This window comes from Pseudomonas sp. R2-60-08W, from assembly GCF_003852335.1.
Classification (GTDB): Bacteria; Pseudomonadota; Gammaproteobacteria; order Pseudomonadales; family Pseudomonadaceae; genus Aquipseudomonas.
Window position 1 is genome coordinate 2,572,008 of record NZ_CP027731.1, and the last position, 57,671, is coordinate 2,629,678.

A 57,671-nucleotide genomic window follows, 5' to 3' on the forward strand; every position below is an offset into this window, starting at 1 on the left:
TGTGGGACCGTACTGAATCCGGCTTCTCGGCCCAGCGGCTGGTGCATGAATTGGTGGCCGACCGCGCCCGCGAGGCGCCGGAGGCGGTGGCGGTGAAGTTTGCGGACGAGCAACTCACCTACGGCCAACTGGACCGCCAGGCCAACCGCCTGGCCCATGCGCTGATCGCCCGTGGCGTCGGCCCGGAAGTGCGGGTGGCCATCGCCATGCCGCGCAGTGCCGAAATCATGGTGGCCTTCCTCGCGGTGCTCAAAGCCGGTGGCGTGTACGTACCGCTGGATATCGAATACCCGCGTGACCGTCTGCTGTACATGATGCAGGACAGTCGCTCGCGGCTGCTGCTGACCCACTCGGCGGTGCAACACCGCCTGCCGATCCCGGAAGGCCTGCAAGCCCTGGCTGTGGATCAGCTACTGGCTGGGTGCGATGCGCATGACGCGGCGCCGAATGTGGCGCTGCACGCCGACAACCTCGCCTACGTGATCTACACCTCCGGTTCCACCGGCATGCCCAAGGGCGTGGCGGTGCCTCACGGGCCGTTGGTGGCGCACATCATTGCCACTGGCGAGCGCTATGAAACCAGCCCCGCCGATTGCGAACTGCACTTCATGTCGTTCGCCTTCGACGGTGCCCACGAAGGCTGGATGCACCCCTTGATCAACGGCGCCAGTGTGCTGATCCGCGACGACAGCCTGTGGTTGCCGGAATACACCTACGAACAAATGCACCGCCACCACGTGACCATGGCGGTGTTCCCACCGGTGTACCTGCAACAACTGGCTGAACATGCCGAGCGTGACGGCAACCCACCGGCGGTGCGCGTGTATTGCTTCGGCGGTGATGCGGTGGCGCAGGCCAGCTATGACTTGGCCTGGCGCGCACTGAAACCGACTTACCTGTTCAACGGCTATGGCCCCACCGAAACCGTGGTCACGCCGCTGCTGTGGAAGGCGCGCAAAGGCGACCCTTGCGGCGCGGTGTACGCGCCTATCGGCACCTTGCTTGGCAACCGCAGCGGCTACGTGCTCGACGGCCAACTCAACCTGCAACCCATCGGCGTGGCCGGCGAGCTGTACCTGGGCGGCGAGGGCGTGGCGCGGGGTTACCTGGAGCGTCCGGCGTTGACCGCCGAACGTTTCGTGCCGGACCCGTTCGGCAAGCCCGGCAGCCGCGTGTATCGCAGCGGCGACCTGACCCGTGGGCGTGCGGACGGGGTGGTGGACTACCTCGGCCGTGTCGACCATCAGGTCAAGATCCGCGGCTTCCGTATCGAATTGGGCGAAATCGAAGCGCGCCTGCGTGAGCAGGACAGCGTCGGCGAAACCGTGGTGGTGGCCCAGGAAGGCCCGACCGGCAAGCAGTTGGTGGCCTACGTGGTGCCGCTGGACCCGGCCCTGCTCGACGATGCCGTCGCCCAAGCCAACGGCCGCGAAGCCCTGCGCCGCGCCCTGAAAACCCGCTTGCCGGACTACATGGTGCCCACGCACCTGATGTTTCTCGAACGCATGCCGCTGACCCCCAACGGCAAGCTCGACCGCAAGGGCCTGCCGTTGCCGGATGTGAGCCTGATGCAGCAGGTGTATGTGGCGCCGCAGAGTGAGCTGGAGCGCAAAATCGCTGCGATCTGGTCCGACGTGTTGCGCCTGCCGCAAGTGGGCTTGCATGACAACTTTTTCGAGCTGGGCGGCGATTCGATCATTTCGATCCAGGTGGTCAGTCGCGCGCGTCAGGCCGGGGTGCGGTTCTCGCCCAAGGATCTGTTCCAGCACCAGACCGTGCAGAGCCTGGCGGCCGTCGCCCGGGAAGGCGAGGGCGCAGTGCTGCTGGATCAGTCGGCGCTGAGCGGCGCGTTACTGCTGCTGCCGGTACAGCAGGCGTTTTTTGCCGATGACATACCCCAGCGCCACCACTGGAACCAGTCCGTGGTGCTGCAACCGCACCAACCGTTGCAGGCACCGCTGCTGGTGGCCGCGCTCGAGGCGCTGATCGTGCACCACGATGCGCTGCGCAGCACCTTTGTACACGGGCCGGCGGGCTGGAGCGCGGCGTATCGCGAGCCGCAACAGCACCAGGCCGACCAGGTGCTGTGGCAGACCCGCTTGAATAGCGTCGAGGAACTTGAGGCCCTGGGCGAAGAAGCCCAGCGCAGCCTCGACCTGAGTGCCGGGCCATTGTTGCGCGCGGTGCTGGCGCAGTTGGCCGACGGTTCCCAGCGTTTGTTGCTGGTCATCCATCACCTGGTGATCGACGGCGTGTCCTGGCGCATCCTGCTCGAAGACCTGCAAAGCACTTACCAGCAACTTGCCCAGGGCGCCGCCGTGCAACTGCCGGCCAAGACCAGCGCCACCCGTGCCTGGGCCGAGCGCTTGCAGACCTATGCGCGCAGCACCGCCCTGCAACACGAGCTGGCCTGGTGGCAGACGCACTTGCAGGGCAGCCCGTCCGGCTTGCCGGGCGCAGACCCGCAGGCCAGCCTGAGTAACCACCTTGCGCTGAGTGTGACCACGCATTTGGACCCGGCCTACACCCAGCGCCTGCTGCAGGACGCGCCGAGCGCCTACCGAACCCAGATTAACGACCTGTTGCTGACCGCCCTGGCCCGTGTGATCACGCGCTGGACCGGCGACGAGTCGATGTTGATCAGGCTCGAAGGCCACGGTCGCGAAGACCTCTTCGATGAGATCGACCTGACCCGCACCGTCGGCTGGTTCACCAGCCTGTACCCGTTGCAACTGCTGCCGGCCGCGACGTTGGCCGGCTCTCTGAAACAGATCAAGGAACAGCTGCGCGCTGTCCCGGCCAAAGGCCTGGGCTTTGGCGCATTGCGTTACCTGGGCGATGCCGAGGCCCAGCGGGCATTGGCCGCGTTGCCGCGCCCACGCATCACGTTCAACTACCTGGGGCAATTCGACGCCAGCTTCGACAGCGCTGAGCAAGCAGGGCTGTTCGCGCCGTCCGATGACGCCAGCGGTGCCGAGCAAAGTCCGGAGGCGCCACTGGGCAACTGGCTGGAAATCAACGGCCAGGTGTATGGCGGCGAGCTGAAGCTCAATTGGAGTTTCAGCCAGGCCATGTTTGCCCAGGCGACTGTCCAGCAACTGGCCGACGAGTACGCCGAGGAACTCAAAGCCCTGATCGACCACTGCTGCACGCCTGCCAACCAGGGCGTGACGCCCTCCGACTTCCCGCTGGCACAGTTGACTCAGCACCAGCTTGACGACTTGGCGCTGAACGCGGTCGAGGTCGAAGACTTGTACCCGCTGTCGCCCATGCAGCAAGGCATGCTCTTCCAGTCACTGTATGGCGAAGGTTCGGGTGACTACATCAACCAGATGCGCATCGACGTGCACGGCCTGGATGTATCGCGCTTCCACCAGGCGTGGCAGGCGGCGGTCGAGCGTCACGAGATCCTGCGCAGCGGGTTTGTCTGGCAGACCGCGCTGGAGCAGCCGCTGCAGGTGGTCTACAAGCAGGCACGGCTGCCGTTTTTCGAGCTGGATTGGCAGACCCGCGAGGACACCGCCCAAGCTCTCGACAGCCTCGCCGAATCGGCACGGGCCCAGGGCTTTGTGCTGGAACAGGCCCCCCTGTTGAGCTTGACGGTGGTGCGCACCGGCGCGTCGAGTTATCACTTGATCTACACCAACCACCACATCCTGATGGACGGCTGGAGCGGTTCGCAGTTGTTCGGCGAGGTGTTGCAACACTATGCGGGTGAGCCGTTGCCAGCGCCGACCGGGCGTTATCGCGATTACATCGCATGGCTGCAAGCCCAGGACAAGGCGCTCAGCCAGGCGTTCTGGAAAGACCAGTTGAGTGACTTGCAGGAACCCACGCGCCTGGCACGGGGCACACATGCCCAGCCAGACGTGAGCCTGGCGGTCAACGGTGAACATCGCCTGGGCCTTGACGCGCCGCAAACCGAACGCCTCAAGGCATTCGCCCAGCGCAACAAAGTGACCCTCAACACCCTGGTGCAAGGTGCCTGGCTGTTGCTGCTGCGCCAGCACACCGGGCAAGCGACCGTGGCGTTCGGCGCCACGGTGGCGGGGCGCCCGGCGCAACTGCGCGGGATCGAACAGCAGGTCGGTTTGTTCATCAACACCTTGCCGGTGGTGGCGACCCCGGATGCGCAGATGTCGGTCAGCCAGTGGCTGCAGCAGATCCAGCAGCAGAACCTGGGCTTGCGCGAGCAGGAACACACGCCGTTGTTCGAGATCCAGCGCTGGGCCGGCCTGGGCGGCGAGGCGCTGTTCGACAGTATTCTCGTATTCGAAAACTACCCGGTGTCAGAGGCCCTGGAGCAGGGCGCGCCGTCGGGGCTGCGCTTTGGCGCGGTGCACAGCCTGGAGCAGACTCACTACCCATTGACGGTCTTGTTGGCGCTGGGCGACAGCCTGGGCGTGGAGTTCAATTACGACCGCCATGCCTTCAGCGCGACGCACATCCAGCGCTTGGCCGAGCATTTCCAACAATTATTGCTGGCATTGGCCGACGATGCTTCCCAACGCCTCGGTGCATTGCCGTCCATGGCTGCAGCCGAGCGCGAAACGGTGGTGCAGGCCTGGAACGCCACGGCGGTGGAGTATCCGCTGGATCAAGCGGTGCACCAGTTGATCGAGGCCCAAGCGCAGCGCACACCCCAGGCCCCGGCCTTGGTGTTCGCCGGGCAGACCTTGAGTTATGCCCAATTGAATGCGCGGGCCAATCGTCTGGCTCATCGCCTGATGGCTGCCGGCGTCGGCCCGGATGTGCTGGTGGGGCTGGCGCTGGAGCGTTCGATCGAAATGGTCGTCGGCCTGTTGGCGGTGCTCAAGGCGGGCGGTGCCTATGTGCCGCTGGACCCGGAATACCCGCGTGAGCGCCTGGCCTATATGCTGCAGGACAGCGGTGTGCAACTGCTATTGACCCAGGCCCACTTGCAGGCGCAACTGCCGGTGCCGGCGGGGGTGCAAAGCCTGGTGCTGGAAAGCGGCGATGCCTGGCTGGACGCCTTCAGCGCCCACAACCCGAACATCGCGGTGCAGGGCGAAAACCTCGCCTATGTGATCTATACCTCCGGCTCCACCGGCCAACCCAAGGGCGCCGGCAACCGCCATCGTGCGCTGACCAACCGCCTATGCTGGATGCAGCAGGCGTATGGCCTTGGCGCGCACGACAGCGTGCTGCAGAAAACCCCGTTCAGCTTTGACGTGTCGGTGTGGGAGTTCTTCTGGCCGTTGATGACCGGCGCACGGCTGGTGGTGGCCGCACCGGGCGACCATCGTGACCCGGCCAGGCTGGTCAGCCTGATCAACGCACAGCACATCACCACGCTGCACTTCGTGCCGTCCATGCTGCAAGCCTTTTTGCAGGACGCGGACGTCGCCTCGTGTCACAGCCTGCAGCGCATTGTGTGCAGTGGTGAAGCGCTGCCTGCAGACGCCCAGCAGCAGGTCTTCGCCAAACTGCCCCGCGCCGGGTTGTACAACTTGTATGGCCCGACCGAAGCGGCGATTGACGTGACCCACTGGACCTGTGTCGAGGAAGGCCGCGACGCCGTGCCGATTGGCCGGCCGATCGCCAACCTGGCGTGCTATGTGCTCGACGACAACCTGGAACCGGCACCGGTCGGTGTGTTGGGCGAGTTGTACCTGGGCGGTGTGGGCCTGGCGAGGGGGTATCACCGTCGCCCGTCGCTGACCGCCGAACGCTTTGTGACCGACCCGTTCGGCAGCGGCGCGCGCTTGTATCGCACCGGCGACCTGGCGCGTTATCGTGAGGATGGCGTGATTGAATACGCCGGGCGCATCGACCATCAGGTAAAACTGAGGGGGCTGCGCATCGAGCTGGGTGAAATCGAAGCACGCCTGCTGGCGCTCGACAGCGTCCGCGAAGCGGCGGTGCTGGCCGTCGACGGCACGCATCTGGTGGGTTACCTGGTGCTGCAAACAACTCAGGAGGATTGGAAGGCGCAGGTGGTTGCGCACCTGGCCGAGCAGTTGCCGGATTACATGGTGCCGGCGCAGTGGGTGCTGCTGGCGCAGATGCCGCTGAGCCCGAATGGCAAGCTGGATCGCAAGGCATTGCCCAAGCCGCAGGCCCACTTCGCCGAGCAGTACCAGGCACCGCATAGCGAACTCGAACGGCAGGTCGCGGCGATCTGGAGCGAGGTGCTGGACGTGGAGCGCGTGGGGCTGCACGACAACTTCTTCGAATTGGGTGGCCATTCGTTGCGGGTCCTGATGCTCAAGGAGCGCATCCGCAAAGTCAGCGGCGTGAACGTGTCGGTCAGTCAGTTGATGCTTAACCCCACCGTAGCGGGTCAGGTCAGATGCGTGCAGGGCGATAGCCGCACGTCGTTGATCGTCAAGCTCAACCAGCAGACCGAAGGCACGCCGTTGTTCCTGTTCCACCCAAGTTTCGGCTCGGTGCATTGTTACACCGCAATTGCCCTGGCACTGCGCGAGCAGCGCCCGGTATTGGGGGTGATGTGTCGTGCCTTGGCCGAGGACGGCGCAGCGGTGCCGCACTGGCAAGTGATGGTCGAGGATTACACCGCACAACTGTTGACGGCCCAGCCTGAGGGGGTGTTCCGTCTGGCCGGTTGGTCGTTGGGGGGCAACCTGGCGATGGAAGTGGCGCACGGCCTGGAACAGGCGGGGCGTGACGTGGAGTTCGTGGGGTGGATCGACGCCGCACCGCCACAGTGGGTCAAACCCTACTGGGACGCGGTGGACCTCGGGGACGATCGTGAGGTGTCAGCCAACGAGCGCCGAGCCGCTTTATTGGGTGTGATGTTCCCTGAATCCGCCGACGCGATTCAGCGTGCCTGGGCGCAGTGCCAGCGCGATGCCGAGGATGAAGCGGGACAATGGCAAGGGTTCGTGAGCTGGGCTGAGCAGGCCTTGGGTGACACCTTTATCGCGATCAGGGAGCAATTGCTGCACGGTAACGAAGCGCAGATTGCCTGGGACGTCGACCGGGCGCTGAGCGAACGAATGGTGGCGGCCGACTTCAAACCGATCAAGGCGCCTGTCAGTTGCTGGTGGGCGTCCATGAGCCGGGCAGGGCGCTTCAGGGAACTGATCGAACAGCAGATGGCGACAGTGATCAGCCAGGGACGCATCGAGCGTTCGGTGATGATCGAGACGGACCACGACGGCATTGTCGACAGTGCCGTGTTCATCCGCAGCTTGGCGGAAGCGATGGGGTAACCCGTATCCAATGTGGGAGGGGGCTTGCCCCCGATTGCGGTGTCACAGTCAACAGATGTATTGACTGACACACTGCCATCGGGAGCAAGCCCCCTCCCACATTTGGATCTCCATTACTCCACAGATTGGGGAGCTTGCCGCAGTGCGGTCAGAAGTCCCAGCGGGTGCTGACCATCACGTTACGCGGCTCGCCGTAGGCGGCGGAGTTATAGAAACCGACGTTGGTGTAGTAGGACTTGTCGAAGATATTGTTGAAGTTGACCGTCGCCGACAGGTTCTTGGTGACCTGATAGCGGGTCATCAGGTCCACCAACCAGTAGGATTCCTGGGTGATGTCCTGGTTGGTTTCGAGCGGCCCGTTCCAGATCTCGTTCCAGCCCTTGGTCTGCCAGCGTACGCCGCCGCCGATGGTGAACTTGTCCAGGTCACCCTTGAGCTTGTAGGTGGTGTTCAGGTTGACCTGATGCTCAGGTTCGAAGGTGGAGATCTTCTTGTCGTCATCATCGCGCACGATCTTGTGGGTGTAGCCACCTTGCACTTGCCAGCCTGGGCTCAGTTCACCGGAGATTTCCGCTTCGTAGCCTTTGGTCACGGCCTTGGAGCCTTTGAACGCATAATTTTGCGGGGTCGGCGTCTGGTTGTTGTACGCATCGTCCGAGATCGCGCGGTTGGTCTCGTGCACTTCGAAGTAAGCGATGCTGGTGTTCAGGCGGCCCTCGAAGAATTCGCCCTTGAGGCCAATCTCGTAGTTTTGCCCTTCGTCCGGTTCCAGCAGTTTTTCGTTGCGATCCTTATAGGTACTTTCCTGCGGCTGGAAAATATCGGTGTAGCTGGCGTATGCCGAGAAGTTCTCGTTGAGGTCGTAGATCACCCCGGCGTACGGGATGAACCGGCCGGTTTCCTTGTAGGAAGGGTTATTGCCCGTCACATGGTAGTTAGCCACGCGCCCGCCGAGGATCACGTTCAGGTCATCCATCACGTTCAAGCGTGTGGTTACGTAGTAGCCTGTCTGGCGGATGGTGTCGTCGATGTACTGCTGGGCCGGGCCGTAGATCGGCTTGGAGATATGGCCATTCCAGTTATAGAAATCGACTTTATTGCCCCCCGGCCATTCCGGCGACCAGTAACCCTTGCCCTGCCAGCGCGAGGTACCGATCGAACCGCCCACCACCAGCTCATGTTCGCGGCCGAACAGGCTGAAAGGCCCGGTAGCGTAGAGGTCGGCGGAAGTGCTTTTGGTTTCGCCGGTGTATTTCTGCCCGTTGATTTCAGCGGTGCCATCGGCTGCCGGCTGGACGAACTGGATCGAACCGAGGTCGGCGTGATAGCCGTTGATCTTGTGGTCGAGCTGGAACTTGGTCACCCAGCCGTCGCCCAGGTCATGCTCGAGCATGGCGAACGCGGTACGGGTGTTCTGCTCCCAGGAACTCCAGGTGGTGCCATTGTTGTAGGAGCGCGGCATCTTGTTGATGCTGCCGTTGGAATTGACCAGCGGGAAGGAGCCGGACCAGCTCGAACCCTGCGGAACGTTGTCCTGGTAATCGAAGCCCACGGTCAGCATGGTGTCGGGGGACAGGTCGAATTCGGTGATGCCGTAGTAGGTTTCGGTCTTGCGCGAGTAGTGGTCCATGAAGGACTTCTTGTCCTGGTAAGCGGCGACCGCACGCCCACGCACATTGCCGCTGTCGGTCAGGGGGCCGCTGACATCCACTTCGCTGCGGTAGTTGTCCCAGGAACCGGCGCCCAGTTGCACGTGCCCTTTGAAATCCGCCGTTGGTTTCTTGCGGATCAGGTTGATGGTTGCCCCCAGGGAACCGGCCCCGTTGAGCAGGCCGGTGGCGCCCTTGAGCACTTCAACCCGGTCGTAGATCGCCATGTCGCTCAAGGTGTTGCCCGCCGAGTAACCGACGTTACGCACGGTGGACGGAATACCGTCGTACTGGAAACTGTTGACCGAGAAACCACGGGAATAGTAGTTGGTACGGTCGCTGTCATAGGCCGACACCGTGATGCCCGGGGTGTGGCGCATCACGTCATCCATGTTGTTGAGGCCGAAGTCTTCGATGTGCTGGCGGGTGAGCACTGTGATCGACTGCGGGGTTTGCCGGGGTGTCAGGGTCAGGCGCGTGGCGGTGGCGATGGTGCCCGGAGTATAGGAACCCGAGCCTTCAGTGATGTTACCCAGGTAGTTGGCGGTTACCTCGGTCGGGCTCAGCTCCAGCCCGCCACCCGCGCTGGCAGCAGCCACGGTCAAGGTATTGCCGTTGAGGCTGTAGGTGGTTTGGCTGCCTGCCAGCAATGCATCGATGGCCTGCTGCGGCTGCAGCTTGCCCTTGATGGCCCGGCTGTTCTTACCCTGCACATCGCCAGGGCTGTACAACACTTGCACATTGGTCTGGCGCCCGAATTCCTGCAGCGCGCTCCCCAGCGGCTGGGCAGGAATGTTCAACTCGATCTCCTGGGCCTGTACATAGCCTGCAATCGGCAGCGACACCGCCAGTGCCAGGGCACTCGGAAGAAGGTTCATGTTCAGGGCCCTGCGCATGGATAACACTTTGCTCAGGGGGCTGAGACCGAGTCGTGCTGGCATGGATACTTTCTCTTCTAGGTTTTAAGTGGGCAGTTATACGTATCTATTGAGGTTAATTCTCATTACCACTAGTGAGACGTTCCTACCTCGAAAAACCGGAAAATAAAATTCACGCCGGCTCCATCTCGTGCACCACTTGGCCGGCGCGCAGGCGCACCAGTTGGTCGGCAATGTCGAAATAACGGTCGTCGTGGCTGATCACGATGATGGTTTTGCCCAGGCGCTTGAGGTCCGGCAACAGCTCGGTGTAGAAGATTCGGCGGAAGGCCGGGTCCTGGTCGGCGGCCCATTCGTCGAACACCAGCACCGGGCGTTCTTCCAGCCAGGCGTTGACCAAGGCCAGGCGCTTGCGCTGGCCGGTGGAGAGGTCGGTGGTGCTGAACACACCGTCCTTGACACTGACCTTGTGCGCGATTTCCAGGCGTTCCAGGTATTTAGTGGCGCTGTCCAGGGACTGGGTGGCGCTGCCTTGCACCAGGTCGTCGAACAGGTAGTAGTCGGAAAACACCGTGGTGAACAGCTGACGATAGTCGTCGCGTTCCGGGTCGGTGACCGCTTCGCCGTTCAGACGAATCTCGCCGGCCTGGGGCGGGTACAGGCCCAATAAAAGCTTGATCAAAGTGGTCTTGCCGCTGCCGTTCTCACCGACGATAAACACGATGTCGCCTTGCTTGATGCTCAGGTTGATCGGCCCCAGGTGGAACGGTTCGCTGCCTTCTACCGCTGGCGGGCTGTAGCTCACGTCGCGCAGCTCGAGGCTGTTGACCACCGGCTTTGGCGCTTCACTGTCGTCCATCAACAGGTGCGGTTCCGGCGACGAGAAGCGTTCCGACAGCTCACTGATGCGGCCAAAGGCAATCTTGGCCTTGCCGACCACAGGCAGGTAACCGAGCAGGTGCTCCAACGGGCCTTTCATGTACAGCAGCACCAGCACGAACCCGGTGATTACGGTCGGATCCGGATTGGGGTTGTACGCCTGCATTGCCAGGGCCAGGCCGATGACCACGAAGAACAGCATCGAGCCAAACGTCTTGGCGAGGATGTAAATGTTCACCGAGCGCACCTGGATATCGCTGATGCGGTCGGCGGTTTCCTGGATGCGATGGGTGTTCATGCGAAACCGCCGTGGCCGGTGCATGCGCAGTTCCTTGGCGCCGGACGCGATCGCGTTGTAGTAACGCTGCAACTCGTCTTCATGGCTGCGCGCCAGGTCGAAGCCCTGAATGCCTTTGCCGCCGGCGATGAATTGCACGGCGCTGCCGATAATGATCGCCACCACCATCATCAGGAACATCGGCACGGACAGGTAGGCCAGGTAGCCCAGGCAACCGAGAGTGACCGTGGCCGCGATAGCCAGGGGCGTGAACGCGAAGGAAAAGTCACTGATGGTATCGACGTCGTGGGTCAACACCGGAATCAGGCGGTGCGAGCGATACCGTTCGATCTGCCCGATGGGCGCCGACAGCACCTTTTCGCCCAGGTCCTTGCGCAGGGCGGCGATGATTCGTTGCCCGACGTAGTTGGTGCCGATGTCGGAAATGATCGAACTGAGCAGCGCCACCACGCACAACGCGGCAAAGGTCATCACCACGCCCTGGGTCATGCCGTCGGCAGAATGCAACGCATTGTTGATGGTGGCCAGCAGCAGGGTAATGGCCAGGCCGCCGACCATGCCGAGGCCCACGGAGATCGTCACAATGGCGCGAAAGGGCCGGAGCAGGGCGAGCAAACCGTTGAAGGCGCCGCGTTTGGGGTCGGTCATAAATACATCCCGGAGAGTGAAAAGAGGGGCTGGGCACACAGACCCTTACCCATGACAAACGAAGTGTCGGCGCGACTATTTAGCCCGGTGTGCCGGCGCGGGGATAAATTGCGCGAGGGCTGATTCGTTCCTGTTGGGTAGGCGCACGGCTATTCACGCCGTACGTATTCCTTCTGCGAGAGCGAGACAATGACGAAAAAGAACCTGGTGTATGTGTGGTCCCTGAGAAATGCCGCCGCCGACAAGGCCGGGCAGCCGGTGGCCTACAAGGACCATGAGCGCTACATGAAGTCGGTACTGGAGTTTCTGGTGGGCTCGCTCAACGACACCTCGCTGGGCGACGCCTACAACCTGGTCGGCGTGGTGTATGACGATGATGAGCAAAACCCGCGGGATCAGGCACTGGTCGCCGATTACGGCTTCGCTTACCAGCCTGGCCGCCAATGGCTGTACCCGGCCGACTTGCGCGTGCAGGGCACGTTGGTCAACGACCTGCTGCTGAGCGTGCCGTCGACCTATCGCCGCCTGCCACGGGGCAGCGCTGAACATATCGCCGGCAAGCAGGATTTCGAACGACGCCTGCATGACACGCTGGTTGAATTGAACGCTGACATCGTGGTGCTGGATGGCTTGCTGGTGATCCTCGATGACCTGGTGCGCCCAGGCGCGCCGTTTGCGCGGCGCATCATGAACATCCATCCGGGAATCACGCGTATCGAATCGCCTTACGAACGCCGTGGCGCCTATGCCACGTGGAACGCGTTATACGGCGCACGCGGGCAGACGGTGGTGGACTGGGCGACCAAGGCCACCACACCTTCGGAGCCGCTGTACCTTACCGGAGCATCGTTCCACTATGTGGATAACGGTATCGATTCCGGCGAAGTGTTCCACGACGTATTGAAGACCGAGATTTCACCAGAGGACACGATCCTCGAACTGCGCTGGAACAACTTCAACAACAGCCTGTTCCCGGCGTTGCATGAAGGCCTGGAGCTGTTGGCCAAAAAAGGCTGAGCGCAATCCGAAATGTGGGAGGGGGCTTGCTCCCGATAGCGGTGTATCAGTCGACATCTGCATTGACTGAATCACCGCTATCGGGAGCAAGCCCCCTCCCACAGTGGATGCGTGTATGGCTTAGAGGTCGCGCACTACCCGAAATCCAATCCAGTCACCGCGCGTCTGCGGGTAGATGTTGTTGCGGTTGCCGGAGCGGGAAAATACTGGCGCTTCGCCCCAGTCATTGCCGCGGATCTGGTAGGCCTCACAGTTCGGCTCCACCCAGGCACTGCCGTCAGTCGGTGCGCCGATGTAGTTGGCATGCTCGCAATCGGCAACCCGCTCGTACACGTTGCCGTGCATGTCATACAGGCCAAACGCATTGGGCGGGTAGCTGCCCACCGGTGACGAATAGCTGTAGCCGTCCGCCGGGCCGTAGGTGTTGGCGTGCTGGGCGATGCTGTAGCCCTTGCCCTCGTCGAACGGGAAGGGGAACGGCCCGCTGGTGCCGGCACGGGCGGCGTATTCGCGCTGGGCCTCGCTGACCATGTGGTATTGCTGGCCGGTTTTCTTCGACAGCCAGCTCACGTAGCGCTTGATGTCGTCCATGTCCATGCACACGGCCGGCTGGCGAGGCCCCTGAGGGTAGCGCGGTTTGCTGGCGATGCATTCGCGGCCGGGGCGATCGTCGCCGTTGGCGATGGTGACCCCGGTCTGGCGCACGTAGCTGTCCCACTCGCCGGCGGTGATCTGGAAGCGGCTCATGGCGAAGGGCTTGGCGAAGGTCACTTCATGCATCGGGCCTTCGTCGGGCTCGCGGCCGACTTCGTCTTCCGGGGTGCCCATGGTGAAAGTGCCGGCGGGCAGCACCACCATTTCCGGGCAGTCCTTGCAGTCCTTGAAGACTTTGCCCGGTTGCGGTGCGGCCGCCTGGGCCAGGCCAGGGAGCAGGGCGCCGCACAGTGCGGTGAGCGCCAGGGCGGTCAGGGGTTTGAGTCGAAGGGGCATCATGTGAGCGTCTCGTTCAAATAAAAAAAGGGGTCACAGCCGCTGGCTCAGCAGCGCCATGAAGCGCTGGATTTCAGCCGAGCTGTTGAGCAGGCCGGGGGCGGTGCGAATGACCGGCCCGACATCGCGGTCCACCGCGTCGATCACCACACGGTTTTGCCGCATGTGCGCCGCTACTGCATCGCTGTCCTGGCCCTTGACCCGAAAGAAGGTAAAGCCCGCCGATAACTCCGGGCTGCGCGGCGTGACCAGTTCGATCTGCCGATGCGCCAGCAACTGTTCCTTAAGCTCGGTGTTGAGTGCGTGGATTCGCGCCTGCACCGGCGCCTTGCCCAACTGCAGGTGCAACTTGAACGCTTCGTCGGCGGCCCAGCGATGCTCGAAAGCGTGGTAGCCGCCGGGGGTCATGGTGGTGGCGAAATCCTTGTCTTCTGAGAACGTCGGCACCATCGGCGTGACGTACCTGTTCTGGGGATCTCGAGCGCACACCAGGCCGGTACCTCGCGGGCCGAACATCCACTTGTGGGTGCCGGCGATAAAAAAATCGCAATGCATGCCAGGGAAATCGAGATCTTCCACGCCGAAGCCGTGCACACCGTCGACTACATAGAGGATGCGGTCGTTGTCGTCACGGTGGCGGTTGTGTTCATCCACCAGTTGGCCGATTTCTCCGATGGGCAATTTGACCCCGCTGCCCGACTGCACCCAGGTCATGCCCAGCACACGGGTGTTGGGGCGGATATTGCGCTGGATATTGCCCAGCACTTCATCGACGGACACACGGCTGGCGCTGTCGAACAGGCGGATACGGCGCACCCGGGTGCTTTCCTTGCGCACGCGAAAATCCAGCACGTTCTGTGTCGCGTAATGCTCATGCTCGGTGGTGAGGATTTCCTGGTCGGCGCGCACCTGGATCCCGCCGTAAATCATCGCCAGCCCCTCGGACGTGCTGCCGGTCAGGGCGATCTGCGGCGGCGTGGCGTTCAGGTAGCGACCGGCCCACTCACGCACCTGGCCTTCGCGTTTCCAGGTTTCCTGCAGGTCCCAGTCCATCGTCAGGCCGGGGTTGCGGTCGATCTGCGCGCGGTAGCGCTCGATGGCCTCGCGCACCGGCCTGGGGTGCGAGGCCACCAGGAAGTTGGAAAAATGCAGGTAATCCGGGTCCTGGTCGAAAAGCTGCTTCAATCCCGTCCAGGGATCGTTGGTGGCGGCTGCCAGCACCTGCGGCATCAGCGCGGCGCCCAGCGGCAGGCTGGCGGCAAACACGCCGGCCTGCTTGAGAAAGGTGCGGCGGTCGGTCATGGGCTGACTTCGCGGTTGGCCAAGGGTTTGGCGGCTTTTTGCACCTGCTCCCATACCCGCAGGAAGTTGCCGCCCCACAGCTTGGCGATATCGGCTTCGGAATAACCACGCTGGATCAGTTCGGCGGTGACGTTGCGCACCTCGCCGACGTTCTCCCAACCCTGCAGACCGCCGCCGTCGTTGAAGTCCGAAGCGATGCCGACGTGGTCGATGCCGATCTTGCGCACGGTGTAGTCGACGGCATCCCCCCAGTCCTTGAGGGTCGCCTTGGGTTCTTCTTCGAGGATTGCGTACAACTCACTGGCGTATTGGCCGAAGCGCTGTTCGGGCCACGCGGCGATGATCGCGTCGCCCGGCATCAGGGCCATCGCCAGGTTCGGCAGGGGCGGCAGGTCGAAGCGCGCGCGCAGGGCGTTGAGCTTGTCCTGGGTCGGTTGGCTCAGGGGGCGCAGATAGGCAGGAAAGCCCACCACCTGCACCACGCCACCGCTGTTTTTGATCAGCTGCAACTCCTTGTCGCTGAGGTTGCGCGGGATGTCCACCGACGCCCTGGGTGCCGAATGGGAAGCCACCAGTGGCGTACGGCTCAATTGCGCGACCTGCTCCAGAGCCTTGGTCGACATCTGCGACACGTCGATGATCACGCCCAGGTCGTTGAGGCGTTGCACCGCTTGCTGGCCGATGGGCGACAGGCCCTCGAGGGCGTCGGCGGTGTCATTGAAAAACGGCAGCGGGCGCGATGAGTCCGCCCAGGCGTTGTTGCCGATGTAGCTGAAACCGAACATGCGCATGCCGCGCGCCGCCCACAGGTCCAGCTGGTTCAGGTCGTTGCCCAGCGGGTAGGCGTTAAGCATGCTGATGAAAATCGCGAACTTGCCTTCGCCGTGCAGGCGGCGCATATCGTCCGGGGTATAGGCGATGCCGACCTGGTTGGGAAAGTCGCGGACCATGCCGGAGATAATCTTGTAGCGCACCTCCTGCTCGTGGCGGGCCTCTTCGACAAAGCCGTCGGTGGGTTTGTGCGGGGCGTTCGGGCCGTTCCAGATTTCCGGCCAGCCGAAAATGGTCAAGGCCGCACCGGACAAGCGGCCGCGCGACGCTTTGGCCAGGTCGAACTGGCCGCTGCCATCCTTGTCGGCTTCATTGCCGGCGGTGCCGAAATCCATGGGTACGGTGATATGGCTGTCGAACGACAACAGGCGATCCTGCAGTTCGTTGGCTTGCCTGATCACCTCCAGCGGGTAGCCGGCGTTGCCCTTGAACCAGTGATCCCAGACCAGGAAACCGGCCCCGGCGGCGACGGCCAGAGCCAGCGGCAGGCCGATATACAGCGCCTTTTTCGAACGTGGTTTTGTCATTGCCATCTCAGTCAGTTGAGGCCGTTGCTATCAGGGAAGAACGAGCGATGGCAGGGGAAATTTAGCGGGCGCCGCCGGGCCGGTAAATTTCCCCGGCCTGCAAACGTTCTAGCTCTGATTAAGCCGTTTCCTAAGGTAGACAATGACGATCTCTCGACGTGGGTTCATCGCAGGCCTGGCGCTGACCGGCGCGGCCGTGCCTGCGGCCTTTTATGCCCATCGCGAGCTGACACGGGAAGACGAATTCCCGGTCACCCCCGGCGAAGCCACGGTCGACCTGGCCGACACCCAGGGCCAGCACTTGGCGAACACCTTGCGCGGCGTGTGGAACCTGCGCCTGGAAGGCCGTGATGCCGGCCTCAAGGGCCTGCCGTTGCAGGGCCTGCAGTTGCTGCTGGATGTCGCACCCCGTGGGCGGGGCTTGCGCGGGTATCTGGACACCGCTGAGAACCTGCGTGGCGACGGCGAGCCGCGCTACCGTGTCTTGGGCGATCTGCTGACGGGCGAGGGCGCGTTGCTTTATTGGCGGCTGATCGACCGTGATTCGGCAGCGGGCATTCCTGCCTACGAATTCAAGATGACCCTCGATGAAGTCTGGGCCGACTTCGGCAATGCCGGCAGCGCCACCCTCAGTGGGCAGATCCTCGACCTCGAGCGGCCGTTGGCATTGACCGAGCGCGACAACCGTTTTATCGCCCACAAACAGCTGTTCCCCGAAGCCCGCCAGCGTATCGGCCTCAACAAGGCCCTGCTGGCGTGGTTGATTGCCCCCGAACATCGCTTGTTTCACCAGCTGTGGCACGCCAGCCGTGACCAATGGCACAAACTCTCCGAGGAAAAACGCGAAGCCCTGCGCGGCATCGGCTGGCAACCCGGCCCGCGTGGCCAGGAGCGCGATGCGCGGGGCAAGCGCAAGGACCGTAACGGCTCGGGCATCGACTTCTTCTTCATGCACCGCCATATGCTCGGCACTGCCCGCTCCCTGCAGGACCTGCCGTCATGGCCGCATTTCCCCGCGCCGCAGCCGGCGCTGGAGCGTGATCGCCAGGGCTTTTTGCGTTACTTCGACAACCACGACGGCTTTGCGCTGCCGCCCTGCTGGTCGGCGCCGGACGACGCCGATTACACCCAGTGGGTCAGCGACATTAAGGCCGCCGAGACCTACCACAGCAATTTCCAGGTGTGGGAATCCCAATACCGCGACCCGCGCTACCTGGCCCGATTGACGCTCGGCCAATTGGGCTCGGAAATGGAATTGGGCCTGCACGACTGGCTGCACATGCGCTGGGCCTCGGTGCCGCGCGACCCGTCCAACGGCGCCCCGGTGCCGTTTGCCCGCGACCCTGCGGACTTTGCCGCGCGCTGGTACGCAGCGGAGAATGACTTTCTCGGCGATCCGTTTTCATCCCATGTCAACCCGGTGTTCTGGCACTTTCACGGCTGGATCGATGACCGTATCGAAGACTGGTTTCGCGCCCACGAACGCTTCAATCCCGGCGAAGTAACCCGGCTCGAGGTCAACGGCGTAGCCTGGTTTGCGCCGGGGCGCTGGGTTGAAATAGGCGACCCCTGGCTCGGCCCGGACACCCATGGCTGCAGCACCACGCCGGGGTTGCAGCAGGGGCGCTCGATGGAAATGGACCCGGAAATCATGAAACTGGCCCTGCGCATCACCTTCGGCGCCGATGAAGAACGGCTCAAAGGCCTGTTCAAGCGCGTGCCGCAGCGGCCGTGGTACGCGCGGCACTTGAAGGTCAAGCGCGAAGCGTAAGGCAGCCCGTCACAGGGTGAGGCGTCTTGCGGGTTTTACGCTGCAAACGTTGACGTCTAAGCGCCCATGCGCCACGATCAACTCAATTTTGGAAAATTGAGTTTCAGTTGTGGCAAAGATCCATAAACCCACTGATTTCGGCACGTTATTGAGTCGTCACGGCTTGCAGGTGTTCGAGCTTGCACGCATTTTCAAGGCAGTCGATGACAAAGGCCGGTATCTGCATTGGGATGAATTTCGCCGTTACCCCACACCCGGCGTCGATAAGGAAGCGGCATGGGCCGCCATCAAGATGTCCCGGGCCTGTGCAAGCAAGACCCTTGAGCTCAAGAGCGAATGCGGTAGCGCTTTTTTCTTATGTTCCACGGATTTCAGTGATGCGGTGGTTCACGCCGTCGAGTCTGTGACCTCCAGCCTGGGCGGTGCAGCAGCAGCGTCTCCTCAGTACCGCGATAATGCTCAGTACCTGGTCGATTCATTGATGATGGAGGAGGCCATCTCCAGTGCCCAGCTGGAAGGTGCGGCGACTACGCGCAAAATCGCCAAGGACATGCTGGCCAAGGAGCGTGCGCCGCAGAATGATGATGAGCGGATGATCCTCAACAACTATCACCTGATGAAACATGCCAAGTACAACCAGGGCGAAGCGCTATCTGTCGCGTTGATCTGTGAGTTTCATGCCATCGCAACGGCGGGTATTGAAGAGGACGATGTTCGCCCTGGGCATATCAGGACGACCAACGATATTTTTGTTGGCGGCGCCGGGAATGAAATCATTCATCAACCACCTCAGGCCGCAGTGCTGCCGGACAGGCTCGAGGCGCTTTGCAGGTTTGCCAACGATCAGCATGACGGCCAAGGCGGCGCGCACTTTATCCATCCAGTGGTCAAGGCCATCATTCTTCATTTCATGCTGGGTTATGAACATCCCTTCAGAGACGGCAACGGTCGGACCGCACGGGCTTTGTTTTATTGGTTCATGCTCAAAAGTGGTTATTGGCCCTTTGAGTACATTTCCATCAGCGCACTGCTTAAAGAAGCCCCCATGCAATATGGGCGTTCGTATATCCATACGGAAACCGATGGGTTCGATCTGACCTATTTCGTCATCTATCAGTTGCGAATCATCGAACGCGCAATGAACGAATTCATGTTGTATTTCGAGGGTAAAAGACGAGAAGCCGTAGAGCTGATGAGCTGGTTGGATGCCCTTGATTTAAAGGAGGGGTTGAATTACCGACAGGGCCATTTTTTGAAGAAAGTGCTGCAACATCCTGGGCGCATTTATACGCCCAAGGAACTCACCCATGACTATGACATTTCGGAAAACACCGCACGCAAGGATCTTGAAAAGCTGGTCGGTATGAAACTTCTGTTCAAGGTACAGGAAGGAAAAAGTTTCCTATACATCGCGCGGGATGATGCGCAGGCCAACTTGAAGAAGCTGACACCTGCGGGTTGAGCGCTTTCAAACCTGTTCTTCATCCCGCAACTGCCCGCTCATTGCATCGCAACTGCGCGCCCAGTCGCTCATCCATTGCGGCACCGGTGGCGAGGTCTCATCCAGGCCCAGCGCTCGCACGAACTCCGCGGGGGGCAGGGTGCCCTTGGAGGAGCGAAACAGCCCACGTATCACCACCACGCCGATGACTCGGCCATTGCTGACAAACCGGTGCTCCATCAGGCTCCATTTGTGGTCCCAGCCGAGCATGCGGGTGTGCACTTCGAATACTTCGAACAGCTTCAGCTCCCGGCGAAACTTGCCCCAGGTATCGCCCACGATCGGCACGGCTTTGTTGCGCAAGGCCACGCGAAACGCGCCCGTGCGCAGGACGAAATCCATGCGGGCCACATCCGCCAGGGAAAAATACCGGCCATTGGTGACATGCCGGTTGAAGTCCAGGTCCAGCGGCCACACGCGCATGCGCACCACGGTGGTGGCCAGGCCATGCGCCGGTGTGCGCCAGGGGCGACGCAATAACATGCGCAACAGTCGAAACCATAAATTCATAAGTACACCAGGCAATTGATCGATGCTGGCACTGTACTGACGTGGAATCGGCTAAGGTAGGTGCGCAAATGACTTATTTCATGCGAAAAGCGCAAGTGGGTTTCTAAAATGCACATTACCTTGCTGCTGGCGGATCAATGTTCGGCGGCCAACGCTACCCTGGCCATGGAAATGCTCAGCGCAGCCAACTTGTTCGCCGACAATCCGCCCTTCGAGGTGGTAATGGCTTCCCTGGATGGCCAGGCGGTGACGACCTGGGGCGGGCAGCGCCTGCAGGTGCAATGTTCTCTGGCTGAAGTTATGCGCACTGACTTGGTGTTGATCCCCGGTTTTCTGTTTACGTTGAAACAAGCCCTGCCGACGTTTGCAGCTTACGGGCCGTGGCTGCGCGAGCAACACGGGCAAGGCGCGGTGCTGGCCTCAATGTGCACGGCTGCCTTTTTGCTGGCCGAGTCAGGCCTGTTGCACGGTGCGCGCGCCACCACCCACTGGGCATTTGCCGCGTTGTTCCGGCGCCGCTATGCCCAGGTCAGCCTGGATGACGCACAGATTCTCTGCGAAGAAAACCGCTTGATCACCTGCGGCGGCGCGACGGCGGCGATGGACCTGATGCTGCACCTGATCCGCCGCTTCGGCTCACCGGAGCTGGCGCATACCTGCAGCAAATACTTGCTGATTGACAACGTGCGCACCGAGCAATCGGTGTATGCGCTGTGGTCGTTGCCCAAAAGTCACGGCGATGGGGAAATACTGCGGGTGCAGCATTGGCTGGAGCAGCACTTCGCCCAGCCGGTGGTGATCGATGACGTGGCGCAGCGCTTCGGCTTTGGCGTGCGCAATTTCAAGCGCAGGTTCAAGGACGCCACCGGCTATACGCCCATCGGCTACCTGCAAACGCTGCGCCTGGAGCGGGCCAAGCAGATGCTTGAATCGACCCGCATGACCCTCGACAGCATCACCTACGCCGTCGGTTATGAAGACAGCAACTCGTTTCGGCGCCTGTTCCAGCAACGGGTGGGCATGTTGCCCGCCGCGTATCGGAGGAAGTTTCTGGTTGTCGCGTCCTGAGCGCCTGAATCAGAGACGAAAAAAAACCGGCTGATCAGGCCGGTTTGGGGTGTCCCTTCAACAGCGGGAGTTATACCTGGTTGCTCGGTAGGCGATCCGCACCGCCTTCAGCCAGGCCACGTTCCTGCAAACGGTCCGCACCGCCTTCAGCCAGGCCGCGTTCCTGCAAGCGATCAGCACCGCCTTCGGCCAGGCCACGTTCCTGCAAGCGATCCGCACCGCCTTCAGCCAGGCCACGTTCCTGCAAGCGATCTGCACCGCCTTCAGCCAGGCCGCGTTCCTGCAAACGGTCCGCACCACCTTCGGCAACGCGGGTTTCAATCAGGCGTTCCGCGCCGCCTTCAGCGACTACCGGGTGGGCGAAAGCGTTTGCAGCCAGTACCGAGAAAGCGAGGCTAAGCAAGAGTTGGCGTTTCATGAGTGTGTGCTCCGAGTGTCTTGGTTGGGTGCCGTTTGGCATGGGTTTGATGTTACGCGTCGCAGTTTTTAAGAGAACTTCATTGCGCTGATGGTGACTATCGATGCCAACAATGGTCATGGCATCTGCGGCAGTTCGTTGGGGCGCAGGTCGAACACCAGCACCTCGGCGTCTTCGCCGTGGCTCAGGCGAATCTCGCGCTCGTCCCGTACCCGCACACCGTCGCCTTCCTGCAAGCGCTGGCCATTGAGCTCGACGCTGCCGCGTGCCACATGGATGTAGGCGTAGCGATCCGGCGCCAGGTCCAGTTGCGCGCTTTCATCGCCATCGAACAACCCGGCGTACACCCGCGCATCCTGGCGTACGTTCAACGAACCGTCGGCGCCATCCGGCGAGATGATCAACTGCAGGCGCCCGCGTTTTTGCGCTTCACTGAAGTGCTCCTGCTGATAGCGCGGCTTGGCGCCGGCTTCGTTGGGCACGATCCAGATTTGCAGGAAGTGCACGCCCTGGCGCTGGCTGTGGTTGAATTCGCTGTGGGCCACGCCGCTGCCGGCACTCATCAGCTGCACATCACCGGGACGGATCACCGAGCCGGTGCCCAAAGTGTCCTTGTGTTCCAGGGCGCCTTCGAGCACATACGAGAAGATTTCCATGTCGCGGTGCGGGTGTTGGCCGAAGCCTTTGCCGGCGGCGACGCGGTCATCGTTGATCACCAGCAGGTCGGAAAAACCTTGCTCCTTGGGGTTCCAATAGTTGGCGAAGGAGAAGGTGTGGAATGACTTCAACCAACCGTGATTGGCGGCACCGCGTTCGGAAGCTTTGCGAAGGGTCAGCATGGTCCAGTCCTCAAGTGAGCGCGGGCTGCGAAATGCAGGGCGCTTGCGTTGAGAAGAAGGTTAATGGTTAACCGTAAATTCATTAAGAAGATGAAAATTGAATAACTGTCATCTCTGAGTTGACAGTAAAGTCATGCCATAATGCTCGTCGCCTTTCTACTTGATGGACATTCCCACCTATGAAAACCGTGGCCATGGCGCTGTTCCCGGACTTCCTGCTGCTCGACATGGCCGGGCCGCTCGAAGTGTTTTCGATTGCCAACCGCTACCTGCCGGCGGCCGACCACTACCGCATCCTCACCATCGGTACCGAACCCGGGCCGTTGCGTGCCTCCAATGGCGTGATGGTCCAGACCGACCTGCTGCTGGAGCAGGCCCAGGCGAACTACGACCTGCTGCTGGTTCCGGGCGGCCCGGGTGCCTATAACGAATGCCACCCCGCGCTGCTGCCCTGGCTGAAGGCGGTGGCGCCACGGGCCCGGCGTTTCGGTTCGATCTGCACCGGCGCCTTTGTGCTCGGGCATGCCGGCTTGCTTGACGGGCACCGCGTGACCACTCATTGGCACTACACCGAGCGCCTGATCAAGGCGTTCCCCTACGCCATGGTCGAGACCGATCGCATCTACCTGCAGGACCGGCGCCTGATCACCTCGGGCGGCGTCACTGCCGGTATCGACCTGGCCCTGTCGATTGTCGCCCAGGACCATGGCAAGCAAGTGGCGGTAGATGTGGCCAAGGTGTTGCTGGTGGTGATGAAGCGTCAGGGTGGCCAGGCCCAGTTCAGCCCGATGACCGCCGCCGTGGCGCCCCAGGAAACCGCGATCACCCGCGTGCAGCACCATGTGCTGGCGCATCTGGACCAACCCTTTACCATCGAGTCCATGGCCGAGCTGGCCGGCATGAGTGCGCGCCACTTTGCGCGGCTGTTCGCCAAGGAAGTGCAGATGACGCCCATGGCGTTCCTGCAAGGCGCGCGCATCGACCGGGCACGGCAGTTGCTGGAAACCACCGATTTGCCGCTCAAGACCGTGGCCTTCCACGCCGGCTTCGGCAGCGTGCGGCATATGCGCTTTTTGTTCAGTGAAAAGCTCGGCCTGAACCCTACCCAATACCGACAACAGTTCAGTTAACGACACAATGTCCGTCTGAGGCACCCGATTGTCCGTATCGCTCCCTGTGCCGGGATTGTCCTGTCATCCCTAGCTGGCAAGATAAGCCCGAGCCCACGGAAAAGGATGCGCAGGCACTCAAGCACGGGTGTTTCAGCGCGGTTACGGACATGAATGATTCTGCGGCGGTGAGCTTCGGCCCCTACACCTTTCATCGGCACCAGCGCCTGGTCAGCAAGGCCGGTTGGCCGGTGCCGCTGGGCGGGCGCGCGCTGGATATTCTCGCGGTGTTGCTGGAAGCACCGGGGCAATTTATCAGCAAGGCGACGTTGATCGAGCGGGTCTGGCCCAATAGCGTCGTCGAAGACAATAACCTGCGCGTGCACATTGTCGCGTTGCGTCGCGCCCTCGACGGGCAGCGTGTCATCCTCAACCACCCGCAGCGTGGCTACTGCTTCGCCGCGCCCGTGCAAGGCACACTGCCGACGGTGCCGGCACAGCACAACCTGGTGGCACGGCTCAGCCCGGTGCTCGGTCGCGATGAGCTGGTGGCTGTGCTGGTGCGGCGCATCGCCGGGCAGCGCCTGTTGACCCTTACCGGGGTGGCCGGCATCGGCAAAAGTACGCTGGCCCTGGCCCTCGCCGAACGCGTGGTGCCCCGCTATCGCGACGGGGTGTGGTGGGTCGACGTGACCGGCCTGCAAACCCCGGGCGAACTGCTCGGCCATCTGGCCACGGTATTACAGCTGAACCCCGCCGACAGCCTCGACGAGCTGGCCCGACAGTTAGCCTCGCGCCAGTTGTTGCTGGTACTCGATGGGGCCGACCTGCTGCTCGGTGCCTGTCGCACGCTGGTGCGTACATTGGGCGAAAGGGCACCGCAGGTCAGCGTGCTGATCAGCAGTCGCGAAGCCTTGCTGGCGCCTGGTGAATGGGTGGTGCGCGTGCCCCCGCTGAGCGTGCCGTCACTGTCGGCGTTGGTCAGTGTCGAGCAGGCCATGGCCTGTCCTGCGGTGCAACTGTTCGTCACACGGGTACGCGCCAGCCAGCAGGGGTTTGTGTTGCGGCCTCAGGAGCTGGCGCCGTTGCGTGAGATTTGCCGGCGGCTGGACGGCATCCCGTTGGCCCTTGAACTGGCCGCCGCCCAGGTCGACGCACTCGGCATCGGCGGTGTGCAGCAGCAATTGTGCATGGGCTTGCACGGGCTGAGCCGCGGGCGTCGCACCGCGGTGGAACGCCATCGTTCGCTGGCTGCTGCGCTGGACTGGAGCTATGCGCGCCTGAGCCTGCCGGAGTGCTGGCTGTTCCTGCAGTTGGGCTTGTTCAAGATGGCGGTGACCCTGCCCACCTTGAACGAAATGGTGAGCGGCACCGAGCTTGAACACGCCAACCTTTCCCACCTGCTGACGCGTCTGGTGAATATGTCGCTGCTGAGCGTCGAGCCCGGCCTGGGCCCGACGCGCTATCGCCTGCTCAACTGCGTGCGCAGCTACGCCCTGGCGCAACTGCGTGACCCGCTTCAGGTAGCGCGCTTGCAACAAGGCTACGGGGAGTGCCTGGGCGCGTTTTCAGGCCGGCCGTTTGTCCTGCAACTCGTCGAGCAGGCGGCGTACGCGCAGTAGATCCTGGGTGGCGAAGCCTTCGGTAAATCGGGCGTAGAGGGGATTCAGCAAGTCGATGCCTGCCTGTTTGCGTTCTTGTTGTTGCCAAAGTTGCGCCAGGGAGCCCGCACACCGCAGCTCCCAGGCCAGGGCGCCTTGCTGACGTGCCAGGTCGAGGGCTTCGAGCAGCAGCGTTTGCGCGCCCTGGGTATCACCTTGCTGCGCTACCTGCCCGGCATAGACCCGCAGGATTTCCGGGGCACACCAACCCGCCGCGCCACTGCGCGCCCGCTCGAGACCTGGCTCATCGACGTGGCGCATGCCGAAGGTGACCAGGGTGTCCTCGATCAGCCCCAGGCCCTGTAAATCCCCGTTGCACAGGATGCCGGCGTAATGCCCGGCCCAGGTCTGGAACAGTTGCACCGAATGCGTGTGGGACTGCTCCAGCAGCAGACTTTGCAGGGTTTGCGCATCGTCTTCAGCACCGTTGTAGCGGGCGATCACCACACCGGCCAGGGCCAGGGTGTAGCAGATCGACGTACCGTGGTTGATCTGCAGCGCCAGTTCCAATGCCTGGCTGGCGGTGCGCCAGGCGCGCTCGGGAAAGCCCTGCAACCAGAGGATTCGCGCCAGCACGGTCAGGGACGCGACGCTCTGGTCGTATTGCACGCCGACGCCATGGGCGAAGCGGTTCACGTGGGCGCTGTGGCTCATGCGCTGCAGCACCTGCTCGGCCTGCTGTCGGGCCAGCGCCTGATGGCCGGTGTAATGCTGGGCCAGGGCGCGCAAGCGTTGGGTGCTCAGGTCCAGCAGCGGCTCGGTGCGCGGGTCGAGGCGATCGAACTGCCTGCTCTGTTCCAGCGCTTGAACATAGCGCCCGGCGCACAGGTTCGCCGCCATGTGCCCGGAAACCGCACGCAACTGGCCGGCCAGATCCTGGCGCTCTTCAGCCAGGCGTGCGGCCCCGACAAACGCGGCGATGGTCTGGGGCGCGGCGCCCACGGCGTGGTAGGAGAGGCTGCCCAGGGCCAATTGCAGCTGCAGGGCCAATTGCGTGCAGGGCGCTTCGACCTGACCGATCAGGGCCAGTGCCTTGTCCACATAGCCGGCGTGCTCGCGCAGCAGCGACAGTTCCTGCCACAGGGGCATCGCACTGACCGTCAGGCGAATCGCCAGCAAGTGCCCGGCAGTGTCGGCAAAGCCCCAGTCGAGGGCGGCGCGCACGTCTTCACGCAGTGGAGCATAGCGATCGATCCAGGGCTGTGTAGCAATCAATTCCCAATCGCCCTGGGCCTGTTCCATCAGGGCCAGGCAGCGTGCCGCGTGGCGCTCGCGGGTGGCTTGCAGCTCGCCGGCGAGGCTGAGCTTTTCCAGGGCATAGGTGCGGGTGATATCGAGCAGGCGATAGACCATCTCGTCCTCGCTGGCGTCCACGTTCAGCAACGACTTGGCCACCAGTTGCGTGATCGAGCCCAGCACTTCGGCCGGGGCGATGTGCTCCCCGGCGATCACCGCCGCCGCGCTGACCAGGCTGAAGCCGCCGCGAAACACCGCGAGCCGGCGCAGGCAGATTTTTTCGCAGTCGGTGAGCAGGTCAAAGCTCCAGTCGAGCGTGGCCCGCAGGGTTTGCTGGCGGGGCAGGGCGCTGCGCCGACCGCGGGTCAGCAGGCGGAAGTTATCTTCCATCTGCACCAAGAGCCCCGCTAAGCCAAAACGCTCGATCTGCGCGGCCACCAGCTCAATCGCCAGGGGAATGCCGTCCAGGCGCTGGCAGATATCGATCGCCAGCGGCAGTTCGGCGTCGCTGAGGGCAAAGCTGTCTTGATGGGACATGGCGCGCTCGATCAGCAGCTGCATGGCCGGGTAACCCAGGGCCTGGGCGCGGTTGCCGGTGGCAGGCGGGCAAGTCAGCGGTTCGAGGCGTTGCACGTATTCACCTTCGGCGCGCAGGGCTTCGCGGCTGGTGGTGAGGATGTGCAGGTGTGGCGCATGGCGCAGCAGGGTTTCGCTGATCAGGGCGATGTCGTCGAGCAGGTGTTCGCAGTTGTCGATCACCAGCAGCATCTGGCGTGCCTGCAGGCTGCGGGCAAAGCCGGCCAGCGGCGCATGCTCGCCAGGCGGGACGCCGAGTAGGGCGGCGAGGTTGGGCAGGATCATCGAGGCGGCACTGAGCGGCGCCAGGTCGAGCAGGTGGATGCCGTCGCGGTAATGGCCGATCAGCAACTCCGCCACGCGCAGGGCGACGGTGGTCTTGCCGATGCCGCCGGCACCGGTGAGGGTGATGAAACGTTGCTGCGGCAATTGCTGCACCAGCGCGTCGATCAGCGCCTGGCGGCCGAGCATGCGCGTGCGCCGCAGCGGCAGGTTGTGGCTTGGGCGTTGGGGTGCGCCGTCGGTGGGTAGCGTCATCGGTTCGATGCTCAGTGGCGCGACAAAACTGTAGCCGCGCTGGGCGACCGTGACGATATAGCGCTGCCCGGCCTGGCCGTCGCCCAGGGCCTTGCGCAACGCGGCCATGTGCACCCGCAGATTGCCGTCTTCCACCACGCTTTTGGGCCAGACCCGTGCGATCAGCTCTTGCTTGCTCACCACATTGCCGGCGTGCTCGAGCAGGATCAGCAGAATATCCACCGCCCGCCGTCCCAGGCGCAACGGGCGACCGGCCTCCAGCACCAGGCGCTCACGCGGATGGATGCGGTAGGGGCCGAAGTGCACGGCCTGGTCGCTCAAGTCATTCATGGCTGCACAGGTTCAGGAGTCAGGGAGGGGTCAGCATATTCCAGGTGCATCAAGACCACTAGGCGGCGATCACCTCGGGTTTGGGGCGCGAGTGGTGGTTTCGCCAGGTCATCGGGTTCACGCCTTCGCTGCGGGTGAACATATGACAGAAGTGCGCCTGGTCGCAGAAGCCACATTCCAGGCTGATTTGCGTAAGGCTAAGGGACGAGCCGGTGATCAGTTCCTTGGCGCGCAGGATGCGTTGCTGGCGAATCCATTCCTGGGGCGAGACGCCCGTGGAGCACTTGAATGCGCGGGAAAAATGGCTGCGCGACAGGGCGCATGCCTGGGCCAGCTCGGCAATGCTCAGGCTTTCGCCGAGGTTGGCGAGAATCAATTGCTTGGCGATACGCTCGCGCCGGGGGCATAGGCCTCCGGTGGCGGATAAACGAGGGGCATATTGCTCGAGTCGGGCCATGACAAATATCCGCAGTCGATGGGAGCGTTCCCGGTGAATGGATGCAGTGTAGACGCCGCTCATCTTGTTGCCGGACCGCCTGGCTGACGAGTTAATCGTTGTTAATTTCGCCAGGTACGGGCGTGGAAAAGACAGCACAGGTATGCAATCCAGAGCGTTCCGGGCATGCTTTCCTGACCCTCTGCACACCGTATGGATACCGCCATGAACCGCAACGACCTGCGCCGCGTCGACATGAACCTGCTGGTGATTTTCGAAGCGCTGATGTTCGAAAAAAACCTGACCCGGGTCGCCGAAAAACTCTTTATGGGCCAGCCGGCGGTGAGTGCGGCACTGGGCCGCCTGCGCGACTTGTTCGACGACCCGTTGCTGCTGCGCAACGGTCGCGGCATGGAACCCACGCCACGGGCGCTGGCGATACTCAAGGAACTGCAACCGGCCATGGACACCATTTCAGGCGCCGTCAGCCGCGCCAAGGATTTCGACCCTTCCACCAGCTGCGCGGTGTTTCGCATCGGCCTGTCCGACGATGCGGAGTTCGGGTTGTTTCCGCCATTGCTCAGTCGCCTGCGCGAAGAGGCGCCGGGCATCATCGTGGTGGTGCGCCGGGCCAACTTCCTGCTGATGTCGTCGTTGCTGGCCAGCGGCGAAATCTCGGTGGGGGTGAGCTACACCACGGAACTGCCGGCCAATGCCAAGCGCAAGAAGCTGCGGGACATTCCCTGCAAAGTGCTGCGCGGCGATGATGGCGAGGCGCCACTGACCCTCGACGATTATTGCGCCAGGCCCCATGCGATGGTGTCGTTCTCGGGCGACCTGAGCGGCAATATTGACCTGGACCTGGCACGCATCGGACGTTCGCGCCGGGTAGTGCTGGCGGTGCCGCAGTTCAGCGGGTTGCGTGCGCTGTTGGCAGGCACGCAGATCATCGCGACCGTGCCGGATTACGCGGCCTGCGCCTTGACCGAAGGCACCCGCCTGCGAGCCGAGGACCCGCCGTTCGCGATTGATGCGGCAGAGTTGTCGATGGTGTGGAGCGGGGTGCATGACAATGACCCGGCCGAGCGGTGGTTGCGCGGGCGGATTGCGGAGCATATGGCGGCGGCGAACTGACTGCCAGATCAAATGTGGGAGGGGTTAAGCCCCCTCCCACATAAAAGCCAAACAGCACATACATCCAATTCCCCGCCGTCCCAGCTCGGCAAACTTCCCCCATCGCTCAATGCCCTGGGGAAACACCCAATCATGGACCCAACACCCAACACCAGCCCCGACGAAGTCGTCACGCTGGTCGTCAAGCACCGGGTCAAGCCCGGCCGCGAAACCGAGTACGAAGCCTGGCTGCGCCGCATCGTGCGCATCGCCGGCGAACGCCCCGGCCACCTTGGCGTCGACGTAGTGCGCAGCCAGCAGGGCGGCATGGCGCTGTTTACCTGCGTACTGCGCTACCGCTCAACCGACGCCCTGGAGTTGTGGCTCGAGTCGCCACAACGTCGGGCCCTGATCGATGAAGCGGCGCCAATGCTGGCCGACGGCGACCAGACCGAAATCGGCGGCGCCAATGAATTCTGGTTCGCCCCCCAGGCCGACGGCGCCGCCAAGCCGCCGCGCTGGAAGCAAGCAGTGGTGAGCCTGTTTGTGATCCTGCCGCAAACCCTGCTCCTGCCGTTTATCTGGGGCCCGATCCTGCGGTTGCACCCGTTTCTGTCCAACTACGTGGTCTCCACCTTCCTGGTCACCCTGACCATTGTGCTGCTGGTGGTTTACCTGCTGATGCCAGCCGCCACCCGCCTGTTTGCTCCCTGGCTTGAAGCCTCTGAAAAGGAAACCCTATGAACGCCGACCTGATTCTGTTCAATGGCCAGTTCCACACCGTGGACCGGGAAAACCCACGCGCCACCGCCGTCGCCATCCGTGACGGACGCTTCGTCGCCGTGGGCACTGACGGTGAAGCCATGGCCCTGCGCGGTAGCGGCACCCAGGTCATCGACCTCAAGGGCCGCACCGTGATTCCCGGCCTCAACGACTCGCACCTGCACCTGATCCGTGGCGGGCTGAACTACAACCTCGAGTTGCGTTGGGAAGGCGTGCCGTCCCTGGCCGATGCCTTGCGCATGCTCAAGGATCAGGCCGACCGCACCCCCACGCCGCAGTGGGTGCGCGTGGTGGGCGGCTGGAACGAATTCCAGTTTGCCGAAAAACGCATGCCGACCCTGGAGGAGCTCAACCAGGCTGCGCCGGACACGCCGGTGTTCGTGCTGCACCTGTACGACCGCGCCTTGCTCAACCGGGCCGCGTTGCGCGTGGCCGGTTACACCAAGGACACGCCGAACCCACCGGGCGGCGAGATCGTGCGCGACAGTAACGGCAACCCCACCGGCATGCTGGTGGCGCGGCCCAACGCGATGATCCTGTATTCCACGCTGGCCAAAGGCCCGAAACTGCCGTTGGAATATCAAGTCAACTCCACCCGCCAGTTCATGCGTGAACTCAATCGCCTGGGCCTGACCAGCGCCATCGATGCCGGCGGCGGTTTCCAGAACTATCCCGACGACTACGCGGTGATCGAGCAACTGGCCAAGGACCAGCAGTTGACGGTGCGCATCGCCTACAACCTGTTCACCCAGAAGCCCAAGGAAGAGCTCAGCGACTTCAAGCACTGGACCGGCAGCGTCACCCTGCACCAGGGCGATGACTACCTGCGCCACAACGGCGCCGGCGAGATGCTGGTGTTTTCGGCCGCCGACTTCGAAGACTTCCTCGAACCGCGCCCGGACCTGCCGCTGACCATGGAACAGGAGCTGGAACCGGTGGTACGCCATCTGGTGGAACAGCGCTGGCCGTTCCGCCTGCACGCCACGTACGACGAGTCGATCTCGCGCATGCTCGACGTGTTCGAAAAGGTCAACCGCGACATACCGTTCAATGGCCTGCCGTGGTTCTTCGACCACGCCGAAACCATCACCCCGAAAAACATCGAGCGCGTGCGCGCCCTGGGCGGCGGCATTGCGATCCAGGACCGCATGGCATTCCAAGGCGAATACTTCGTCGAGCGTTACGGTGCCAAGGCCGCCGAAGCCACGCCGCCGATCAAGCGCATGCTCGCCGAAGGCGTACCGGTAGGCGCGGGCACCGATGCCACGCGGGTGTCGAGCTACAACCCGTGGACCTCGCTGTACTGGATGGTCAGCGGCCGCACCGTCGGTGGCCTGGAGCTGCATGCCGAGGGCTTGCCGCGCCTCACCGCGTTGGAACTGTTTACCCACGGCAGCGCCTGGTTTTCGTCCGAGCAGGGCAAGAAAGGCCAGATCAAGGTCGGCCAACTGGCAGACGTGGCGGCGTTGTCGGCGGACTTTTTCAGTGTCGATGAAGAAGCCATCAAGTGGATCGAATCGGTACTGACCGTGGTCGGCGGCAAGGTCGTCTACGGCGCCGGTGATTTCGAAGATTACGCACCGCCACGCGTTCCGGTACTGCCGGACTGGTCGCCGGTGGTCAAGGTGCCGGGGCACTGGCGCCCCAGCTCACCGCTGCAGGCCCAAGTTCACCAGTGCAGCGGCCCGTGTGGCGTGCATTCCCACAGCCATGAAAAAGCCCGTCTTTCCAGCGTGCCGGTCAGCGACTTCCAGGGTTTCTGGGGGGCGTTTGGCTGTTCGTGCTTTGCCTTCTGATTGTCACTACCCAAAGGAGTTACCCGCATGACTTATTCGCGCTTGAACAAAGATGATGCTGTCGTACTGCTGGTCGATCACCAGACCGGCCTGATTTCGCTGGTGCAGGATTTCTCCCCCAACGAATTCAAGAACAACGTACTGGCCCTGGCCGACGTGGCGAAGTTCTTCAACCTGCCGACCATCCTGACCACCAGCTTCGAAAGCGGCCCCAACGGCCCGTTGGTACCGGAACTCAAGGCGCTGTTCCCGGACGCGCCGTACATCGCCCGCCCTGGCCAGATCAACGCCTGGGACAACGAAGAGTTCGTCAAGGCTGTCAAGGCGACCGGCCGCAAGCAGATCATCATTGCCGGCGTGGTGACCGATGTGTGCGTCGCGTTCCCGACCCTGTGTGCCCTCGATGAAGGCTTTGAGGTATTCGTGGTCACCGACGCCTCCGGCACCTTCAACGAAACCGTGCAACAGGCCGCCTGGGCGCGCATGACTGCGGCCGGTGCGCAACTGGTGAACTGGTTCGCCGTGGCCTGCGAGCTGCAGGTTGACTGGCGCAACGACATGGAAGGCCTGGCCAACCTGCTGTCGCCGCGCATCCCCAACTACCGCAACCTGATGAACAGCTACTCGGCGTTCACCGCCAAGTAAAAGGTGTAGATAATCCCCTGTGGGAGGGGGCTTGCTCCCGATAGCGGTGTATCAGTCAGCTTATCTGTTGCTGACCCACCGCTATCGGGAGCAAGCCCCCTCCCACATTTGCCTGTGTTCACATTTTGATTTGTGGTGCTGCGACCAACCGGTTATAAAACAGCCCATCGTCCACCGAGAAGCGACAATGAACCCTTTCGAAGACATGCGCCTGTTCTGCCAGGTCATGGAATCCGGCAGTTTCACCGCCGCCGCCGAGCAACTGGGCCTGTCCAAGCAGTTTGTCAGCCGCCGCCTGATCCAGCTCGAAGATCGTCTCGGCGTGCGCCTGCTCAACCGCTCCACGCGTCGCCTGGATGTCACGCCTCTGGGCCAGAGTTACTACGAATCCGCCTTGCGCCTGCTCAGTGATGTGGAGCAAGTGGAGCAGGGCATCGCCGGTCAGAACAGCGAACCGCGCGGCACCATTCGCCTCAGCGCGCCGTTGTCGTTTGCCATGGCGCATTTGGGTTGCCTGTTGCCGCTGTTCTTGCAGCGCTATCCCGAGGTGGCGGTGGAAGTCGACCTCAGCGACCGCCCGGTGGACCTGATAGGTGAAGGCTACGACCTGGTGCTGCGCATCGGCACCCTGGAAGATTCCACCTTGATCGCCCGTCGCATCGCCAGCATCCCACGGGTCTACTGCGCCAGCCCCGACTACCTGGCCCTGCGCGGCACACCGCAAAAGCCCGATGACCTCGCCGCCCACGATTGCCTGCCCTACGGCCACGGCCGCCACGTGCAATGGCGCTTCAAGGGCAAGCTGCAAGCGCTGAACGTGAGCGGGCGCATGCGCGTCAATAACGGCGATCTGCTGCGTGACACCGCGATTGCCGGCCTGGGCGTGACCTACCTGCCGACCTTTATCGTCGGCGACGCGTTGAAGGACGGCCGCCTGGTCAGCGTACTGGACGAGTTCGCCCCCGAAGCCCTGACCTTGTCGGCGGTTTACCCCCAACATCGGCAGAGTTCGCGGCCGGTGCAGGCGTTGGTCGAGTTCCTGCGCGAACGCCTGGCTAGCGGCTGCTGAACAACTGACGGATCAGGCTGGGCGTGCTGCCGGTCCAGCGCTTGAACGCGCGCCGAAAGTTCGCCGCATCGTTGAAGTTCAGGTACGCGGCGACTTCATCGTTGCTCAAGCCTTTGACCTGATACAGGTGCAACGCCATGTGCTTGCGTACCCGGTCCACCTGTTGCTGAAAGCCGGTGTCGTGCTTGTGCAGCTTGCGCTTGAGGGTCGCCGGGCTCATGGCGAAGGCCAGTGCGGCCTGTTCCAGGCTCGGCGGCTGGCGCACGTGCTCGCGCAGGTAGTCATGGAGGCAGTCGAGAAAGCTGGCGGCAAAGCCCAACTGGTCGATCTGCTCGCGGGCGTGCTGGCGCGCCACCTGGCCTGCCGTGGCCGAGGCACCGGGCCAGGCGCGGGTCAGGTACTCGCGCGGCAGGCACATCATGTCCAACGGACGTTCGAAGCGCGTGTGTTCGCCCAGGTGCACCCAGTATTGCTCCACATAGCGCGGCTCGGCGTAGCTGAAACCGCACACCCACGGCAGGCGCTGGCCGCCGAGCCATTGGCTCATGGCCACCAGCGAGGTCATGCTCGCCTCCAGCACAAAGCGCCAGTGCTCGCCGGCGCCGCAACTGTCCCGCCAGTACAGGTAGGCATGGTGCTCATCCAGCTCCAGGTTCAACGTGACCAGCGGGCTGAGCAGCACCTGTTGCTGGATCAGGATCTCCAGCGCCTGGTGCAGATTCTGCGCATGCCCCAGTGCATGGCTGGCCGCGCCATAGTGACCGGGCAGCAAGCGTTGGCCAAACAGGAAACTGCTGTCATCGGCGTCCAGCAGTTTGCGGCTGTTGCCGATCACGTCGAGGAACTGCCGGGGGCTCAAGCGCGCGTTTCCAGCGAGGATGTCTTCGTGGAACAGCCCGGTGCCGCGCAGCAGGCGATGGCTGTCGATGTCTCGGGACAAGGCCAGGTCGATCAACGTGGCGGGCTGGTAATGGCCGGGAATGAAGCGGCTGTCGCTTTCATACCAGCTGGCTTTCACGGCCATCTCAGGCGCTTTTCGCAAGGGGTTGCTTGGCCCGCGCCAGCGCCAGGTTCAGGCGCCTGAGCAGATCGTGGGGCGGCTCGTCCAGGGCCATTACCACCGCCGTGGTCGCCGCCAGTTGCAGGCGTTCGCCCTGCAGCCGGGTTTTGTGCGCCAGGCTCTGCACCGCTTGCTGCAACTCCAGCGCCAACCCCTGGGCCTGGCGCTCGCCGGTGTTGGCCAGCAGCATCACAAAGCGGTCGCCGGCCAGGCGGCACAGCAGGTCCTGGCGGCGCAGGTTGAGCAACAGCACATGGCTGACCGCCTGCAGCACCGCATCACCCTCGGCATGCCCATAGGCCTGGTTGATGGCGGCAAAGTGGTCCAGGTCCAGGGCCAGCAGCGACAGCGGTTGCTGCTGGTCGCGGCTGTCGTACAGGCTGCTTTCGAGCTGGCGCTTGAGGTAGTCGGCACCGGCCAGGGGCGTGAGTTTGTCGAACAGCCGATGCTCGCGGAACAGGCGCTCACGCTTTTCCATCTGTGCACTGATCGCCAGTTGTTCGCGGTGCCAGTGGTAGATACCGATCGTCAGCAGGATCATGCCCACCGGCATAGGCCCCGACTCCAGCCAGTGGTCCCAAGTGATGCTGTCGGGCAGGCGAATGAACTCGTCGAGGCTGTCGATCCACCAGGAAAAAAATATGCACGACAGGCCCAGTGCCAAGTAGTTGGTGACTCGCCCGGCGGGGCGGCTTTTCAGTACCAGGCCGAGCCATATCAACGCGAGCAGCGCCGAACCGCCTTCACCGACGATATCCAGCCACACCCACTCACTGAGGCTTTTGAGCTCGCCGCAGGCCAGGTGCAGGATCAGCCCGAGGTTGGCAGCGATCAGCAGCAGGGCGAGCTTCCAGCGATGGGGTTTGAGCACGCAGAACATGGTGCGGGTCCTTGGATGGTCCAGTCGTGAGCGCCAGCACAGCAGATGCATGTGACGGTTGCGTGACGGTGGGGGAGGGTCGGATCAGCTCACATCAAAGGGCGATGAAAATCAAAATGTGGGAGGGGGCTTGCTCCCGATAGCGGTGCATCAGTCACAGCTATTGGGGCTGACACACCGCTATCGGGGGCAAGCCCCCTCCCACAGGGGATCTTCACAGGTCATATCAGCTCATTTCAGGCCGAAAACCTGCGCAAACCCCCGGTTTAAGGGGTTCGCCATTGCCCCTGTCACAGAACCGTCATCCCCCACCCCTAGCTTGCCCTTCCAGTTGCCGGGCCCCTTGCCTGGCGCCAACGGATTCTTGGGGAGGGTTTCATGTACAAGCGCACCGGGCTCGTCAGCTTTACGCTTACCGCCTTGGCCCTGGCGATCACCTGCGAGCGGCTCAATGCTGCCGAGACCGAGCATGTCGAGGTGGTCGGCCAAGCCGCCGCCATCGGCAGCGCCCTCAAGGAACAGCGCAGCTCCGACAGCATCAAGAGCGTGGTGCATGCCGACGGTGTGGCGCAGTTGCCGGACGAGAACGTCGCCGAAGCGGTGCAGCGGCTGCCGGGAGTCAGTGTGGAGCGCGACCAGGGCGAAGGCCGGTTCGTCAGCGTGCGCGGCCTGGGCCCGGACCTCAACAGCGTGACCATCAACGGCACCCTGGTGCCGTCGCCCGAGAGCGAGCGCCGCGCCGTGGCCCTCGACGTACTGCCCTCGGAACTGGTGCAGTCGCTGTCGGTGATCAAGACCCTCACGCCGGACATGGACGCCAACTCCCTCGGCGGCACCGTCGACGTGAAGAGCCTGTCGGCGTTCGACCACAAGGGCCTGTTCTATACCGGCAGCACCGAGGCCAGCTATGACAAGAACACCGCCCAGACCAGCCCGAAATTCTCCGGCGCCGCCAGCAACCGCTTCAGCCTCGGCGACGGTGTCGACAACTTCGGCGTGGCCGCGGCCCTCAGTTGGCAGCAGCGTGATTTCGGCTCGGACAACGTCGAGACCGGCGGCGCCTGGGATTTCAGCAACGGCGCCAGGCTCAACGAGTTCGAACAGCGCGACTATGACATCCGCCGCGAACGCGCCGGTGGCGGGCTGAACTTCGACTACAAGCCCGATGACCTGAGCAGCTACTACCTGCGCACCCTTTATAGTCGCTACAAGGACACCGAAACCCGCAACGCCGCCAGCCTCGAATTCGCAGACCCCCAGGCGCCGGGCGAACTGGGCGAGGCCGAGGGCAAGCGCAAGCTGAAGAGCCGCGAAGAAACCCAGCAAATCCAGTCCTACGTGTTCGGCGGCGAACGTATGCTTGGCCTCTGGACCTTGAGCGGCCAGGCCGGCTACAGCCGCTCCAGTGAAGACAGCCCGGCGCATATCGCCGGGGCCACCTTCGACGGCGGTGACTTTGCCGACAGCGGTTTCTACGACACGGCCAAGCCACGCCCGATCATTGGCAGCGGCTTCTACGACCCCGGCAATTTCACCCTCGACAAGGTCGACTGGGAAAAACAGCACACCCAGGACACCGAGAAAAACCTGCGCCTGGACCTGGCCCGCGACTATGACCTGAGTGGCTACGCCTCCCAGTTCAAGTTCGGCGGCAAGGTCAGTCGGCGCCACAAGGACAACGACCTGGAGGCCTGGGTCTACAAGGATCTGGATGAACAGGGCTTGACTGACGAACAGCTCAACCTCAGCCAATTCCAGAAGGGCAATGTCGACTACCGCCTTGGCCGTTTCGGGCCGGGCATCAGCGCGGGTAACATCCGCCAACTGATCGGCGGCCTCAACCGCGATGATTTCTACGACCCCACCGAATCCCGGGTCAACGACTTCACCATCCACGAAGACATCAACGCCGGCTACCTGATGAACACCGTCGATATCGACGACTGGCGCTTCATCGCCGGGATGCGCTACGAGGGCACCGAATTCGACGCCAAGGGCACCGGCGCCACGGACGGCCAGTTCAGCGCCACCGAGACCAAACGCCGTTATCACCACTGGCTGCCGGGCCTGCATGCGCGCTACCAGATCGACAAGAACACCCAGGTGCGCGCTGCCTGGACCAAATCCGTGGTGCGCCCGACCTTTGGCCAACTGGCCCCCGGTTTCGTGATCGACGATGACGAGGCCACCTTCGGCAACCCGGACCTCAAGCCCCTGGAATCGAGCAACCTGGACCTGGGCATCGAACACTTCATGGGCCGCGCCGGTACCGTGTCGGCGTTCGTGTTCTACAAGGACATCCAGAACTTCGTCTACAACACCGACGTCGCCGGCACTGGTGCCTGGGCCAACTTTGCCGAGGCGCACACCTTCGCCAACGGCGACAGCGCCAAGCTGTATGGCCTGGAACTGGCGTACTCGCAAAAATTCGACTGGCTGCCCGCGCCGTGGAACGGCCTGCTGATCGGCGCCAACAGCACCTTCAGCCGCTCCAGCGCGGATATCGAGGGCTTCGACAGCGCCAGTGGCGGTAACCGCAAGCGCAACATCAGCCTGCCCAACCAGTCGGACACCGTCGGCAACCTGATGCTGGGCTGGGAGGACGACAGGCTCAGCCTGCGCGTTTCGGCCAACTACAAGTCGGCCTACCTGTACGAGCTGGCGTCGATCAACGACAAGGCCCACGACCTGCATGTGGATGCGCAGACCTTCGTCGATTTCAGCGCGCGCTATTCGCTGAGCAAAAACCTGCAAGTCAGCTTTGAGGCGCAGAACCTCACGGATGAGTCGTACTTCGTCTACACCGGCCACCGCAGCTACAACGGCCAGTACGAGGAGTACGGGCCTACTTACAAGCTGGGCCTGACCTTCACCCATTTTTGAATTCAACCCATTCCCAATGTGGGAGGGGGCTTGCTCCCGATAGCAGCGGGTCAGTCAAAGCTGCATCAACTGACACACCGTCATCGGGAGCAAGCCCCCTCCCACATTGGATCTCCATCGTATTTAAAGGATTTGTTTGTCCATGAGAATTTGCAAGCTGTTGCTGTTGATGGCGCTGTCAGGCCAGGTGTTAGCAGTTGACTTGGCCCTGTCTCCCTGGGCGCCGGGGTTGACTGCTGAGGCTGTCGCCTTCCTGCCCAACGGCACCCAACGCCTCGCCGCCAGTGCCCGCGATGGCCTGTTGCTGCTTGACGAACACGGCGTCCAGCTGGCCCGATTCAAGGGTCATTTCAGCAGCCTCGACACGCGCACCGTCGGCACTCAAACGCTGGTCGCCAGCCTCGACAACGATCGCCAGCAGGCCTTGCTGATCAGCCTGGACAACGCCGGCAAAACCTGGGGCAAACCTTTGTACCTGCCGACCCGCGATTACCCAGTGAATGGCCTGTGCCTGTACCGCGATTCGGCTGCCAACCTGTTTGTGTTCCTGGTGGGCGAGGAGGGCAAGGGCGAGCAATGGTTGGTGGGCAACGCCGCGACGCTGCTGGCCCAGGCGCAGCGTGTACGCGGGCTGCCGCTGCCGCCATCGGCGCAGTTCTGCCAGGTGGACGATGCGGCCGCGCGCCTGGTGGTGAACGAGGCCAATATCGGCTGGTGGGCCTACCCGGCGCACCCGGAAGCCGCGGTGAAACGCACGCCCGTGGCGCTGTTCGATGACCCCAGGCGCGAAGCCGGCGCCATGGCGCTGGTGCCGGGTGGAATGGTGGCCCTGGACCCGAAAACCGCGCAATTGCATCTGTTCCAGCAAACCGGCGAACGTTGGGTCGAGCAGTCGAGCTTGAGCTTGCCGGGCCTCAAGGAACCGGAGCAACTGGCTATCCACGGCCGGCAGTTGCTGGTGCGCGATGATGACAGCGGCCAGCTCTATCAGGGCCGCCTCGACTGGCAGGCCACGCCGGTGCCGGCTGCCCCGGTGCTGCCGCAGGTCGGCGCGTTGCGCCAGACCGAACCGGTGAGCCGCCAGGGCGATGCGGCGGATGATCCGGCGATCTGGATTCACCCGCACACCCCCGCGAAAAGCCGTGTGCTGGGCACCAACAAAAAACAGGGCCTGCTGGCCTACGACCTCAACGGCAAGCTGTTGCAGGAACTGGCCGTGGGGCGCCTGAACAACGTCGACGTGCGCCCCAACTTCAAGCTTGGCGCACAGACCGTCGACCTCGCCGTCGCCAGCAATCGCGATCGCAACAGCCTGAGCCTGTTCAGCATCGACCGTGAAAGTGGCGAGCTGCAGGCAGCCGGCGAAGTGCCGACGCCGCTCAAGGAAATCTACGGCATCTGCCTGTTCCAGCCCGCCAGCGGCGAGCTCTATGCGATTGCCAATGGCAAGGACGGCACCTTCCTGCAATACCGCCTGAGTGCGCCGGCCGGGCGTGTGCAAGGCGAGTTGGTGCGCCAGTTCAAGGTCGACAGCCAGCCGGAAGGCTGCGTGGCCGATGACCAACGCCAGCGCTTGTTTCTCGGGGAAGAAGACGTCGGCGTGTGGGCGGTGGATGCGCGTGCCGACCAGCCGGCCACCTTGACCAGCGTGATCAAGGTGGGTGCGCAGCTGCATGCGGACGTCGAGGGCCTGGCGCTGTATCAGAGCCCCGCGCGGGATTACCTGGTGGTCTCCAGCCAGGGCAATGACAGCTACCTGGTGCTCGACGCCGAACCGCCGTTCGCCGTGCGAGGGGCGTTTCGCGTCGGTTTGAACGCCGCCGCCGGCATCGATGGCGCCTCGGAAACCGACGGCCTCGAGGCCACCGCCGTCAACCTGGGAGGGCCTTGGAGCGAAGGCATGCTGGTGGTGCAGGACGGGCGCAAGCGCATGCCCGAGCAAGCCCAGAACTTCAAGTTCGTGCCCTGGGCCGAGGTGACCCGCGCCTTGCAATTGCCCTGAGCTGTCATCACCCAGTCATGCACTTTTAATCGAATAGGAGCTTCACCATGCACGCGACGATGGAACATATGACGATCTGGAGCTTGATCAGCGACGCCAGCCTATTGGTCAAGGCGGTGATGATCACCTTGCTGTTGGCATCGGTGATCAGTTGGTACCTGATCATCCGGCGCGGCAGTGTGCTGCGGCGCCTGGAGCGGCAGTTGCACGCCTTCGTGGTGCGCTTTCGCGCCGCATCGGATCTGCAACCGCTGTATCGCGACGCTGTGCAGGCGGGTGAGGGCGGTGTGGCGCCGATTTTTATCGCCGGCCTGCAGGAATACCAGCACCTGCACCACCACGATCCCGCAGTGCTCGAAGGCGTGGAGCGCGCCTTGCAGGTGGCGATCACCGAGCAGGAGCTGGAGCTGGAAAAGGGCCTGCAGTTTCTCGCGACAGTGGGCTCGGTCAGCCCCTACATCGGCCTGTTCGGCACGGTGTGGGGCATCATGAATTCGTTCCTCGGTTTGTCCCAGGTGCAACAGGCCACGCTGTCGACGGTGGCGCCGGGCATCGCCGAAGCCTTGATTGCCACGGCCATCGGCCTGTTCGCGGCGATCCCGGCCGTGATCGCCTATAACCGCTTTGCCGCGCGCAGCCAGAGCCTGCTCACCCGTTACTACGCCTTCGGCAACGAACTGCAAGTGCGCCTGCACCGCGCCCTGCGCGGTTCCCCGATCAACTTGGCCGTGGCCGCCTGAACAAGGAGCGAACCGATGTTGACCAGGCCGCAACGCAAGCACGGGCCCAAGGCCGAGATGAACGTGGTGCCTTACATCGACGTGATGCTGGTGCTGCTGGTGATCTTCATGGTCACCGCGCCCATGCTGACCCAGGGTGTGAAGATCGAGTTGCCCAAGGTCGCCGCCGAGGCGCTGGCCACCGACACCCGCCAGCAGATCCTCACGCTGTCGGTGCAGGCGGACGGCGGTTACTACTGGAACCTGGGCGGCGAGCTCGACACCCGCAACCAGACCGACAGCGCCGTGAGCCTGGAAGAAATGGGCGCCAAGGTCATGCAGGTGGTGGCGGCGCGCAGCGACACCCAGGTGTATATCCGCGCGGACGACAACGCCGGGTACGGCCGTGTGGTGGCGGCCATGGCGGTGTTGCAGAAGGGCGGTGTCAGCAACCTGGGGCTGGTGACCGAGGCCCCGCAATGACGGCGATGATCATGCACAGCCCGACACAGGCGCGGGCGCCACACAGCGACGGGATGTGGCGCATCAGCCTGGCGGCAAGCCTCGCCGTGGCGTTGCATGTGGCGGTAGTGGCGGCACTGATGCTGGGCTGGTCGCCGCAGACACCGCAGGTGGACGCGCCTCGGGTGATGCATACGCAACTGGTGATGATGCCGGCGCCGGCGCCTGAGCCTGTAGCGCTCGCATTGCCTGAGCCGGTTGCGGTCCCGGTACCGGTACCGGCCAAACCGACGGTTGACCCGCAGATCCAGGCGCAGAAAATCGAGAAGGCCGCTCTGGCGCGCAAACGGGTCGAAGCGCAGAAAATCGAGCGGCAACAGCAGCGCCTGGCCACCGAGCAACGCAATCGGGAGATGGAACAGCAACGCCTGAACCAAGAGCGTGTAGCGTCCGAGAAAGCCCAAGTTGCCGTACCGGCACCCACGCCAGCGTTCGACAGCCGCCAATATCAGCCCTTGAGCAAGGAAGCGCCGGACTACCCGGAGCGCGCACTGGACAAAAATATTGAAGGCGACTGTTCTGTGGAATACACCGTCAATACCCAGGGCCGCGTGGAAAATCCCAAGGTGCTGGACGGCTGTCACCCGTTGTTTATCCGGCCTTCACTGGCGGCGGCGAATACCTTTCGCTATCAGCCCAGGGTCGTCGACGGCCAGCCAGTCGCCGTGCCGGCGGTGCGCAACACCTTCCACTACCGCATCAAATAATGGCTGACACCGAACCAATGTGGGAGGGGGCTTGCTCCCGATGGCGGTGTGTCAGTCTCTATATCAATGACTGACCCACCGCTATCGGGAGCAAGCCCCCTCCCACATTTAAACGGCGTCAGGCGTTAGCGAGATTTGCCAATTCGATGCCCGAAACATAGCGCTCCAGATTGGCCAGAAACGTATCGGCAATCTCATTGCGGCTATTGGTCGAAATCGCCGACGTATGCGGCGACAACCGTACCCTCGGATGGCTGTACAACGGATGCCCATCCGGCAACGGCTCCGGCTCGGTCACGTCCAGTGACGCCAGGCCGATCTGGCCGTTATCCAGCGCTTCCAACAATGCTTTTTGATCCAGCAACCCACCGCGCGCGATATTGATCAGGTGCAGCCCCGGTTTGGCGCTGCCCAGCACGTCACGGTTGATGATGTGCCGCGTGGCCTCGGTCAGCGGTGCTGCCACCACCAGGTGGTCGGCACGGGCGAACAGGTCGTGGATGTCCTTGGCGGCTTCTACACCCACGCCAAACGGTGTCAGGCTCTGCCGCAACGCGACGACATTGATGCCCAGGGCCAGGGCTTTCTGCGCCAGGCTTTGACCAATCGCGCCGAAGCCGAGGATGCCCAGGGTGGTGCCCTTGAGTGGGCGCAGGGCGGTGAATTGCCATTGCGCGTCTTTCACCCAAATGTCCGGCAAATGCTTGGACGCGGCAAAGATCGCCGCCAGGGCGAACTCGGCGAGGTTGTCGGCGGCGCTGCCCCGTGAGGTGGTGACGGGAGGGCCGTTGAACAGCCAATGCGGGTAGAAGTCGATGCCCGATGACACCAGGTGCACCCATCGAGCGCCGTACGGCCAGCCCGGTGGTGGCGTGTCCGGTGCAGTGTAGCCGCGCACATTGATAGGGCGCAGCAACAGGATATTCGCCTGGAGCGGCAGGTCGCTCGGCACGCCGGCGGGCACGCCGATCACCTGGGCGTGGGGGTGCCGCGTGGCCAGACGTGCGCGGATTACGTCGTTGTAGTCCTCGTCCAACTGGCTGGCAATAATCAGCTGACTCATGTGCGTTCCTTCTGGCGTTGGGCGAACACCGCTTTACCGACGCCTTGCAGCACGGCGTCGTTCTGCGGGGTGTGGACGCGACTGCACAGCACATCGCGGTAGTGCCGTTGCAGTGGGCTGTGCCGTGACAGGCCGGGGTTGCCCGAGGCTTCGATGGCCAACTCGACCGCGCGAATGGCGTTGCCGGTCACCAGGTACTTCAATTGCGCCGCGTTGGCGGCCGGCGTGTGGCCGTCGGCGGCGGCATCGAGCAGGCTGCGGTTGGCAAACAACAGGGTATCGATATGGCCGACGGTCTCCTGGAAACGCGGCAAGGTGGACAGCGCTGCGCCGAGATTCGACGGCTGGCGTTCTTCGAGCCAGTTCACCAGCCAGTCCCTCGCGGCCTGGGCCACGGCGTCGTACACCGATGACAGCAGCACCGACATCCACAGCAAGCCCTCGCCATCCAGCTCCGGCTGCGGCGCGCTGCGCGGGCTGACGCTGACGGCGTGGTCCAGCGGCACCAGCACGTTGTCGAGCACCACTTCATGGCTGCAGGTGGCGCGCATGCCCAGGTGATCCCAGGTGTCGATGATGCTCACCCCGGGGCTGTCCTTGGGCACCAGCCAGGCGCCTACCAGCGGGTCGGCATCGTCGCTGCGCGCCCACACGCTGAACCAGCTCAGGCCATGGCTGCCGGTGGAGTAGATTTTGCGCCCGCTGATGCGCCAGCCGTCGGCGCTGCGTACGGCGGTGGTCGCCGGCAAGCCGCCACGGGCCGGCGTGCCGAGGTCGGGCTCGACGCGCAGGGCATTGATCAGCGCGCCATGGCGCACCGCGTCTTCGCCGACGCGCACACGCAAGTGCCGGGGCCAGGTCTTGCTGTCCTGCAAGCGGCTGTGCTGCAGGTATTGCATCACCAGGATCAGCGCGGTGGAGGGCTCGCCCTTGGCAATCGCGCTGATGGCCTTGCGCGCCAGGGGCAGGCCGGCACCGCCGCCGCCGAGGGCGCTGGGCACGGTGAGGGCGATCAGACCGTGCTCATGCAGCCGCTTGAAATTATCGTGGGGGAAGGCGCCGCTTTCATCATAAAGGTGGGCAGTGCTGGCCAGCTCGGCGCTGAGGCGCTCAAGTATGGCGTCGAAATCGACGGCCTCCACAGCGCGTAAAGATGATTGAGTCATGAATATGTACTCGGTCAAATGTGGGAGGGGGCTTGCTCCCGATAGCGGTGGTTCAGCCAGTGGATGTACCGCCTGACAGATTGCCATCGGGAGCAAGCCCCCTCCCACAGGGGATGGTGTCAGGCCAGGGCTTTTTCGGGGGCTTCAACCACGCTGTAGCGGTTGGCCGGCACCTTCAGGCCGAGGTTGTCGCGCAACGTGTGCCCGCTGTACTCGGTACGAAACAACCCTCGCTGCTGCAGCACCGGCACCACCAGTTCAGTGAAGTACTGCAAGCCATCGGGCAGCACCGAGTTGATGATGAAGCCATCGCTGGCTCCCTCTTCGAACCAGTGCTGGATCGCATCGGCGACCTGCTGCGGCGTGCCGACGAAGTCGCGCTTGGGCCGCGAGAATCGCAGCGCCACTTCGCGCAGGGTCAGGCCTTCGTCCCTGGCCAATTGCTTGATGCGTTCGGAGCCGCCTTTCTGGCTGTTGGCGCCCAGATCGCCGAGTTCCGGAAACGGTGCGTCGAGCGGGTATTGGCTGAAGTCATGGTCGTTGAACGGGCGGCCGAGGGCGACGATGGCATCTTCGACGGTGACCAGTTCCACCGCCTGCTGGTAACGGCTTTCCACTTCGGCGGCATCGCGCCCGACAATCGGCCGGATACCCGGCAGAATCGACAGGCTGTCGGGGTCACGCCCGAAGCCCTTGGCCCGGCGTTTCAAGTCGGCGGTATAGGCTTTGCCCTCGTCGACAGTCTCCACATGCACAAAGATCGCATCGGCATTCTGCGCGGCGAAGTTGCGCCCGTCTTCCGAGGTACCGGCCTGGAAAATCACCGGCTGGCCCTGGCGCGAACGCGCAATGTTCAGCGGGCCCTTGACCGAGAAAAATTCGCCCTGGTGGTTAAGCGCATGCAACTTGTGCGGGGTGAAGAATTCGCCGCTGTGCTTGTTATAGGCAAAGGCGTCGTCTTCCCAAGAGTCCCACAGGCCCTTGACTACATTCAGGTGTTCCTTGGCGATGCGGTAGCGCACGACGTGAGGCGGGTGTTCGGCTTTGCCGAAGTTATCGGCGGTGCCGCTCAGCCACGAAGTGACCACGTTCCAACCGGCGCGGCCACCGCTGATATGGTCCAGCGAGGCAAACTGGCGCGCCACCTGGTAGGGCTCGGTGTAGCTGACGGTCACGGTGGCAACCAGGCCGATGTGCGTGGTCAGCGCGGCCAGGGCCGACAGGATGGTCAGCGGTTCAAACCGGTTGAGGTAGTGCGGGCTGGATTTGGCGTGGATATGCAGGCTGTCGGCGATGAACACGAAGTCGAACCGGGCGGCTTCGGCCAGTTCGGTCTGCTGTTTGTAAAAGCCGAAATTCGTGCTGGCGTTGGGTTGCGCCTGCGGGTGGCGCCATTCGCCCCAACCGTGGCCGACACCGTGGACCATGGCCCCGAGTTTCAATTGACGTGGCTTGCTCATGTTCTGCTCCTTAGCGCGATGCTTGGGAATTGGGGGCACGCTGGGCGTTGAAGCTCTTGTCGAAGCCTTGCGACACGTCGATGTGCCGGCTCAACAGGCCTTCCTTCTGGTAGGTGTCGGCGGTGGCTTGCAGGCCGCTGATCACCGCGTCGTCAATCTGCACCGGGGACAGGTGGGTGTCCTTGGCCACTTCAATGTGCACCGCCAACGGCAGGCCGGTGATTTTGGCCTGGGCGGCGGCGTATTCGTCGGGGTGCTTGTTGGCCCAGGCGTAGGCCCGGTCGACGCGGGCGACAAAGTCATCCAGTTGCACGCGCTTGTCGGCAATGGCCTGGGCGGTGGCGGCGAAGTACAGGTGGTTGCTCAGCAGGTTCCTGCCGCTGACCAGCACCCGGGCGTTGCTTTGTGAGGTGACCACGGTGGTGTACGGGTCCCAGGTCGCCCAGGCATCGGCGGTGCCGTTATCCAGCACCAGGCGGGATTCGGCGGGCAGCAGGAAAATGAACTGCACATCCTTTGACGTCAGGCCGGCGCTGGCCAGGGCCTTGATCGCCAGGTAATGGCCGATGGAGCCGCGCCCGGTGACGATTTTCTTGCCCTTGAGGTCGGTTGCGGTCTTGATCGGCGAATCCTGGGGCACCAGCAACGCGGTGGTATTACGCCCTTCGGCGTGGATGATGCTGATCACTTTGAGCGACGCACCGGCGCCGAGGGCGAACACATAGGGCGCATCGCCCAGGGCGCCGACATCCACCGCACCGGCATTCAGCGCTTCGCCCAGGGGCGAGGCCGAGGGGAATTCCGACCACTTGATCTCGTAGGGCACGTTTTTAGTTTCGCCGGAGGCTTCCAGCAGCGCCTTGATCGTCGACTTCTGGTTGGCCACGCGCAAGGGTTGCAGGTCGGCGGCGTGGGCATTGGCAAGCAGGCCGAGCGCCAGGGCGCTGCCCAGCAGCAGGCGTGTGAGGCGAGTAGTGAACAGCATGGGACAAACTCCAGGCGTTGGGTAAAGGAAGGTACCTCCGCCTGGAGAAGGGGTCGGATATCCGGGAACGGTGCTGCGGTGGATCAGATCACGTAGAAGCCGTGGGTGCCGTCGCGGGCCAGTTGCTCGACCAGGCCGAATTCCCAATCCAGGTAGGCCTGCATGGCTTCCCGTGGGTTATCGGTGCCTTCATAGGGGCGGCGGTAGCGGTCGATACGCGGTGACGCCAGGTGCGTTTCGCCTTCCTCCAGCGGCAGTTGCGCGGCGATCCAAGTGGCGGTGCCGCCCTCCAGCAGGAACACTTGTTTGCCGGTCAGGGCTTCAACCTCGGGCACCGCCAGGCGCGCCAACTGGCTGCTGCCGCAGGTCAATACGTAGCGCTGCGCGCGGGGCACCTTTGCCAGCGCCTCGGGCAGTTGCGCACGCACCGCCCACCAGGCACCGGGGATATGGCGCTTCACGTAATTGGCGCTGGCGGTGAAGTCCAGCACCAGCGTGTCGCCATGTTCGAGCCAGTCGGCGAGGGTGTGCGCGCTGATCAGTTCGGCCTGGGGTGGCGCGGGCACCGGCGCGACCCAGGCGCCGTGTTCGCTGAAATGCGCGGCGTGCACCTCGTCAAGCACATAGACGTCCCAACCCAGCTGGGCGAGCCAGGAGGCCGACATATTGGCACGCACGCCGTCATCGTCCACCAGCACCAGGCGCGCACCACGCACGCTGGCGACATGGTCGGTTTCCTGCACCAGTTGCCCGCCCGGCGTGGAGCGGGCGCCGGGCAGGTGGCCGGCCTCGAATTCTTCCGGGGTGCGTACATCGAACAGGTAGGTGGTGCGTGTCGCGTCCTGCTGCCAGCGTTGCAGATCATCGAGGGTGGCACGGCCGACGCGGGCCCTGTCAGCCACGCCGCGGGCAGCTTGGGCGGCGATCTGGCGATGTTCCTCGCTGGTGGGCGCGAAGCGGCGTGCTTGACCATGGGCGAGTGTCTGCCCGGCCAGGGTCCAGCCGATGGTGCCGTTGCGCAGCGCCGACACCGGGTTGGCCACGCCGGCGTTGATCAATGACTGGGTGCCGATAATGCTGCGGGTACGCCCGGCGCAGTTGACGATAATGCGCGTCGCCGGGTCCGGGGCCAGTTCACGGGCGCGCAGCACCAGTTCGGCACCGGGCACGCTGATGCCGGTGGGAATGCTCATGGTTTGGTATTCATCGAAACGCCGGGCGTCGAGCACCACCACATCGGCCTGGCTGTCGAGCAGCGCCTGGACTTCCTCGGCCGCCAGGGACGGCGTGTGGCGCTGGCTTTCCACCAGTTCGCCAAAGGCCTTGCTCGGTACGTTGACGTCGATAAACAGCTCGCCACCGGCCTGGCGCCAACCCTCAAGCCCACCTTCCAGCAGGCTGACCTGGGTGTAACCCAGCGCAACCAGGCGTTCGGCGGCGCGCTCGGCCAGGCCTTCACCGTTGTCATACAGCGTGACCTGGGTATCGCGGCGTGGAATGCGCGCATACACCTCCAGTTCCAGCTTGGACAGGGCAATGTTTGCGGCAAACAGCGGGTGGCCTTCGGCGAACGGCGCTTCCTCGCGCACGTCTACCAGGGCGACTTCCTCATGGTCCAACAGGGCCTGGCGAATCTGGGCGTAGCTGCGGGTCGATACGGTGCTCATAGGGCAGGGCTCTTTTCTTTGGACAGGTCCCAGATATTCGGGAGGTAGGCGTTGGAATAACCGGAGATAAACAGCTTCTCGCTGCCGTCGGGTTGATACACCGCCCGACGCACCGCGCCGATGTTGGCGCCGTACACATGAATGCTGATGGACACCTGGTCGTCGTGGGCATTGCTCACCTGATGGATATCACCGATCTTGGGCGACACCGCTTCGACCTGGCCCGGCAGCAGTTGCACCGGCGTGCCTTCGGCAACCAGGGCGCCACCAGGCGCCCGGGCAAAACCCTGGGAAAATTCCGCACCGCGCAACATGCCGATCAGCCCCCACACCCGATGATCATGAATCGGCGTGCGTTGACCCGGCCCCCACACAAAGCTGACGATGCTGAAACGCTGGCGCGAATCGGCATGCAGCAGAAATTGCTGGTAGCGCTCGGGGTCGGGTTGGGCGAATTCGTCCGGGAGCCAGTCATCATGGCTGACCAGTTGCGCCAGCAGCTTGCCGCCACGGTGCAGCAGGTCGCCCTCGCGCGGGTTGCCGTCGATCAGCTCAGCCAAGGCGCCGATGAAGGCGCGTAATCTCTCGGGGTGTCGGGCCTGGCTCATGAACATTCCATTCGCGGTAGTTGATGGGCTTATCTAAGCATAATGTTTGTTGTTAATATGCTATTTTTTAATGATTAGCTTATAGCTGTAAGTAATTTAGAATCGTCCTGTATAGCGTTAGACGTTATTGATCACAGCACGGGCTATTCAGACCGGGTGGCGCCAACTATGCTTGGCGCACATCTTAACGACTGTTCTCTATGTGCGGCCCAAATGAAAATTGACGATATCGATGCCTTTGTCGAAGTGATTCGTTGCCAGTCCATCAGCCATGCCGCCGAGTCGTTGCAGTTGACCCAGCCGGCCATCACCCGTCGCGTGCAGAATTTCGAGCAGGCGCTGGGGGTTGAGCTGTTCGACCGCAACACCAAACCACTCAAGCCAACGCGGATCGGCACCCGGGTGTATGAGCAATGCCGCTCGATCCTGCGCGAGATGGACGCGCTGCGCGAGCTGGTCGCCACCGACGCACCGCCCAGCGGCGTGCTGCGCCTGGGGGTGCCGCAGACCATCGGCGACGTGGTGCTGCTCGATGCGCTCAAGCACCTGCGCAGCGAGTACGCCGACCTGCGCGCCCAGGTGGCGACCGGCTGGGGCAGCCAGTTGGTCGGCAAGATCGAGCGCGGCGAGCTGGATGCGGCGGTGGCGTTATTCCCGGCGGGCAAGATTTTTCCGGACAACATCGTTGGTGAGTCGATCGGCAAGATGGACCTGGTGGTGGTGTGCGCCACGGCGCAACTGCCGAAAAAACCGTGCAAGCTGGCCGACGTGTACCAGCACGGTTGGATCCTCAACCCGGACGGCTGCGGCTTCCGCGCCGGTCTGCAACGTACCCTGTCGGACCAGGGCCTGGCCTTGCGGGTCAACCTGGAAACCTTCGGCACCGAGTTGCAATTGGGGCTGGTGGCGGATGGGCTGGGCCTGGGCCTGGTGCCGCGCCCGTTGCTTGCGCGCAGTGCCCATCGCGAGCAACTGGCAGTGATGCCGCTGAAGGACTTCAAACCGGTGATGGATTTATGGCTGATCTATCCGCACTTTCTTGGCAACCTGCAAGGGCCGGTGGATGCGTTTGGCCAATGGGTGGCCGATTCCCTGCACAAGATCCGCAACGCTGCCTGAATCCGTGTGGGAGGGGGCTTGCTCCCGATGGCGGAATTTCAGTTAAAGATGATTTGACTGATCTACCGCTATCGGGAGCAAGCCCCCTCCCACATTTGTTATGTGTAGTTGCCGAGAATTTTATAAAAATTAATAATAATTAGCTTAGATTAAAATGTGCTTTTTATTATTTTTGCGCATCGCCTAGGCTGGCCGGGAAGTCCTTAAGGCCATCCAGGAAGTTTTGCCATGAGCAGCGTCACCTCGCTATCGAGCGTTTCCAGTACCGTCCGCCAACGCGTCACGCCAGAGGAATGGGAGGTGCGCGTCAAACTGGCCGCCGCCTATCGACTGGCGGCCTTGTACAACTGGACCGACCATATCTACACGCATTTCTCCGCCCGTGTACCGGGCCCCGAGGAACATTTCCTGATCAATGCGTTCGGCCTGCTGTTCGATGAAATCAGTGCCTCCAACCTGGTCAAGGTCGACCTCGACGGCACCCTGGTCGATGACCCCACCGGCCTTGGCATCAACTACGCCGGCTACGTGATCCACAGTGCCATCCATGGCGCGCGCCACGACCTGCAGGCGGTGCTGCACACCCATACCCGCGACGGTATTGCGGTGTCCGCGCAGAAGGACGGGCTGTTACCGATCTCCCAGCATTCCATCGCGTTTTCCGGACGCGTGGCCTATCACGGCTACGAAGGCGTGGCCCTGGACCTGGACGAACGCGAGCGGCTGGTGGCGGACCTGGGCGACAAGAGCGTGATGATCCTGCGCAACCATGGGCTGTTGACCGCAGGCATCAGCGTGGAGCATGCATTCCAGCAGTTGCAGGGGTTGGAGCGCGCCTGCAACATCCAGATTGCGGCGCAGGCAGGCGGGAATGCGCAGTTGATTTTTCCACCCGCGGAGGTGGTGGACCGGGTCGAGCAGCAGGCCAAGGTCTTCAGCAGTGGGGAAGGGCCGGGGGTGGCGCGGCATTGGAATGCGTTGATCCGGAAGTTGGAGCGTAGCGATACCGACTACAAGAATTGAGCCGTCGCCAGTCTGGATGCAGCAGGGGGCAAGCCCCCTGCGCATCGAGAGGGGTTACTCAGCCCGGTTGTGCTGGATCTGCTGTTTAGCCAGCTTCACCACATTTTCCTTAGTGAACCCGTACTTTTCCTGCAACTTCGCCAGCGGCGCCGACGCGCCAAAGCTGTTCATCACCACTTTGGCGCCGGTCTGCCCGACGTAGCGATCCCAGCCCAACGGGCCGGCCTGTTCCACCACCACGCGCGCCTTCACCGCCGGCGGTAACACGCTGTCGCGGTAGGCCTGGTCCTGATCTTCGAACAGTTCCCAGCTGGGCATCGACACCACCTGCGCGGCAATGCCTTCGTCCGTGAGTTGTTCGTAGGCGGCGACCGCCAGGCTGACTTCACTGCCCGTGGCGATCAGGATCACTTCAGGCTTGTCTGCGCCGGCCAGCACGTAGGCGCCCTTGGCCGCACCGGAGGCGGCGGCATAGCGGCTGCGATCCAGCGTCGGCAGCGGTTGGCGCGACAACACCACGCAGCTTGGCCGATCGGTCTGCGCCAGCGCCACCTTCCACAACTCCAGGGTTTCGTTCGCGTCCCCTGGGCGCAGGGTCAGCAGGCCTGGGGTGGCGCGCAGTTGGGTTAGGTGTTCGATGGGTTGGTGGGTGGGGCCGTCTTCGCCGACGCCGATCGAGTCATGGGTAAACACGAAGACCACCGGCAACTCCATGATCGCCGCCAGGCGGATCGGCGGCTTCATGTAGTCGCTGAACACCAGGAACGTCGAGGTGTACGGCCGCAGGTAGGACAGCGCCATGCCGTTGGCAATTGCGCCCATGGCGTGCTCGCGAATGCCGAAGTGCAGGTTGCGCCCGCTGTAGTCATCGGCACTGAAACGGCCGGCGCCGTCGAAGGTGAGGTTGGTCTTGGTCGAGGGCGACAAATCCGCCGAGCCGCCGAGCAACCAGGGGATGTGTTGGGCGAAGGCGTTCAGCACCTCGCCTCCGGATGCACGGCTGGCGACACCCTTGGCATCGGTCGCAAAGCGCGGCAGGTCGGCCTGCCAGTGCTCGGGCATTTCTCCGGCGCGCATGCGCTGCAGTTCATCGGCGCGTTGCGGGTCGAGGGATGACAAGGTCTGGTTCCACTCGGCATACAGCGGTTCGGCACGCTCATGCAGTGCGTCGCGCAACGTCGTACGTGCCTCGTCGGGCACCAGGAAACTGGAGTCCTCTGGCCAGCCATACGCGGCTTTGGTCAGGCGAATTTCATCCTCGCCCAACGGCTCGCCATGGGCCGCAGCGGTGTTGTGTTTGTGCGGCGAGCCGTAGCCGATCACGCTGTCGACCACGATCAGGGTCGGCGCGCCGGTATTGGCCTTGAAGGTTTCCAGCGCCACGCTCAGGGCCTGCAGGTCATTGGCATCGGTGACGTGCACGGTGTGCCAGCCATATGCCTGGAAACGCTTGATCACATCTTCACTGAAGGCCAGCTCGGTGTGGCCCTCGATGCTGATGGTGTTGTTGTCGTAGATCCAGCACAGGTTATCCAGCCGCAAATGCCCGGCCATCGACGCCGCTTCGCTGCTGATGCCTTCCATCATGTCGCCGTCACCGCACAGGGTGTAGACGTCGTAGTCGAACAGCACCTGGCCGTCGCGGTTGAACCGCTGGGCCAGCCAACGCTCGGCCATCGCCATGCCCACGCTGTTGGCGCAGCCCTGGCCCAGGGGGCCGGTGGTGGTTTCCACCCCGGTGGTCATGCGGTACTCGGGGTGGCCCGGGGTTTTGGAACCCATCTGCCGGAACTGCTTGATGTCGTCCAGGCTGACCGCCGGTTGCCCGGAGCGCTTGCCGTGGGCATCGATTTCCACCACGCCGGCCAGGTGCAGCAGCGAGTACAGCAGCATCGACGCATGCCCCACCGACAACACGAAGCGGTCACGGTTGGGCCAGTCGGGATGCTCCGGGTGGTAGCGCAGGAAGCGACTCCACAACGTGTAGCCCACCGGCGCCAGGCCCATGGGCGTGCCGGGGTGGCCCGAGTTGGCCTTCTGCACGGCATCCATGGCCAGGGTGCGGATGGTGTTGATGCATTGCGTGTCGGCAGCAGTGGCAGTGTGATTCATAAAACCGGTCTCCCTCGGGTGGCGATCTACAGTGGAGGGCAGGGCAGGGCAAAGGTTTTATTGCATCGCCGGGGTTACGACGAACGGGGAGGGTTTGACCTTGAACATGACAAGACCCCTGGGAATGGGCTAGTTTCAAGGGGTAGGCCATTGATCAACTTGTGGAGGTACGCCATGCCAGTGAAACACGACCTGTATCAGGACTTGGGGATGAGCAAGGAAGCTGTTCACGAACGCAGGGCGAGTGACAAGCGTCTGGACTCGTTGCTCACGAAATATGATGTTGCCGACGGCAAGGTGCTGGAAGCCGAGTCGCGCAAAGCTGATGACTCGGAGGTCGAGGTGCTGAAGAAGGAGCGCTTGTTGATCAAAGATCAAATTGTCGAGAAGTTGGGTTAAACATAACCCGTCACCCGTGGCGAGGGAGCTTGCTCTCGCCACAACCAGCCTGTTGCATTCGAATGTGCACATTTGTTCAGAATTGTTTGCAGGACACGCTCAAGCTCACTCCTTATGATGCGCCCCGTCCACCCGGCTCTGGGGCTTTTCGCGGCGCAAGGATTGCGTTGTTGAGCCGGGCGGACACTCTCGAAATTCAGGTCATACGTTGTAGAATCGGTCTGCAGAAAACGCCGCTAAAGACACATATGGTTTTAGCCCAACCGCCATGCAGGCAAGCGCATCACCGATAGCAGGCGCAAATTTGAATCCGTGCCCCGAGCATGCGGATGCGAAATAAGTCGATTTCAACACTTGGGGTTCCCCGATCAGAAACGACTCATCAGGACTAAGCGTATAGAAGCAGTTTTTTGCTTGGATAGGCGAACGCTCCAACTTGGGAAAAAGGTCTCCAACCACCTGCGATATCTCGTCTAAATATCTTTTGTGTACGGGAATATTTTTCCAGTTAGGAGCAGCTGGCGTCTGTTGCCTGTTGTGAAAACCGATTTTTACACCAGGCTCGTTGCTAAGGATGGATGGCACACCGTAGAGGAGGGCTCCATCCTGATGTTCATATAAGAAAATGGGGAACTGATCTGACGAAAAAAGATTACCAAAACCCGTTTTTGGTTTGAACCAAAATACGGGAATCTGACGCGGATCTATATAGCGTTTGAGCTCCGGCAGGAGGTGAGTGCCAATCCAGGGTCCTGCTGTGACTATTACGGCTTTTGCAGAGTAGGTTTGCCCGCTTCGAGTGCTTAAGCGCATCTCCAAACCGCTGGTTTCCAAGCCTGTAACGCTGTTACCAAATTCGATGATGGCGCCCTGGTGTACAGCCTCGTTGAGCATCCCTAATCTGGCTTCGCAGGCCGATATTGCATAGGCTCCGGGCTCAAATACCGTCTGCGACCCATCCGATACATTGAATGCGGGAAAATGGGACCTGGTTTCTGATTCGCTCCACACAGCATGTTCTATCTCTCCCTTCCTTGCGGTTTCAATGCTCCCTACTACCACGTGGCTGGACTGATGCCCAACGAAAATCCCCCCTGTGCGAAAAAGCAGCTTTTGCTGTATTAACTTTTCCAATTCCTTCCAGAGCAAATCGGATTGGTTCAATAATGGCAGGTATTTTTCGCCCTCCCAATAAGCGCGACGGAATATGCGAGAGTTTCCATGTGACGACCCGTAGCTGTGAGTGGGGCTCGATGCGTCAATTCCAAGTACTCGAGTGCATTTCGAAGCGACTTTCCACAATGCAGATGCGCCCATGATTCCCAAGCCAATTACGATAACGTCGTAAGTGTTCCTCATGTTTAGAAATCCCCGTTATTCTTTTGGCGAGCGGGTAGGTAGGCTGTCGTAAGCCAGAAGGCAGACTAATACGCCCGTGGTGGAGATGATTAAGGTCAGAGACAAAGTGGGAATATTTTTCCCATTGGTTACCAGGCCAATGGCTAGCAGTGTCAGTGGAAGTATGAACTGCAAAAAACCTGTCAGGGACAACGGAATTTTTCCGGTGGCGAACGAGAACATCAGTAGCGGCGTGACTGACACCGCTCCGGCTAACCAAATAAGCGGAGCTGAGCGATATGACACTTCACTCGGCCATATGATTGGGAAATCGAAGATCCAGACGGCAACTACAATACAACTGCTCAAGAAAACAGTTTCCAGGAACAGGCCGGTCACTGCATTTAAAGGTGTGTATTTTTTTAGGTAGGTGTACACGCCCCATGTTGCAGCGATCAATAGATAAACCCAATGGTTCAGCTTTTCAGTGAACGTTATCAAAAGCAATATCGCGACGAGTGCGATAGCGATAGACAGGGTTTTGATCGCTGAAAATTGCTCATGATAGATCAGGGCTCCCAATGTGATAGGTATGAACGGCGCCAATAAGTAGCCGATTCCGCTTTCCAAAATATATCCGTTGATTGAAGCCGCCATGAATGTGGCCCAATTAACGGCAATAAAGATAGAAGCGGTGCCGTGCAGAGCTATTAGTTTGGCTGTCAGTTGGTTTGCCTGGCCAAGGCGTCGAAAAATTAGAAGAAGTGCACTGAGAATCATGCAGGACAGGACAATCCTATAGGCAACTAGTGTTGCAGAGGATAATCCGTCAAGCGCCCTCCAATAAAGAGATGACGCTCCTAGCATTAAATTCGCGAGCGCCGACAATGCGATTGCCGTAAAACGCCTTGTAGAAGGCGCTGGTTGTATAATCATGATTTTTATTTGGGATAGTAGAATTCAACGATTTCTTAAGACCAGAAAATTATGCCGTGTTTGTCGACGGAATATGCAGCTAAGTCTTGATTTGCCCACTGTTCGAATTCGCTTTTTAAAAGTTTGCTCGTGGCCTGCCAATGATCAGAGTAATAAAGAAGTGGGAGTGTATGGCGTTCCATGAGTCTGTAAGCCAGCGGCGGAGCACCGTGATGCCTTTCCCTGTACCCGTTCAATACATCACGTATTCCCACTAAAGAATTAAGCCCCACAATGGCCGTTCCCGTGGGTGCCAGGTATTTGGGAAGATTATCAAGAAAGCGGGCGATGATTTGCTCTCCGTAGAACATTGCTTCCAGAGGTAACTGTCCCGTCGGCTCGATGATGTCCAAGCGCTGGGTGAGCGAAGGTGAGGGAGTTCGCCAGCCAGGCGGGTTAAAGGTGATTGTTTCAAATTGTCTTTCGGGCAGATTGCTGAACAGGTCGCCAATACAAAAAGAAATGGCTGGCTGCTTGAAGTTTATGTGTTCGTGAAGTTTTGCCTGTTCAATGGAGTATGGGGAGATGTCCGTGGCAAAAATGTCTTGAACTCCAAGTTTGCGCGCCAATAGCGCATGGACGCCGCTGCCTGTCCCGACATCCAGGAGGCTGTTGTTTGATCTGCTGGAGCTGAGTGAACGTAACAGATAATGGCCGAGCCTCACGCCCGCGAGGCTTACTCTGAAAACGGTGGGCGAATGTATAAAGTCAAGTTGTTGGCCAAGTCCATAATAAATGCTGTAGCTGTCGCTCAGACAATTCGATTTATTAAAATCTAAATAGTGCTGTCCTGCTAGCCCATGATCAATAAGTCCGTGCATATCTATCACCTCTGACCCAGTTCCATCGAGCGAGCGCAGGATATTTTGAGACCTCCTATGATGGCGGCTCGTACCCCGTGCTGATTAAACCAATCAATTGCTCGCTCTGTCGTTCCACCTGCAGTCATCACTTTTTCACATAGATTAATCGCAGGTTCCTTGCGTTGCTCCAAAATTGCCGTGGTTCCGCGTAGCAGCTGGAGAATTATTGAGGTAGCACTTGATTTATCGAAGCCAGCCGAAATAGCATATTCTGTGAGCGCCGCGGCGAAGTAGGCAATGTAAGCGGGGCCGCCGCCAACGAGAGCTGTGGCGCTATCCAGCAAAGCCTCATCTTTTAACTCCAGTAAATTTCCAAGCTTGGCGAGAAGTTGATTAACCACGATATTGCTTGCAGTCGTTGTCTCAGTCGCGGCAATTAAAACGGTCATTCCTTCATTAACGCCGCACGGAAGATTGGGTATAGTTCGATAGATTTGCGAGTTTTTCAAGCGGGCTGTGAGTTCGCGGATACGGATTCCAGCCATAACTGAAATGACGATGCCAGCA

43 protein-coding genes (2 of these 43 cut by a window edge) are annotated in these 57,671 nt (G+C 62.2%); 20 read left to right on the top strand and 23 right to left on the bottom strand.

All coding sequences use genetic code 11. The features are described from left to right. A protein-coding gene (locus C4J90_RS11745; RefSeq protein WP_124419835.1) for a non-ribosomal peptide synthase/polyketide synthase crosses the window boundary here: on the top strand, window positions 1-7,196 show its 3' portion. The gene continues 4,660 nt to the left of window position 1, outside the view; only the last 7,196 of its 11,856 coding nucleotides appear in the window; its start codon lies beyond the left edge, outside the window; its stop codon occupies window positions 7,194-7,196. A gap of 148 nt (window positions 7,197-7,344) precedes the next feature. Here the strand turns inward: C4J90_RS11745 and C4J90_RS11750 are convergent, their stop codons facing one another. Together C4J90_RS11750 and C4J90_RS11755 are read right to left on the bottom strand one after the other, a co-directional pair. After that, window positions 7,345-9,786: a TonB-dependent siderophore receptor gene (locus tag C4J90_RS11750; protein ID WP_124414506.1), complete on the bottom strand. Its 2,442-nt coding sequence runs from the start codon at window positions 9,784-9,786 to the stop codon at window positions 7,345-7,347. A gap of 109 nt (window positions 9,787-9,895) precedes the next feature. Next, the gene (locus C4J90_RS11755; RefSeq protein WP_124419836.1) at window positions 9,896-11,548 is read right to left on the bottom strand and encodes a cyclic peptide export ABC transporter; all 1,653 of its coding nucleotides are present in this window, start codon (window positions 11,546-11,548) and stop codon (window positions 9,896-9,898) included. A 189-nt stretch (window positions 11,549-11,737) separates the two neighbouring features. On the opposite strand from C4J90_RS11755, the gene C4J90_RS11760 reads away from it, so the two are divergent. Beyond that, window positions 11,738-12,565, top strand: coding sequence for a N(5)-hydroxyornithine transformylase PvdF (locus C4J90_RS11760; protein WP_124419837.1), 828 nt, complete (start codon window positions 11,738-11,740; stop codon window positions 12,563-12,565). 120 nt (window positions 12,566-12,685) lie between these two features. Here the strand turns inward: C4J90_RS11760 and C4J90_RS11765 are convergent, their stop codons facing one another. From C4J90_RS11765 to pvdM, 3 genes are read right to left on the bottom strand one after another with little or no spacing between them, the layout of a single operon-like run. Further along, on the bottom strand, window positions 12,686-13,558 hold the full coding sequence (locus C4J90_RS11765; RefSeq protein WP_124362552.1) for a formylglycine-generating enzyme family protein: 873 nt from the start codon (window positions 13,556-13,558) through the stop codon (window positions 12,686-12,688). Between the two features lie 30 nt (window positions 13,559-13,588). Then, window positions 13,589-14,857, bottom strand: a complete 1,269-nt coding sequence (locus C4J90_RS11770) for an aminotransferase class V-fold PLP-dependent enzyme (protein ID WP_124419838.1) — start codon at window positions 14,855-14,857, stop codon at window positions 13,589-13,591. Then, a complete protein-coding gene (pvdM, locus tag C4J90_RS11775; protein WP_124419839.1) occupies window positions 14,854-16,215 on the bottom strand; it encodes a pyoverdine-tailoring dipeptidase-like protein PvdM in 1,362 nt (453 codons plus the stop codon). Before pvdM ends, C4J90_RS11770 begins: the two co-directional genes overlap by 4 nt. Before the next feature lie 142 nt (window positions 16,216-16,357). Here pvdM and C4J90_RS11780 point away from each other — a divergent pair, with 142 nt between their 5' ends. Both C4J90_RS11780 and C4J90_RS11785 read left to right on the top strand, forming a co-directional pair. Next, a complete protein-coding gene (locus tag C4J90_RS11780) occupies window positions 16,358-17,986 on the top strand; it encodes a PvdJ/PvdD/PvdP-like protein (protein ID WP_124419840.1) in 1,629 nt (542 codons plus the stop codon). Between the two features lie 109 nt (window positions 17,987-18,095). After that, window positions 18,096-19,448: a Fic family protein gene (locus C4J90_RS11785; RefSeq protein ID WP_124419841.1), complete on the top strand. Its 1,353-nt coding sequence runs from the start codon at window positions 18,096-18,098 to the stop codon at window positions 19,446-19,448. A 6-nt stretch (window positions 19,449-19,454) separates the two neighbouring features. Here the strand turns inward: C4J90_RS11785 and C4J90_RS11790 are convergent, their stop codons facing one another. Further along, the gene (locus C4J90_RS11790) at window positions 19,455-19,997 is read right to left on the bottom strand and encodes a thioesterase family protein (RefSeq protein WP_124419842.1); all 543 of its coding nucleotides are present in this window, start codon (window positions 19,995-19,997) and stop codon (window positions 19,455-19,457) included. Between the two features lie 108 nt (window positions 19,998-20,105). On the opposite strand from C4J90_RS11790, the gene C4J90_RS11795 reads away from it, so the two are divergent. Next, window positions 20,106-21,065, top strand: a complete 960-nt coding sequence (locus tag C4J90_RS11795; RefSeq protein WP_124419843.1) for a GlxA family transcriptional regulator — start codon at window positions 20,106-20,108, stop codon at window positions 21,063-21,065. 70 nt (window positions 21,066-21,135) lie between these two features. Here the strand turns inward: C4J90_RS11795 and C4J90_RS11800 are convergent, their stop codons facing one another. Both C4J90_RS11800 and C4J90_RS11805 read right to left on the bottom strand, forming a co-directional pair. Further along, window positions 21,136-21,483 carry a hypothetical protein gene (locus C4J90_RS11800; RefSeq protein ID WP_124419844.1) on the bottom strand — a complete coding sequence of 116 codons (348 nt, stop codon included), beginning with the start codon at window positions 21,481-21,483 and terminating at the stop codon, window positions 21,136-21,138. Between the two features lie 116 nt (window positions 21,484-21,599). Continuing rightward, entirely contained in the window at window positions 21,600-22,322 is a 723-nt protein-coding gene (locus C4J90_RS11805; protein ID WP_124366789.1) for a pirin family protein, read from the bottom strand. A gap of 179 nt (window positions 22,323-22,501) precedes the next feature. Here C4J90_RS11805 and C4J90_RS11810 point away from each other — a divergent pair, with 179 nt between their 5' ends. Both C4J90_RS11810 and C4J90_RS11815 read left to right on the top strand, forming a co-directional pair. Then, window positions 22,502-23,452, top strand: a complete 951-nt coding sequence (locus C4J90_RS11810) for a GlxA family transcriptional regulator (protein ID WP_124414516.1) — start codon at window positions 22,502-22,504, stop codon at window positions 23,450-23,452. Window positions 23,453-23,601: 149 nt separating this feature from the next. After that, the gene (locus C4J90_RS11815) at window positions 23,602-25,053 is read left to right on the top strand and encodes a winged helix-turn-helix domain-containing protein (RefSeq protein WP_124419845.1); all 1,452 of its coding nucleotides are present in this window, start codon (window positions 23,602-23,604) and stop codon (window positions 25,051-25,053) included. On the opposite strand, the gene C4J90_RS11820 is transcribed toward C4J90_RS11815, so the two are convergent. Both C4J90_RS11820 and C4J90_RS11825 read right to left on the bottom strand, forming a co-directional pair. Next, window positions 25,000-27,771 carry a winged helix-turn-helix domain-containing protein gene (locus tag C4J90_RS11820; protein WP_124419846.1) on the bottom strand — a complete coding sequence of 924 codons (2,772 nt, stop codon included), beginning with the start codon at window positions 27,769-27,771 and terminating at the stop codon, window positions 25,000-25,002. The genes C4J90_RS11815 and C4J90_RS11820 overlap by 54 nt on opposite strands. Window positions 27,772-27,829: 58 nt before the next feature. Then, window positions 27,830-28,228, bottom strand: a complete 399-nt coding sequence (locus tag C4J90_RS11825; protein ID WP_124362564.1) for a helix-turn-helix domain-containing protein — start codon at window positions 28,226-28,228, stop codon at window positions 27,830-27,832. Window positions 28,229-28,432: 204 nt separating this feature from the next. Between C4J90_RS11825 and C4J90_RS11830 the strand changes: the two genes are divergently transcribed. From C4J90_RS11830 to C4J90_RS11850, 5 genes are all read left to right on the top strand, one after another. Continuing rightward, the gene (locus C4J90_RS11830; protein ID WP_124362565.1) at window positions 28,433-29,341 is read left to right on the top strand and encodes a LysR family transcriptional regulator; all 909 of its coding nucleotides are present in this window, start codon (window positions 28,433-28,435) and stop codon (window positions 29,339-29,341) included. Between the two features lie 132 nt (window positions 29,342-29,473). Beyond that, entirely contained in the window at window positions 29,474-30,064 is a 591-nt protein-coding gene (locus C4J90_RS11835) for an antibiotic biosynthesis monooxygenase (protein WP_124414519.1), read from the top strand. Next, window positions 30,061-31,899, top strand: a complete 1,839-nt coding sequence (locus tag C4J90_RS11840; RefSeq protein ID WP_124419847.1) for an amidohydrolase — start codon at window positions 30,061-30,063, stop codon at window positions 31,897-31,899. Before C4J90_RS11835 ends, C4J90_RS11840 begins: the two co-directional genes overlap by 4 nt. Window positions 31,900-31,926: 27 nt before the next feature. Then, window positions 31,927-32,544 (top strand): isochorismate family cysteine hydrolase YcaC, encoded by a 618-nt coding sequence (gene ycaC / locus C4J90_RS11845; RefSeq protein ID WP_057722054.1) that lies wholly within the window; start codon window positions 31,927-31,929, stop codon window positions 32,542-32,544. 187 nt (window positions 32,545-32,731) lie between these two features. Further along, the gene (locus C4J90_RS11850) at window positions 32,732-33,613 is read left to right on the top strand and encodes a LysR family transcriptional regulator (RefSeq protein ID WP_124362568.1); all 882 of its coding nucleotides are present in this window, start codon (window positions 32,732-32,734) and stop codon (window positions 33,611-33,613) included. Here C4J90_RS11850 and C4J90_RS11855 read toward each other — a convergent pair. Beyond that, entirely contained in the window at window positions 33,600-34,637 is a 1,038-nt protein-coding gene (locus C4J90_RS11855; RefSeq protein ID WP_124419848.1) for an AraC family transcriptional regulator, read from the bottom strand. The two genes, C4J90_RS11850 and C4J90_RS11855, sit on opposite strands and share 14 nt — an antisense overlap. A gap of 1 nt (window position 34,638) precedes the next feature. Continuing rightward, window positions 34,639-35,553 (bottom strand): GGDEF domain-containing protein, encoded by a 915-nt coding sequence (locus C4J90_RS11860; protein ID WP_124419849.1) that lies wholly within the window; start codon window positions 35,551-35,553, stop codon window positions 34,639-34,641. A 378-nt stretch (window positions 35,554-35,931) separates the two neighbouring features. On the opposite strand from C4J90_RS11860, the gene C4J90_RS11865 reads away from it, so the two are divergent. The 5 genes from C4J90_RS11865 to C4J90_RS11885 all read left to right on the top strand — a co-directional run bounded on the left by C4J90_RS11865 (window position 35,932) and on the right by C4J90_RS11885 (window position 42,386). Continuing rightward, on the top strand, window positions 35,932-38,436 hold the full coding sequence (locus C4J90_RS11865) for a TonB-dependent receptor (protein ID WP_124419850.1): 2,505 nt from the start codon (window positions 35,932-35,934) through the stop codon (window positions 38,434-38,436). 142 nt (window positions 38,437-38,578) lie between these two features. Then, window positions 38,579-40,438, top strand: coding sequence for a phytase (locus C4J90_RS11870; protein ID WP_124419851.1), 1,860 nt, complete (start codon window positions 38,579-38,581; stop codon window positions 40,436-40,438). 47 nt (window positions 40,439-40,485) lie between these two features. Next, window positions 40,486-41,178 carry a protein TolQ gene (gene tolQ, locus C4J90_RS11875; protein WP_124419852.1) on the top strand — a complete coding sequence of 231 codons (693 nt, stop codon included), beginning with the start codon at window positions 40,486-40,488 and terminating at the stop codon, window positions 41,176-41,178. Window positions 41,179-41,193: 15 nt separating this feature from the next. Next, a complete protein-coding gene (tolR, locus tag C4J90_RS11880) occupies window positions 41,194-41,640 on the top strand; it encodes a protein TolR (protein WP_124362574.1) in 447 nt (148 codons plus the stop codon). Beyond that, complete coding sequence (locus C4J90_RS11885; RefSeq protein ID WP_124419853.1) at window positions 41,637-42,386, top strand: energy transducer TonB; 750 nt, start codon at window positions 41,637-41,639, stop codon at window positions 42,384-42,386. The genes tolR and C4J90_RS11885 overlap by 4 nt, the downstream gene beginning before the upstream one ends. A gap of 118 nt (window positions 42,387-42,504) precedes the next feature. On the opposite strand, the gene C4J90_RS11890 is transcribed toward C4J90_RS11885, so the two are convergent. The 6 genes from C4J90_RS11890 to C4J90_RS11915 form a co-directional block, all read right to left on the bottom strand. Beyond that, window positions 42,505-43,449 (bottom strand): D-isomer specific 2-hydroxyacid dehydrogenase family protein, encoded by a 945-nt coding sequence (locus C4J90_RS11890; RefSeq protein WP_124419854.1) that lies wholly within the window; start codon window positions 43,447-43,449, stop codon window positions 42,505-42,507. After that, window positions 43,446-44,615 (bottom strand): acyl-CoA dehydrogenase family protein, encoded by a 1,170-nt coding sequence (locus C4J90_RS11895; protein WP_124419855.1) that lies wholly within the window; start codon window positions 44,613-44,615, stop codon window positions 43,446-43,448. Before C4J90_RS11895 ends, C4J90_RS11890 begins: the two co-directional genes overlap by 4 nt. A 119-nt stretch (window positions 44,616-44,734) precedes the next feature. Further along, window positions 44,735-46,075, bottom strand: coding sequence for an LLM class flavin-dependent oxidoreductase (locus tag C4J90_RS11900; RefSeq protein ID WP_124419856.1), 1,341 nt, complete (start codon window positions 46,073-46,075; stop codon window positions 44,735-44,737). Window positions 46,076-46,085: 10 nt separating this feature from the next. After that, entirely contained in the window at window positions 46,086-47,060 is a 975-nt protein-coding gene (locus C4J90_RS11905; RefSeq protein ID WP_124414530.1) for an ABC transporter substrate-binding protein, read from the bottom strand. 83 nt (window positions 47,061-47,143) lie between these two features. Next, window positions 47,144-48,727: a rhodanese homology domain-containing protein gene (locus C4J90_RS11910; protein ID WP_124419857.1), complete on the bottom strand. Its 1,584-nt coding sequence runs from the start codon at window positions 48,725-48,727 to the stop codon at window positions 47,144-47,146. After that, window positions 48,724-49,335: a cysteine dioxygenase gene (locus C4J90_RS11915; RefSeq protein ID WP_124419858.1), complete on the bottom strand. Its 612-nt coding sequence runs from the start codon at window positions 49,333-49,335 to the stop codon at window positions 48,724-48,726. Before C4J90_RS11915 ends, C4J90_RS11910 begins: the two co-directional genes overlap by 4 nt. A 213-nt stretch (window positions 49,336-49,548) precedes the next feature. Here C4J90_RS11915 and C4J90_RS11920 point away from each other — a divergent pair, with 213 nt between their 5' ends. Both C4J90_RS11920 and C4J90_RS11925 read left to right on the top strand, forming a co-directional pair. Continuing rightward, a complete protein-coding gene (locus C4J90_RS11920) occupies window positions 49,549-50,454 on the top strand; it encodes a LysR family transcriptional regulator (RefSeq protein WP_124362582.1) in 906 nt (301 codons plus the stop codon). Window positions 50,455-50,682: 228 nt separating this feature from the next. Further along, window positions 50,683-51,477, top strand: coding sequence for a class II aldolase/adducin family protein (locus C4J90_RS11925; protein ID WP_124419859.1), 795 nt, complete (start codon window positions 50,683-50,685; stop codon window positions 51,475-51,477). 54 nt (window positions 51,478-51,531) lie between these two features. Here the strand turns inward: C4J90_RS11925 and tkt are convergent, their stop codons facing one another. Next, on the bottom strand, window positions 51,532-53,589 hold the full coding sequence (gene tkt / locus C4J90_RS11930) for a transketolase (protein ID WP_124419860.1): 2,058 nt from the start codon (window positions 53,587-53,589) through the stop codon (window positions 51,532-51,534). A 174-nt stretch (window positions 53,590-53,763) separates the two neighbouring features. Here tkt and C4J90_RS11935 point away from each other — a divergent pair, with 174 nt between their 5' ends. Continuing rightward, the gene (locus C4J90_RS11935) at window positions 53,764-53,988 is read left to right on the top strand and encodes a YdcH family protein (RefSeq protein ID WP_124362585.1); all 225 of its coding nucleotides are present in this window, start codon (window positions 53,764-53,766) and stop codon (window positions 53,986-53,988) included. 201 nt (window positions 53,989-54,189) lie between these two features. On the opposite strand, the gene solA is transcribed toward C4J90_RS11935, so the two are convergent. From solA to C4J90_RS11955, 4 genes are all read right to left on the bottom strand, one after another. Next, on the bottom strand, window positions 54,190-55,347 hold the full coding sequence (solA, locus tag C4J90_RS11940; protein WP_124419861.1) for an N-methyl-L-tryptophan oxidase: 1,158 nt from the start codon (window positions 55,345-55,347) through the stop codon (window positions 54,190-54,192). Between the two features lie 15 nt (window positions 55,348-55,362). Then, window positions 55,363-56,106: a hypothetical protein gene (locus tag C4J90_RS11945; protein WP_124419862.1), complete on the bottom strand. Its 744-nt coding sequence runs from the start codon at window positions 56,104-56,106 to the stop codon at window positions 55,363-55,365. A gap of 191 nt (window positions 56,107-56,297) precedes the next feature. Continuing rightward, window positions 56,298-57,122, bottom strand: a complete 825-nt coding sequence (locus C4J90_RS11950; protein WP_124419863.1) for a 50S ribosomal protein L11 methyltransferase — start codon at window positions 57,120-57,122, stop codon at window positions 56,298-56,300. A 5-nt stretch (window positions 57,123-57,127) separates the two neighbouring features. Beyond that, a protein-coding gene (locus C4J90_RS11955; protein WP_124419864.1) for a pyrroline-5-carboxylate reductase crosses the window boundary here: on the bottom strand, window positions 57,128-57,671 show its 3' portion. 173 nt of this gene lie beyond the right edge of the window; the window shows 544 of its 717 coding nt (coding positions 174-717); the start codon falls outside the window, past its right edge; the stop codon is at window positions 57,128-57,130.

What these genes read in the sequence shown, in the direction of transcription:
- C4J90_RS11885 (WP_124419853.1), top strand. Translation starts at nt 41,637, where the DNA reads ATGACGGCGATGATCATGCACAGCCCGACACAGGCGCGGGCGCCACAC.
- C4J90_RS11760 (WP_124419837.1), top strand. Translation starts at nt 11,738, where the DNA reads ATGACGAAAAAGAACCTGGTGTATGTGTGGTCCCTGAGAAATGCCGCC.
- pvdM (WP_124419839.1), bottom strand. Translation starts at nt 16,215, where the DNA reads ATGACAAAACCACGTTCGAAAAAGGCGCTGTATATCGGCCTGCCGCTG.
- C4J90_RS11800 (WP_124419844.1), bottom strand. Translation starts at nt 21,483, where the DNA reads ATGAAACGCCAACTCTTGCTTAGCCTCGCTTTCTCGGTACTGGCTGCA.
- C4J90_RS11905 (WP_124414530.1), bottom strand. Translation starts at nt 47,060, where the DNA reads ATGCTGTTCACTACTCGCCTCACACGCCTGCTGCTGGGCAGCGCCCTG.
- C4J90_RS11765 (WP_124362552.1), bottom strand. Translation starts at nt 13,558, where the DNA reads ATGATGCCCCTTCGACTCAAACCCCTGACCGCCCTGGCGCTCACCGCA.
- C4J90_RS11900 (WP_124419856.1), bottom strand. Translation starts at nt 46,075, where the DNA reads ATGAGCAAGCCACGTCAATTGAAACTCGGGGCCATGGTCCACGGTGTC.
- C4J90_RS11770 (WP_124419838.1), bottom strand. Translation starts at nt 14,857, where the DNA reads ATGACCGACCGCCGCACCTTTCTCAAGCAGGCCGGCGTGTTTGCCGCC.
- C4J90_RS11795 (WP_124419843.1), top strand. Translation starts at nt 20,106, where the DNA reads ATGCACATTACCTTGCTGCTGGCGGATCAATGTTCGGCGGCCAACGCT.
- C4J90_RS11870 (WP_124419851.1), top strand. Translation starts at nt 38,579, where the DNA reads ATGAGAATTTGCAAGCTGTTGCTGTTGATGGCGCTGTCAGGCCAGGTG.
- C4J90_RS11840 (WP_124419847.1), top strand. Translation starts at nt 30,061, where the DNA reads ATGAACGCCGACCTGATTCTGTTCAATGGCCAGTTCCACACCGTGGAC.
- C4J90_RS11935 (WP_124362585.1), top strand. Translation starts at nt 53,764, where the DNA reads ATGCCAGTGAAACACGACCTGTATCAGGACTTGGGGATGAGCAAGGAA.
- C4J90_RS11750 (WP_124414506.1), bottom strand. Translation starts at nt 9,786, where the DNA reads ATGCCAGCACGACTCGGTCTCAGCCCCCTGAGCAAAGTGTTATCCATG.
- C4J90_RS11915 (WP_124419858.1), bottom strand. Translation starts at nt 49,335, where the DNA reads ATGAGCCAGGCCCGACACCCCGAGAGATTACGCGCCTTCATCGGCGCC.
- tkt (WP_124419860.1), bottom strand. Translation starts at nt 53,589, where the DNA reads ATGAATCACACTGCCACTGCTGCCGACACGCAATGCATCAACACCATC.
- C4J90_RS11815 (WP_124419845.1), top strand. Translation starts at nt 23,602, where the DNA reads ATGAATGATTCTGCGGCGGTGAGCTTCGGCCCCTACACCTTTCATCGG.
- C4J90_RS11780 (WP_124419840.1), top strand. Translation starts at nt 16,358, where the DNA reads ATGACGATCTCTCGACGTGGGTTCATCGCAGGCCTGGCGCTGACCGGC.
- C4J90_RS11830 (WP_124362565.1), top strand. Translation starts at nt 28,433, where the DNA reads ATGAACCGCAACGACCTGCGCCGCGTCGACATGAACCTGCTGGTGATT.
- C4J90_RS11910 (WP_124419857.1), bottom strand. Translation starts at nt 48,727, where the DNA reads ATGAGCACCGTATCGACCCGCAGCTACGCCCAGATTCGCCAGGCCCTG.
- C4J90_RS11890 (WP_124419854.1), bottom strand. Translation starts at nt 43,449, where the DNA reads ATGAGTCAGCTGATTATTGCCAGCCAGTTGGACGAGGACTACAACGAC.
- solA (WP_124419861.1), bottom strand. Translation starts at nt 55,347, where the DNA reads ATGAGGAACACTTACGACGTTATCGTAATTGGCTTGGGAATCATGGGC.
- C4J90_RS11820 (WP_124419846.1), bottom strand. Translation starts at nt 27,771, where the DNA reads ATGAATGACTTGAGCGACCAGGCCGTGCACTTCGGCCCCTACCGCATC.
- C4J90_RS11825 (WP_124362564.1), bottom strand. Translation starts at nt 28,228, where the DNA reads ATGGCCCGACTCGAGCAATATGCCCCTCGTTTATCCGCCACCGGAGGC.
- C4J90_RS11835 (WP_124414519.1), top strand. Translation starts at nt 29,474, where the DNA reads ATGGACCCAACACCCAACACCAGCCCCGACGAAGTCGTCACGCTGGTC.
- C4J90_RS11755 (WP_124419836.1), bottom strand. Translation starts at nt 11,548, where the DNA reads ATGACCGACCCCAAACGCGGCGCCTTCAACGGTTTGCTCGCCCTGCTC.
- C4J90_RS11860 (WP_124419849.1), bottom strand. Translation starts at nt 35,553, where the DNA reads ATGTTCTGCGTGCTCAAACCCCATCGCTGGAAGCTCGCCCTGCTGCTG.
- tolR (WP_124362574.1), top strand. Translation starts at nt 41,194, where the DNA reads ATGTTGACCAGGCCGCAACGCAAGCACGGGCCCAAGGCCGAGATGAAC.
- tolQ (WP_124419852.1), top strand. Translation starts at nt 40,486, where the DNA reads ATGCACGCGACGATGGAACATATGACGATCTGGAGCTTGATCAGCGAC.
- C4J90_RS11950 (WP_124419863.1), bottom strand. Translation starts at nt 57,122, where the DNA reads ATGCACGGACTTATTGATCATGGGCTAGCAGGACAGCACTATTTAGAT.
- C4J90_RS11790 (WP_124419842.1), bottom strand. Translation starts at nt 19,997, where the DNA reads ATGAATTTATGGTTTCGACTGTTGCGCATGTTATTGCGTCGCCCCTGG.
- C4J90_RS11850 (WP_124362568.1), top strand. Translation starts at nt 32,732, where the DNA reads ATGAACCCTTTCGAAGACATGCGCCTGTTCTGCCAGGTCATGGAATCC.
- C4J90_RS11895 (WP_124419855.1), bottom strand. Translation starts at nt 44,615, where the DNA reads ATGACTCAATCATCTTTACGCGCTGTGGAGGCCGTCGATTTCGACGCC.
- ycaC (WP_057722054.1), top strand. Translation starts at nt 31,927, where the DNA reads ATGACTTATTCGCGCTTGAACAAAGATGATGCTGTCGTACTGCTGGTC.
- C4J90_RS11805 (WP_124366789.1), bottom strand. Translation starts at nt 22,322, where the DNA reads ATGCTGACCCTTCGCAAAGCTTCCGAACGCGGTGCCGCCAATCACGGT.
- C4J90_RS11945 (WP_124419862.1), bottom strand. Translation starts at nt 56,106, where the DNA reads ATGATTCTCAGTGCACTTCTTCTAATTTTTCGACGCCTTGGCCAGGCA.
- C4J90_RS11855 (WP_124419848.1), bottom strand. Translation starts at nt 34,637, where the DNA reads ATGGCCGTGAAAGCCAGCTGGTATGAAAGCGACAGCCGCTTCATTCCC.
- C4J90_RS11925 (WP_124419859.1), top strand. Translation starts at nt 50,683, where the DNA reads ATGAGCAGCGTCACCTCGCTATCGAGCGTTTCCAGTACCGTCCGCCAA.
- C4J90_RS11810 (WP_124414516.1), top strand. Translation starts at nt 22,502, where the DNA reads ATGAAAACCGTGGCCATGGCGCTGTTCCCGGACTTCCTGCTGCTCGAC.
- C4J90_RS11865 (WP_124419850.1), top strand. Translation starts at nt 35,932, where the DNA reads ATGTACAAGCGCACCGGGCTCGTCAGCTTTACGCTTACCGCCTTGGCC.
- C4J90_RS11920 (WP_124362582.1), top strand. Translation starts at nt 49,549, where the DNA reads ATGAAAATTGACGATATCGATGCCTTTGTCGAAGTGATTCGTTGCCAG.